The organism is Ruegeria sp. D1(2025) (assembly GCF_056536425.1).
The window spans coordinates 1-57671 of the sequence record NZ_JBQFPO010000011.1; the positions used below are offsets into that span (position 1 = coordinate 1).

48 protein-coding genes and 1 riboswitch (1 of these 49 running past the window's edge) are annotated in these 57671 nt (G+C 57.1%); of the genes, 31 read left to right on the top strand and 17 right to left on the bottom strand.

Translation table 11 applies throughout. The annotated features are described in order from the left end of the window. The first annotated feature begins 699 nt into the window (after window positions 1-699). From ACR1XU_RS19410 to ACR1XU_RS19425, 4 genes are all read left to right on the top strand, one after another. Window positions 700-1209: a lysophospholipid acyltransferase family protein gene (locus ACR1XU_RS19410; protein ID WP_480915653.1), complete on the top strand. Its 510-nt coding sequence runs from the start codon at window positions 700-702 to the stop codon at window positions 1207-1209. 95 nt (window positions 1210-1304) lie between these two features. After that, window positions 1305-2822, top strand: a complete 1518-nt coding sequence (locus ACR1XU_RS19415) for an AMP-binding protein (protein WP_480915651.1) — start codon at window positions 1305-1307, stop codon at window positions 2820-2822. Then, a complete protein-coding gene (locus ACR1XU_RS19420; RefSeq protein ID WP_170682848.1) occupies window positions 2822-3109 on the top strand; it encodes an acyl carrier protein in 288 nt (95 codons plus the stop codon). Before ACR1XU_RS19415 ends, ACR1XU_RS19420 begins: the two co-directional genes overlap by 1 nt. Beyond that, window positions 3102-3959: a class I SAM-dependent methyltransferase gene (locus ACR1XU_RS19425; RefSeq protein WP_480527128.1), complete on the top strand. Its 858-nt coding sequence runs from the start codon at window positions 3102-3104 to the stop codon at window positions 3957-3959. Before ACR1XU_RS19420 ends, ACR1XU_RS19425 begins: the two co-directional genes overlap by 8 nt. Window positions 3960-4088: 129 nt before the next feature. Here the strand turns inward: ACR1XU_RS19425 and ACR1XU_RS19430 are convergent, their stop codons facing one another. Then, window positions 4089-4616: a hypothetical protein gene (locus ACR1XU_RS19430; protein ID WP_480527129.1), complete on the bottom strand. Its 528-nt coding sequence runs from the start codon at window positions 4614-4616 to the stop codon at window positions 4089-4091. A gap of 979 nt (window positions 4617-5595) precedes the next feature. Then, a complete protein-coding gene (locus ACR1XU_RS19435; RefSeq protein WP_480909361.1) occupies window positions 5596-6141 on the bottom strand; it encodes a hypothetical protein in 546 nt (181 codons plus the stop codon). Between the two features lie 503 nt (window positions 6142-6644). On the opposite strand from ACR1XU_RS19435, the gene ACR1XU_RS19440 reads away from it, so the two are divergent. Further along, the gene (locus ACR1XU_RS19440; protein ID WP_480811966.1) at window positions 6645-8489 is read left to right on the top strand and encodes a TPR end-of-group domain-containing protein; all 1845 of its coding nucleotides are present in this window, start codon (window positions 6645-6647) and stop codon (window positions 8487-8489) included. 399 nt (window positions 8490-8888) lie between these two features. After that, the gene (locus ACR1XU_RS19445) at window positions 8889-11900 is read left to right on the top strand and encodes a hypothetical protein (protein ID WP_480909358.1); all 3012 of its coding nucleotides are present in this window, start codon (window positions 8889-8891) and stop codon (window positions 11898-11900) included. On the opposite strand, the gene ACR1XU_RS19450 is transcribed toward ACR1XU_RS19445, so the two are convergent. Then, complete coding sequence (locus ACR1XU_RS19450; protein ID WP_480909356.1) at window positions 11897-13270, bottom strand: phosphatase PAP2 family protein; 1374 nt, start codon at window positions 13268-13270, stop codon at window positions 11897-11899. The genes ACR1XU_RS19445 and ACR1XU_RS19450 overlap by 4 nt on opposite strands. Before the next feature lie 53 nt (window positions 13271-13323). Then, on the bottom strand, window positions 13324-15117 hold the full coding sequence (locus ACR1XU_RS19455) for an adenylate/guanylate cyclase domain-containing protein (RefSeq protein ID WP_480909354.1): 1794 nt from the start codon (window positions 15115-15117) through the stop codon (window positions 13324-13326). A gap of 868 nt (window positions 15118-15985) precedes the next feature. On the opposite strand from ACR1XU_RS19455, the gene ACR1XU_RS19460 reads away from it, so the two are divergent. Both ACR1XU_RS19460 and ACR1XU_RS19465 read left to right on the top strand, forming a co-directional pair. Next, window positions 15986-16264: a hypothetical protein gene (locus ACR1XU_RS19460; RefSeq protein WP_281971844.1), complete on the top strand. Its 279-nt coding sequence runs from the start codon at window positions 15986-15988 to the stop codon at window positions 16262-16264. A 158-nt stretch (window positions 16265-16422) separates the two neighbouring features. Continuing rightward, window positions 16423-17103, top strand: a complete 681-nt coding sequence (locus ACR1XU_RS19465) for a DUF6629 family protein (protein ID WP_480553010.1) — start codon at window positions 16423-16425, stop codon at window positions 17101-17103. 971 nt (window positions 17104-18074) lie between these two features. On the opposite strand, the gene ACR1XU_RS19470 is transcribed toward ACR1XU_RS19465, so the two are convergent. The 5 genes from ACR1XU_RS19470 to ACR1XU_RS19490 form a co-directional block, all read right to left on the bottom strand. Beyond that, entirely contained in the window at window positions 18075-18218 is a 144-nt protein-coding gene (locus ACR1XU_RS19470) for a DUF2474 family protein (RefSeq protein ID WP_480915652.1), read from the bottom strand. After that, window positions 18173-19174: a cytochrome d ubiquinol oxidase subunit II gene (gene cydB, locus ACR1XU_RS19475; RefSeq protein WP_480908172.1), complete on the bottom strand. Its 1002-nt coding sequence runs from the start codon at window positions 19172-19174 to the stop codon at window positions 18173-18175. Before cydB ends, ACR1XU_RS19470 begins: the two co-directional genes overlap by 46 nt. Continuing rightward, a complete protein-coding gene (locus ACR1XU_RS19480) occupies window positions 19174-20556 on the bottom strand; it encodes a cytochrome ubiquinol oxidase subunit I (protein WP_480908170.1) in 1383 nt (460 codons plus the stop codon). Before ACR1XU_RS19480 ends, cydB begins: the two co-directional genes overlap by 1 nt. A gap of 399 nt (window positions 20557-20955) precedes the next feature. Then, window positions 20956-21246, bottom strand: a complete 291-nt coding sequence (locus ACR1XU_RS19485) for a hypothetical protein (RefSeq protein WP_480908169.1) — start codon at window positions 21244-21246, stop codon at window positions 20956-20958. A 143-nt stretch (window positions 21247-21389) separates the two neighbouring features. Next, complete coding sequence (locus tag ACR1XU_RS19490; RefSeq protein ID WP_480908167.1) at window positions 21390-22397, bottom strand: helix-turn-helix domain-containing protein; 1008 nt, start codon at window positions 22395-22397, stop codon at window positions 21390-21392. A gap of 397 nt (window positions 22398-22794) precedes the next feature. Between ACR1XU_RS19490 and ACR1XU_RS19495 the strand changes: the two genes are divergently transcribed. Both ACR1XU_RS19495 and ACR1XU_RS19500 read left to right on the top strand, forming a co-directional pair. Then, on the top strand, window positions 22795-23175 hold the full coding sequence (locus ACR1XU_RS19495) for a hypothetical protein (RefSeq protein WP_170613811.1): 381 nt from the start codon (window positions 22795-22797) through the stop codon (window positions 23173-23175). After that, window positions 23172-24389 (top strand): HlyD family secretion protein, encoded by a 1218-nt coding sequence (locus ACR1XU_RS19500; protein ID WP_480813469.1) that lies wholly within the window; start codon window positions 23172-23174, stop codon window positions 24387-24389. The genes ACR1XU_RS19495 and ACR1XU_RS19500 overlap by 4 nt, the downstream gene beginning before the upstream one ends. 513 nt (window positions 24390-24902) lie before the next feature. On the opposite strand, the gene ACR1XU_RS19505 is transcribed toward ACR1XU_RS19500, so the two are convergent. The 6 genes from ACR1XU_RS19505 to ACR1XU_RS19530 all read right to left on the bottom strand — a co-directional run bounded on the left by ACR1XU_RS19505 (window position 24903) and on the right by ACR1XU_RS19530 (window position 32392). Beyond that, window positions 24903-26816 (bottom strand): DUF3604 domain-containing protein, encoded by a 1914-nt coding sequence (locus ACR1XU_RS19505; RefSeq protein ID WP_480908165.1) that lies wholly within the window; start codon window positions 26814-26816, stop codon window positions 24903-24905. A gap of 672 nt (window positions 26817-27488) precedes the next feature. After that, window positions 27489-28019, bottom strand: a complete 531-nt coding sequence (locus ACR1XU_RS19510) for a hypothetical protein (RefSeq protein ID WP_480908164.1) — start codon at window positions 28017-28019, stop codon at window positions 27489-27491. 648 nt (window positions 28020-28667) lie between these two features. Further along, complete coding sequence (locus ACR1XU_RS19515) at window positions 28668-29288, bottom strand: thermonuclease family protein (protein ID WP_170825356.1); 621 nt, start codon at window positions 29286-29288, stop codon at window positions 28668-28670. 483 nt (window positions 29289-29771) lie between these two features. Beyond that, window positions 29772-30998, bottom strand: coding sequence for an HlyD family secretion protein (locus tag ACR1XU_RS19520; protein ID WP_170825355.1), 1227 nt, complete (start codon window positions 30996-30998; stop codon window positions 29772-29774). Next, a complete protein-coding gene (locus ACR1XU_RS19525) occupies window positions 30991-31329 on the bottom strand; it encodes a hypothetical protein (protein WP_170808275.1) in 339 nt (112 codons plus the stop codon). The genes ACR1XU_RS19520 and ACR1XU_RS19525 overlap by 8 nt, the downstream gene beginning before the upstream one ends. A 163-nt stretch (window positions 31330-31492) precedes the next feature. Next, window positions 31493-32392, bottom strand: coding sequence for a LysR substrate-binding domain-containing protein (locus ACR1XU_RS19530; protein WP_480908162.1), 900 nt, complete (start codon window positions 32390-32392; stop codon window positions 31493-31495). Between the two features lie 244 nt (window positions 32393-32636). Here ACR1XU_RS19530 and ACR1XU_RS19535 point away from each other — a divergent pair, with 244 nt between their 5' ends. Further along, a complete protein-coding gene (locus ACR1XU_RS19535) occupies window positions 32637-33143 on the top strand; it encodes a YybH family protein (protein ID WP_480908161.1) in 507 nt (168 codons plus the stop codon). A gap of 171 nt (window positions 33144-33314) precedes the next feature. Here the strand turns inward: ACR1XU_RS19535 and ACR1XU_RS19540 are convergent, their stop codons facing one another. Beyond that, window positions 33315-33650, bottom strand: coding sequence for a hypothetical protein (locus ACR1XU_RS19540; RefSeq protein ID WP_480908159.1), 336 nt, complete (start codon window positions 33648-33650; stop codon window positions 33315-33317). Window positions 33651-34136: 486 nt separating this feature from the next. Further along, window positions 34137-34344, top strand: a riboswitch (cobalamin riboswitch). Window positions 34345-34438: 94 nt separating this feature from the next. On the opposite strand from ACR1XU_RS19540, the gene ACR1XU_RS19545 reads away from it, so the two are divergent. Genes ACR1XU_RS19545 through cobJ form a run of 7 tightly spaced genes read left to right on the top strand, consistent with a single transcriptional unit; the run spans window position 34439 to window position 42407 of the window. After that, window positions 34439-34819, top strand: a complete 381-nt coding sequence (locus ACR1XU_RS19545; RefSeq protein WP_170682400.1) for a DUF1636 domain-containing protein — start codon at window positions 34439-34441, stop codon at window positions 34817-34819. After that, window positions 34816-35871, top strand: coding sequence for a cobalamin biosynthesis protein CobW (cobW, locus tag ACR1XU_RS19550; RefSeq protein ID WP_480908157.1), 1056 nt, complete (start codon window positions 34816-34818; stop codon window positions 35869-35871). Before ACR1XU_RS19545 ends, cobW begins: the two co-directional genes overlap by 4 nt. A 3-nt stretch (window positions 35872-35874) precedes the next feature. After that, on the top strand, window positions 35875-39168 hold the full coding sequence (cobN, locus tag ACR1XU_RS19555; RefSeq protein ID WP_480908155.1) for a cobaltochelatase subunit CobN: 3294 nt from the start codon (window positions 35875-35877) through the stop codon (window positions 39166-39168). Continuing rightward, window positions 39165-40292 (top strand): precorrin-3B synthase, encoded by a 1128-nt coding sequence (gene cobG, locus ACR1XU_RS19560; RefSeq protein WP_480908153.1) that lies wholly within the window; start codon window positions 39165-39167, stop codon window positions 40290-40292. Before cobN ends, cobG begins: the two co-directional genes overlap by 4 nt. After that, complete coding sequence (locus ACR1XU_RS19565; protein ID WP_170609609.1) at window positions 40292-40921, top strand: precorrin-8X methylmutase; 630 nt, start codon at window positions 40292-40294, stop codon at window positions 40919-40921. Before cobG ends, ACR1XU_RS19565 begins: the two co-directional genes overlap by 1 nt. Further along, window positions 40918-41646, top strand: a complete 729-nt coding sequence (locus tag ACR1XU_RS19570) for a precorrin-2 C(20)-methyltransferase (RefSeq protein WP_170682395.1) — start codon at window positions 40918-40920, stop codon at window positions 41644-41646. The genes ACR1XU_RS19565 and ACR1XU_RS19570 overlap by 4 nt, the downstream gene beginning before the upstream one ends. Beyond that, window positions 41643-42407 carry a precorrin-3B C(17)-methyltransferase gene (gene cobJ / locus ACR1XU_RS19575; RefSeq protein WP_480908151.1) on the top strand — a complete coding sequence of 255 codons (765 nt, stop codon included), beginning with the start codon at window positions 41643-41645 and terminating at the stop codon, window positions 42405-42407. The genes ACR1XU_RS19570 and cobJ overlap by 4 nt, the downstream gene beginning before the upstream one ends. On the opposite strand, the gene ACR1XU_RS19580 is transcribed toward cobJ, so the two are convergent. After that, on the bottom strand, window positions 42398-43129 hold the full coding sequence (locus tag ACR1XU_RS19580) for a cobalt-precorrin-6A reductase (protein WP_480908149.1): 732 nt from the start codon (window positions 43127-43129) through the stop codon (window positions 42398-42400). The two genes, cobJ and ACR1XU_RS19580, sit on opposite strands and share 10 nt — an antisense overlap. Between ACR1XU_RS19580 and cbiE the strand changes: the two genes are divergently transcribed. The 13 genes from cbiE to mdoH form a co-directional block, all read left to right on the top strand. Next, window positions 43128-44327 (top strand): precorrin-6y C5,15-methyltransferase (decarboxylating) subunit CbiE, encoded by a 1200-nt coding sequence (gene cbiE / locus ACR1XU_RS19585; RefSeq protein ID WP_480908147.1) that lies wholly within the window; start codon window positions 43128-43130, stop codon window positions 44325-44327. The two genes, ACR1XU_RS19580 and cbiE, sit on opposite strands and share 2 nt — an antisense overlap. Next, entirely contained in the window at window positions 44324-44692 is a 369-nt protein-coding gene (locus ACR1XU_RS19590) for a cobalamin biosynthesis protein (RefSeq protein WP_321254914.1), read from the top strand. The genes cbiE and ACR1XU_RS19590 overlap by 4 nt, the downstream gene beginning before the upstream one ends. Beyond that, on the top strand, window positions 44689-45483 hold the full coding sequence (gene cobM, locus ACR1XU_RS19595) for a precorrin-4 C(11)-methyltransferase (RefSeq protein WP_170682391.1): 795 nt from the start codon (window positions 44689-44691) through the stop codon (window positions 45481-45483). Before ACR1XU_RS19590 ends, cobM begins: the two co-directional genes overlap by 4 nt. Then, complete coding sequence (locus tag ACR1XU_RS19600) at window positions 45476-46792, top strand: cobyrinic acid a,c-diamide synthase CobB (RefSeq protein WP_480908145.1); 1317 nt, start codon at window positions 45476-45478, stop codon at window positions 46790-46792. The genes cobM and ACR1XU_RS19600 overlap by 8 nt, the downstream gene beginning before the upstream one ends. Continuing rightward, window positions 46789-47517, top strand: coding sequence for a uroporphyrinogen-III C-methyltransferase (gene cobA, locus ACR1XU_RS19605; RefSeq protein WP_170808263.1), 729 nt, complete (start codon window positions 46789-46791; stop codon window positions 47515-47517). Before ACR1XU_RS19600 ends, cobA begins: the two co-directional genes overlap by 4 nt. Beyond that, the gene (cobF, locus tag ACR1XU_RS19610; protein WP_170609598.1) at window positions 47510-48253 is read left to right on the top strand and encodes a precorrin-6A synthase (deacetylating); all 744 of its coding nucleotides are present in this window, start codon (window positions 47510-47512) and stop codon (window positions 48251-48253) included. Before cobA ends, cobF begins: the two co-directional genes overlap by 8 nt. Before the next feature lie 185 nt (window positions 48254-48438). Next, on the top strand, window positions 48439-48903 hold the full coding sequence (locus ACR1XU_RS19615; protein ID WP_480908142.1) for a DUF302 domain-containing protein: 465 nt from the start codon (window positions 48439-48441) through the stop codon (window positions 48901-48903). A 79-nt stretch (window positions 48904-48982) separates the two neighbouring features. Further along, window positions 48983-50602 carry a thiamine pyrophosphate-binding protein gene (locus tag ACR1XU_RS19620; protein WP_480908140.1) on the top strand — a complete coding sequence of 540 codons (1620 nt, stop codon included), beginning with the start codon at window positions 48983-48985 and terminating at the stop codon, window positions 50600-50602. Then, window positions 50589-51773, top strand: coding sequence for a CaiB/BaiF CoA transferase family protein (locus ACR1XU_RS19625; RefSeq protein WP_480908139.1), 1185 nt, complete (start codon window positions 50589-50591; stop codon window positions 51771-51773). The genes ACR1XU_RS19620 and ACR1XU_RS19625 overlap by 14 nt, the downstream gene beginning before the upstream one ends. 180 nt (window positions 51774-51953) lie before the next feature. Then, a complete protein-coding gene (locus ACR1XU_RS19630) occupies window positions 51954-53324 on the top strand; it encodes a tetratricopeptide repeat protein (RefSeq protein WP_170682386.1) in 1371 nt (456 codons plus the stop codon). 31 nt (window positions 53325-53355) lie between these two features. Next, window positions 53356-54573 carry an OpgC family protein gene (locus ACR1XU_RS19635; RefSeq protein WP_480908137.1) on the top strand — a complete coding sequence of 406 codons (1218 nt, stop codon included), beginning with the start codon at window positions 53356-53358 and terminating at the stop codon, window positions 54571-54573. Then, on the top strand, window positions 54570-56069 hold the full coding sequence (locus tag ACR1XU_RS19640; RefSeq protein WP_480908135.1) for an OpgD/OpgG family glucan biosynthesis protein: 1500 nt from the start codon (window positions 54570-54572) through the stop codon (window positions 56067-56069). The genes ACR1XU_RS19635 and ACR1XU_RS19640 overlap by 4 nt, the downstream gene beginning before the upstream one ends. Beyond that, window positions 56066-57671, top strand: the 5' portion of a protein-coding gene (mdoH, locus tag ACR1XU_RS19645) for a glucans biosynthesis glucosyltransferase MdoH (protein ID WP_480908133.1). Its footprint extends 266 nt past the window's final position; 1606 of the gene's 1872 nt are visible here — the first part of the coding sequence; the start codon lies at window positions 56066-56068; the stop codon falls past the right edge of the window. Before ACR1XU_RS19640 ends, mdoH begins: the two co-directional genes overlap by 4 nt.

Consider the following 57671-nt stretch of genomic DNA (forward strand, 5'->3'; position numbering starts at 1 on the left):
AAGCTCGACTTGCAACCTAGTCCCGAAAGCAGTCATTACACTAATTGCGCTGATCTGGTGTTTTCAAAGGCTTTGCCGATTGCTCTGACAACCGGCTTGAGGCAGCTGTCGTTCGCAAATTTCGGGCTGACCGACCGCTCCTAACCTGAATTGCATCAATATTCAGCAGATACCGAAGGTCTAGCGCAGTGGACGATACGGAGCCGACGGCCACTCCGTTCACGAAGCAGTCGCTTACACCGAAAGCCGCAAATTACTAAATCGAGCCCAAACCGGAAGCGCCTCTGCTCTGGCAACAGCACGTGCAGTAACATGAATGACCGAAGTATTCAGTTCAGACGCAGAGAGATAAATTGCCAAATGGCCAAAAAACCTTCCTTGTGCTGAGTATCGACGCGCTGGCCCTGCCTGCTGAAGAGACTTGTTCATCGCAGCACAAGAATCTTCCAGCTCATTATTGCTTTCATTAACCCGGTTGCCGAAGATAGCCACAACGGTTGCCGGTGAAAAGTGATGCGAAAAAAAAGAAAAATTGCAGACGTCCCGTGGCTCAACCGCAGCGTCGAAGCCATGGTAGCGGCATGGATTTGGCTGGCATATTCGACATCAAGGTGGGAGAGGATCGGATTTGAAGACCTCGAAGACTCATTGCGGAGCGGCGAGCCAGCAATCATAGTGCTCTGGCACCAACGACTGATGATGTCGCCTTACTTGTATGACCCTTCGCTTGGACCAATTTGTTCGCTTACATCCTCTTCAAGAGCTGGTCAGCTTGCTGGAAACGTCGTCAAACGATTTGGGTTGGGCACGATCAGCATGTCTTCGCACCAACGCCATGTCGCGCTGACGCGGGCGGTGTTGCGAGGCATTCGCGAGGGCGTATCTCTTGGAGTGGCAGCAGACGGCCCTAGAGGACCAGCCAGGATTGCTTCGCTTGCCCCCGTAACCTGGGCACGCGCTTCTGCGAAACGCGTTTTTTTGGTTAGTTACTCGGCGCGACGGGTCCACGTCCTGCCGACTTGGGACAAGATGTGGTTTCCCGCGTTATGGACTCGCGGCGTCTTGTTTTGCCAGGAATGGCATGAAGCTGTTTCGAGCGTTCCAGACGACATCGAAACCGAGAGGCTTCGACTTAGTTTGCAAAAAGCGCTGAATGCGGTGACAGATGAGTCCGACCGCGCTGTAGGTCGTGTGCCCGAAGGGCGATAGAAGCAGTCCGGCAGGATTCACCATTTTCAGTTGATAGCTGACTCCGACTCGATCATCTTTTAGAAAATGGCATAAAGAGATTTTTCCATATGAAAATGTATTGGCCCGAACATTTTGTGTTTGTTGGAAAATCGTCTCCAGATGGTGTGGCGGTTCCGAGAGCACGCATCGCCCGTCGCGCCGCGCTGATCGCGGAGCTTTTGAAGTCGAACGGTGTATCGCCGGGTGATCGCGTCGCCATGTGGTTGCACCGAGGCGAAGACCAGATCGCGGCAATGTTCGGATGCTGGTCCGCCGGCGCGGCTTTTTGTGTGCTGCCTTCCTTTGCGGGTCGGACTGCGACTGAACGGTCGCGGCACCGTGTGGATGATGTCTGGTCCGTTCTGCAGCCAAGACTGTTGCTCAAGGAGGCGGGCACAGACTTGCCCGAGGCCTTGGATGCTACAGTTGACACGCTGGAGTTGCCGCAAGACGACGCCCAATCGGATTTATCCTTAGATCCAAATAGTTTTCTGGCAAATCGAAGCCCGGACGACATTGCTTTCGTTCAATTCACCTCGGGCAGCACAGGCGGGGCCAAGGGGGCCGTAGTTCGCTTTGGGCAACTTAAGGCCAACCTGGACGCAATAGCGCAGAGATCAAAGCTGTCAGAGACAGATCGGATGGTGTCCTGGGCACCTCTTTATCACGATATGGGCCTCATGGCAGTTCTGCTTCCATTGAGCCGCAAAGCGAACCTAGTACTCATGGAAACTGAACATTTTGTACGTCGCCCGGCCGCGTGGCTGGAAACGATTTCAAACTATGGTGGTACTATTACAACGGCTCCGCCCACAGCGCTGAAACTATTGACGCGCCGGACAGTCAAAAATGTGGACCTGACTGCTCTTCGATATGCATGGATCGGCGGCGAGATGGTGTTTCCGGCAGTGGTTGACGCTTTCGAGGAGGCATACTCCGCTGCAGGATTAAGCAAAGGGGTGGTGCAGCCGACCTATGGGATGGCGGAAACTGTCGTAGGCATTTCCTGTGGTGCTTCTGGTGAAACGTGGTCTGTCAGTAACGGGTACATCTCCTGCGGGCCCGTGCTGCCGGACATGGAGTGCCGGATCGTAACCGAAGACGGAACCAAGATTGGCGCCGGTGATGAGGGGCATATCCAGGTCCGTGGACCATCAGTTTTGAAAGGCTACCTCGGGCTTGAAGCATTCGCATCGGACGCGTGGTTTGATACGGGCGACTTGGGTTTCATGGATGGCGGTCGATTGTATGTTACCGGTCGTACGAAGGACGTGTTGAAGCGGGGCGCGGAAGCATTCCCTGCAACTGTGGTTGAAGCGGTCGCGGAAAATGCGCTGAACCTCGGCGTCGGACGCGCCGTGGCCTTTGCGTGCATACGTTCCGGCGCAGACCGGGAAGAGATTGTTCTCCTAGTAGAGTGTCGCAACTGGGATGATGATCAAGCCCGTAGGGTGGGCGCTGCAGTGGCTGGGGAACTGGGTTTACAGGTCGATGTAATCAGAAATGCGATAGGAGGGCGTTTACCGCGCACCTCCAGTGGAAAACTCATGCGCCAGAAGGCGGCGCAACTATTTAGGGAAGGACGGGTTTGATGGACCAGAAAAACCGGAATGACTGGACAGTTGATCGGCTGATCTCAATTCTGCGCGATCTCGCCAGCGAGAAGGTCCTGCCGAACCATCTTGTAAACGGCCACATTTCGGGTTCGGATACCGTATCTACTCTGGGGATTGATTCCATTGGCGCCGTCGAACTCATCGACCATCTTGAGGCCGAATCTCAGGTCCTGTTACCTGATGATTTCCTCGACTTTGAAGACAGAATCGAAGACATTGCTGATCGCCTGAACTCGCTGAAGCCGGGGGCAGCCAATGACTGAATCAAACTCCGGGGCGTCGCAGGAAGCTATTGAGTTTCACTACGATATGCCCGCCGATTTTTTTTCGCTTTGGCTCGGCAGATCTATGACTTACACGGCAGCGCGCTTCACGCGACCGGGCATGACACTGGACGAAGCGCAGGACGAAAAAATCAACTATCACCTCAGTGCCGCGAATGTTGCGTCGGGGCACCGCATGCTGGACATCGGTTGTGGCTGGGGCACTCTGCTGAGCGCTGGGGTCAAACGACTGGGAGCCGCCTCGGCACACGGCCTTACACTGAGCCCCCTTCAGCATCGTTACATCGGGTCTTTAGGCCTGCCCAACGTAACCGCGGCTCTGCAAAGCTACGAACATCATGAACCTGAAGAGCCCTACGAGTCCATTGTCAGCGTCGGCGCTTTTGAGCACTTCGTGAAACCCAGTATGTCACGGGAAGAAAGGCTGCGAATTTACTCGGAACTGTTCCGGCGTTGTGCCGAGTGGATGACGCGAGATGGCCGGTTTTCCCTACAGACCATGACGTGGGGTGACGCTGGTCCGGCAGAGCGTGATATGAATAGGATACATGAGATTTTCCCCGAAAGTGACCTGCCAGAAATCGCGGACGTGATCGAAGCGTCCCATCCGCATCTGGAACTGGTTTCAATGGAAAACCGCCCGGAAGACTACCAATACACTCTGGCCGAATGGGCAAAGGGGCTGATAGCCAACAGTGACGCTGCGATCAGGATCGTTGGTGAAGAGCGGTTCAAGTTTTATCTGAACAGTTGCAAGGGTGGGTCCCTGCTATATCGACGCAGACGTTTCTATCTTTGCCGTTTCGTGTTCAGGCGCAGGGGCAGATAAATTATCCGGCCGCGAGCCGGGTTTCGATGCGTTTGACAGCATTGAACGTCGGCTTTCCTCAGTCTTTGAGACCGCTTTGCCAAAACAAAGCCGCCCACAACGTGAGCGGCCTTGAGAAATTGAGACAAATCAGTTGGTGAGAGAAGCATTGCATTCACGCGCCGCTTCAATCGCTTTCTTCGTACCGGCAAGGCTCACTTCGAAGGCAAAATTGCTCTCCGGCATTACGATCATGGCTTCGCGCTCCATCACATCTGCCACGAAGTCGGGGTTGTTGGCCAACAAATAGCCACCCTTATACCCATCTGCCAGATTGGGTGGCGCAGCTGTTGTATCGCCGTAGTACAACTTGTTGTCCATGAGCAGTTCAACCTTGTCATCTTCGAACTCAATGTCCGCCTTGGTGAAGACCCCTATGTAGCCGAACTCCTTGTCTGGGGTCAGACCCATTTGCACAACGTTTGTATTCTCATCGACCCGTTCAATCAGGCAGGTATTCCGGCTCTTGTCTACAAAGATGTTCCAGCCGGATTCTTCGCCGTAGTTTACAAACTCTGCATTGTCTTTCGGCAGAATGTTCTTGTCCTTGGCGTGCCCTAACGTTGCCCCGAATGCGAGAACAGCCGAAACAAAAACAATCTTAGTTGTAGTTTTCATAGATACGCTCCCAAAAAAAATATCGCAAAATGAGGATGCGAAGATAGGCGGTAAACGCCGTTCTTGCAAACAAGCCTCAAAACCGAAGGGAAAGGGCTTCGTTTTTTCCTGAATTGCGGAACGATTTCGGTAGCCAAGCGTTTGATCATCTAACGCCGACCGGACCGGAATTCACCGACCCGATCGGCCACTAGCGACGGAAAACTCGTTACCCCCTCAATCCCCAAAAAACCCGCATTGTTCGGAGGGAAACCAATTGAACAACGCGGGAAGCAGTTTGGGGTAACCATTTTACGGTGCGGATCGCGGGTTGGATCAAAGTTCCCCGCGCCACCCTAACCTGAGATGATAGGCAACGCGGGGATTTAGTCTGCCCATGTGCCTTGCCAAACTATCTCGAATGTGCGTTGAGCCGCAGGTAGCAAAAAAGGTGCCTTGCCTACTAATTTTAGACTCTGCTGACTAACCTCGTGACCAACCAATCGCACGGCACGGCCACGTTTTCTAACGCGGGCCAGTAGGGTAGAGTATGGAAGCAAGCACCAAGAGAGTGAGAAACAAATTTAGCGCGCGCAAAAATACTTGATTTGGTGCATTTTGGATTCAAGTATTGGGGTGCGTAGCAAATCTTAATTACCTCTGTTGCTGCCGCATCCACCAGACGTGTCTGGTCGCCTCCCGGTGATGTAAGTGAGTGACGTCGCTGGGAGGCCATCTATTTCTTCTCAACGCACTGGTCCAATCATAACAATCTCCGAACTCGTATCAAATTGTGAAATAAGCCAAGGAAAGTCCGAATGAAAGGGCATCGGCGTTTTTGACATCGTGTTCAAGTTAGCAAGGGGACTGGGTGCTACGAAATTACAAATGCATAGCGGTCGCTGACGTGGCTTGGGATGCGGGAAGCGATGGAACGAGCTTTTTATCGGTGGTGAAAGAGGAAACAATAGTTCACCTAGTGAGGTTTCGCTGCGGACGCCTATTCTTCGACAATTCCCACGGCGAGACCTTCCGTGAAGCTCAGAGCTACTTTGTCTCCCGGGCTAAGCTGCTCGACAAACTCGCGACCAACGTCTGTTTCAACCTCGATCATTTGTTCTGTACCACTGCTGTCCGTCACAGTGGCGATTGAGCTCGCGTTGTCGAAGGACACAAAAGTCAGAATCAAGGTGACCATTGTTCCGGCAGCCATGCCCGGTGTTGATCCCTCTGCAGCCTGGCCTTCCAATTCAACCAAACTGTCAACCTCGCCAGGGAAAGCAATGCTTGCAGCCATCCCCAGTGTGTACATCGCTTTGACTGTGTCACCCTCTTCAATTTGATCGAAGTTTTTGACTTCCGGTCCTGCAAGAATGGTCTCTTCTTCACCTGTCTCTGAGTTTTGCAGCACGATGAGCCGAGTGTCCGGATCAACTGACTTAACTGTCGCGTCGGCTTCGATGGTAACGCTGCGCTCAGCTGTTTGAGCAAAACTGAGTGCGGGCAAAATAATGAAAAATGCAGACGTTAGAATTTTCGTTAGCATGTCTTCTCCTTATGAGATTCATGGTGGAAGTCTGTACACTAGCATGCAGTTCTTCAGGATGGCGAAACGTTGCCACACCACTTCGAATTTAAAAAGATGTTTGTCAGCCAGCTACACCAAAGACCGATGTTCTCGAACTTCAGATTTCCGCCAGACAGAGCATAGGAGATCTAGAGCGATTACGCGGACAATGCTTCAATGTAAGCTTTGTCCCGCATAGTGGTAGTTCATACCAAGTACAGAGAATTACCCCTCTGAGCCCAAGGCCGACAATCGAAACGGCAGGAATTACTCGCGTGCGGTTGTAGTGTACCCCATCTCTATGTCTGTGGAGAGGTTTCAAACCAGCGACGACGAGCAAGGTTAGCCTATATTGGACAAGCCACGGTCGATGGAACTGCCGTGTTTGAAACGCAATGTAGGATTAAACTGAACCAAATTTTGAGTGCCGTTCATCATCATATCGGTGATATGCTCGAGACAATCGGAGTTGACAAGTGCCAATGGAAAGACGCCTAGCCGCCATTCTTGCCGCAGACGTAGTCGGCTACAGCCGTTTGATGGGCGCAAACGAGGTTGCCACTTTGGCAGAGATGCAAGAAATTCTCGCCAACGTTTTCGATGAAGCAATCAACCAAGCTGGCGGACGCATCGTTAAGCTTATGGGGGATGGAGTTCTTGCGGAGTTTGCAAGCGTTGTTAGCGCTTTAGAATCCGCGCTTGTCATTCAAGAGGCAATTGCCAAACGAAACGTCGGCGTTCCCAAAGATCGACAGATCCACTTTCGTATCGGCATTAACATGGGCGACGTGCTCTTTGAGGGCGGCGATATATTCGGCGAAGGTGTCAATATCGCGGCCCGCATTGAGGCGCTGGCTCAACCAGGTGGCATCGCTGTTTCGGGAGTGGTTCGCGATCAGGTGGGCAACAAGCTTGGCATCACTTTCGATGACGCAGGCGAACAACTGCTAAAAAACATCGATGGCGCCGTTCCAGTTTTTCACGTTCGATCTCAAACCGGCGATATGCAGCCTGCATTAGCAAACGCCTCCAGTCATCCCAGAATCGCGGTTCTTCCTTTTGAGAACATGAGTGGTGACCCTGAGCAGGAGTATTTTGCTGATGGTATCGCTGAAGACTTAATCACTGATCTTTCAAAGCTTTCAGGCCTCTTTGTGGTTGGTCGAAACTCAGCTTTTGCTTACAAAGGCCGACCAACTAAACTACAGGATGTCGCCCGAGACCTAGGCGTACGCAACATTCTTGAAGGCAGTGTTCGAAAATCGGGCAACCGCCTACGCATCACAGCGCAATTGATCGACGGTGTAACTGGCGGGCATCTCTGGGCAGAACGCTATGACCGGGATCTGTCTAACATCTTCGCACTTCAGGACGAAATAACCAATAAAATCATTGATCAGTTGCAGGTTAGGCTTTTTGACTCTGATATCGCCGAAAAGGCGCACACGGAAAGTGTAGACGCCTACACTCTTTACCTTAAGGGGCGACGCTACTTTCACATGCGTGCCAGAAACTATCTTGAAAAGGCGCGTACGCTTTTCCTTGAAGCAGTGCAGCAAGATCCTGACTACGCCCGCGCTTACGTGGGGTTGGCTGAATGCGAAGCAAGGCTTAACGATTGGCATGGCACAGATTTTCCGTCAGAAGACATTGTCAGCATGGCTCAACGTGCCATCAATCTCGATCCTAACTTAGCAGAAGCGCATGCCTCCCTTGGACTGGCATTGCAGATTGTCGGGAAGAATGAAGCCGCGGTTGTGGCTTATCGCAGGGCGCTGTCGCTTGATCCGCTTTGTTATGATGCGCATCATAACTTTGCTCGTTATCACCGAGGGCAACTGGATCATAAGCAAAGCGCCTATCATTTTACACGCGCTCTTGAAATCAAGCCGGACGATTATCGGTCGCCACTCCTACTTGTTGCCGACCTCGTCGAACTCGGACGTCTGGATGAACGTGACCTTTACCTTGAGATGGGCCTTAAGCGGGCTTCGGAGGCGGTAGAAAGCAATCCTGATAACCCTGATCCGCTCGAATTGTCGGCGTCCGTTTTGGCCAGCTTGGGAAGGTATGATGAGGCACGCGCGTGGTTGAGTCGAGCTCTTGCCATGGAAACCCACAGCTATTCGACCGACGGTTATAACGTGGCCTGCGTTTATGCATTAATCGGTGAAACTGAAAAAGCCTTGGAGTGTCTTGAGAAGGTATATCCGAGCCTTGGCCCCGTTCAACGGGATTGGATGCGAAATGATCCAGACTTCCAGTCTCTTCGCAATCATCCCCGGTTTCAGTTCTTGTTAAACGCCGCACCAAAAACGGACGCTTAGTGGGTGGAACATAAAGCCGCTTTGTCCGCATTTACGGGCTTATGTATCAAACGCACCAATAACATAACTCAACAAAACGCCCGCGCGAATCCATAATGCGGGTATGCAGAACACAATCCACGGACTGATAAAGAAGCGAGTTGAGATAGCAGGCCAGCACAAGACCGCTGTGAAGGTTGCGGCTACATCTCACTTTGCCGACGTTCGCTGCAACGGCAAATCATGTCGATGACTTGCAAAATTCTGACCTGCTCTTTTTGTTCATACGGCTGCAAGCTAGCTCCGTTTCAACTTTACACGTCTTTCGACCGTTGATGATACTATCGTATGGCGAGCGTATCAGTTTGATCCGGCGGGAAAGCATCCCGACAATCTTAGGGCCGTGCACGTCAAAAGCCGTTGCAGCCACGTTCTCCTGCTACAGTATTCAGAGCGTTCATATTGTGTTACTGTTTTAAAATTTCAAACGCCGCTACTTTTTCTAATGTCGACAGGATACCCAAATTGACAGTTACAACATTCGACTGGCCGCCCAAGGCGTATCAAACGGATTTATGGCCCCCAAACTGGCTGCGCGAAGAAGAGGAGTATCCAGGGTCAGGGCGACCATCGCGACTGATTGCGCACAACAACGTGCCTTACAACGCGGTTGTCAGCGATGACGAAGACTTGGAAGTTGCACTAAAAACGGTCGTGCAAGGATATGTAGAAGCAATTCGCGTTCTGCTGGATCCTGAAGACGCTGATGAAGGCTGGGAGTGGAGGCTACGTGACCGTCCGGAGGAAACGATCGATGTTGTTCCCTTGATGCCGGACAGCTGGCATGAAGCGCTTGGTCCGGCGCCCCCCGCTCCCGAGCCTGGTCTTATTCGCTGGCTCGACGTCTGGCCTGACATTGGCTCAACAGCCGATGCCGATCCGCCGACGCTTGCATCGTGGAATCTGTCGCGGCAAGCGGATGGCGGACTGCCAGCCCTCGTGATCATGACGGCCGCCGAAACCTATTCGGAGGAAGACAAGGTGGCGTCTTACTCTTTCGGAGTGCGCGTTCCGATGTCGGTGAAACGCCAGCCCGATGGCAATATCCGCGTCATTGTCCGGTCTGTCACCGTTGAGCGCCCTGAGGAAGGCTATACCAGCGCCAGCGAACTTTTGGTGAACGGCAGCGCAGACGAAAAAGCATTCATCAAAACACTTTTATCTCGTGACGACGTCAGCTCGTTTCAGTCGATTCTGGGTGACCTCACGGCGCGCAGTGCCCAAGATGCGTTTGTTGACCAAAACACAATGAACGCGGAACAACTTCACTTGCCCAAATCTCCAGATGGGACCAGCGCGACCGAGGTATTTCGATTTAGCTTGTCCTCGAAAGCCATGTCAGCCCCTCTGGACCCGCCACGATACAATGTGCGGCCAGGCTACCCCATGCCTCAAAGCTATCAAATCGTTTCCGATTTTGCGATTTCGTTTCCTTTGAGACCTGAAGACATGCCGCTATCGACCGAGGTGCACCCGCTCGTGACGCATGCTGCGACCCCGGGACAAGCGGAGGTTTTCGTGAAAACACCGCCGGGTTGGATTGCGGCAGCTGTTCAACGCTACAATTATACGCTGCGACGTCCTGCGCGCGAAGACAAGGTCCTTGAGGCGTACCGCATCGCCCGCGACATCGGGTCTGCACAGGACATGGAGCTGACCGATGACGGCTTCGAAGTCCGTCGCTGCCCGGGCTACGTGAAAGCAGATAAGGACGCCGGCGCGGGCATTAAAACTGTTGATCTCCCGGGCGGCGAGAAACCCGCGCCCCGCCGCGATGACTTTTCGGCAATCATGGCCTACTGCCACAGCTTCGATTTCTTTCACTTTATGGAAGCCGTCGGGTTGCCGCCGGAGCTTTATGCGGTGCGGGCAAAAAAGAAGGTCGAGATTTTCTACCGATACGGAATTTTCCCGGGCCCGGGAAGGGACGGTCGAACGATCAATGCGCAGGTTGCATTCGATTGTGCGGAGGCCACGCAAGGTGTTCAGCCAAAAATACAAATCCGGCTGGCCCTGGCCAATCTCAACCGCTGGTCACGGCCAGAGAACCCTGATTTCGATGCGTCGTCACATCCGGACGAGCGATTTCTGCCGCCTGAGCCTCTTGGGATTGCATCCAGTGGGCGTTGGATGCTGCATGAAATGGGGCACTATCTGATTGCCGCGCGTCTCGGCAAACTGGAGTTCGATTTCGCGCACAGCGCGGGAGATGCGCTGGCGGCGGTTTGGTGTGACCCCTTTTCGCGGCTGAGTGATCCGAAAGACGGTCTTGATCCACAGTTTCGGGGCATCACATACCCGTTTGTTTTCACGACCCGCAGACATGACCGGTCCCCGCTGCTGGGGTGGGCGTGGTACGGCACCCTCAACAGATCCGTGATCGCCGCCCCGCCGACAGGCTGTGAAACCCTAAAAGGGTATCTGACGGAACAGATCCTTTCCTCCAGTATTTTCCGCCTTTATCGCGCGCTGGGCGGCGACACGGAGCACGGAGGGGAACCGGATCGCTACGTCCGGTATCGCGCCTCCTTCATGACGCTTTTCCTTCTGGTGCGTGCGACAGCCTCCTTTACGCAATCTCCATCCAAAGCTGAAATGCTCGAACTTGCCATGGAAGACGTGAGCCTGTTGATGAGCACCGCGCTGAATGTTCCGGCACCGGCGCCGGGGACACTCCACACCACACCTGCGCCGGCACTCGGAGATTCCTGGTCGGGCGGGGTCTCGCACAAAGTCGTACGCTGGGCATTCGAAGCGCAAGGCATGTTCGTTGAAGATGTCGAGCAAACCACAAACGGCTCAGGTCGGCCCGCGCCCGTTGATGTCTACCTGCAGGACGGCAGACCAACGCAAGACACCCTGCTTGGCGGTACCCTGCATTACGGTCCGGGCAGCTATGCACCTGTGTCTCTCGACTGGACCGGAGACCGTGCATGGATGGTCAACCCAATAAACGGCTTTAATCTGGGCAACCGGGGTCACGAGCCTTCGGGTGGAGTGCGCTTGAGGATGTGGCTCGGCATCGTGACCGGCAACATGACAGCACCACATTGGGACCTTGCGAACAACATTAATTGGATCGCTTTTGCGAAGCTACCTGCCGTTCCAGGCGTGGAACCTGGACTGTCACAATCAGTTCATATTCCCGACGACTTCGCCGTAGCGATGGAACAAGAAAGTGAAGAGACAACATTCGTCATCCTGCTTGAGAGCAGTTGCAACGACGATTTGGCCAACTCGGATCCGCAGGCCTTGCTGGCCTCTGAAATCCCGGACCAAGCAGACCCACCAACGAGACCACGCGCGCTGACCGATCTGGTGGCGGGTGACAATAACCTTGGTCTGATGCTGTTACAGCCTCCTATTGATTAAGGGGGCGGGGGTGCAGGCGTAAACCATGAGTCCGGCCATTCGCTCGTTGCATGTGAGATAATCGTATCCAGTGTCGGGCAATCAATCCGGTCTGCATCACCGACCGGTTTCATCAGGCCTTCCCAGATCGCCGCTGCCAAGTGGCGGCTGGCGTAGCTGTCAGAGGGATAATGCACCCCGATCCGCTCGCGGTTGACAGCGATGCGTTGCGCGATAGTGAAGATTGGCGAATTGATCTGCTTGCGTCCTGTCAGATCATCCCGCACAGGTTTGCGCAATACCTGACCATCTCCTTTGGTTGTGTTTTTAGGCTGCACGCCGTAGCGCGCTGCGATGCCGGGAATTTCGCACAGAAGCAATGATATGAAATGCGCAAGGAAGGAATGGCCACTGGGAAACGCCGGATGTGCGGGCGGGCCGAAAGGAACGGTCAGGCCAGGACGCAGGATCGACGGACGCACCCGTTTGTAATGCGCTTTGTAGGACATGTAGGCCACATTCCCCATCGCGAGGCCGATATCGATCAGTTGCAACGTATGGGGATGATCAAAAGAATTGATGCCAAGAAAATGAACCAGATAGTCGGGCAAGCCATCCGCCTGAATATCTGACTCCACAAGGTAGCTTTGCCGGTCATCCTCCATGTAGTGCTTCAACGTTTCCAATTCGCCTTTTATGATCGAAAAGGCTGCGTTTTTTTGTGCCTGTGAACTCCCCGCAGGTATCCATGTCAAATCATCGTCTTCCAACCAATTTTTGTGCCCGGCTCCGGTTGGCTCCGGATTGAACCCAACCAGCGGGTTCCACTTGGCCGCCTGCCCTGCAAACTCGAGAGCGGCAAGCGTGCCGGGTTCGGACCGGTCTGCCGCCCGCAACCATTCCGTCAGGTGCTCGTCGAATGGCAAGGTCCAGAAGCGCAGAGCGGGGTCCCAGTCTTGGGTCGTCCATTCCAGCAGGGGCTTACCCGGCTGATAAGGACTGATGATGTAGTCCAGCGGAAAAGAAGGGTTGCCAGCATTGTCGGGGGTAAAGTTGAGCGCCCATGGCAATAGCGCAAGTTCGATAGGGGTTGCGTAGTAGCTGCGGATGAAACCGATGCCCCCATCTGCGCCGACCGGGATTTCACCCACATTGGAATCGCTTCCCATACCCATGCCGGTTCCCATACCCATACCCATGCCGGTTCCCATACCCATGCCCATGCCGGTTCCCATACCCATGCCCATGCCGGTTCCCATACCCATGCCTCGGCCCATGCCCATACCCATGCCTCGACCCATACCCATGCCTCGACCCATGCCCATGCCTCGGCCCATGCCCATGCCCATACCTCGGCCCATGCCGTTTCCTGTATTCATGTCCGATTTCATCTGAAGTCTCCCTGGAATTTGTTACGGAAAAAAATTGCCCGTGAAAAAATCAGTCAGCGCGGCAAGCCCGCGATCAAGAGCCCACTTTTCAAAGCCCGCTTGTGTTCGCTATGAGAGAAAGGGTACCATGAAACAAAACGATCGACCGAGAATTTTTCGTCGAGACTCAATAACTCTTTACCAACTTCCCGAGCTTTATCTTCTTCCCCATTCATCGCGAGACTTGCGGCCAAAATCCTCAACGTTGCAATGAAGCGCGGATTTACGTGCCGAGCCTTTTCCAACCAAGAAATGGATTCGGCATAATTCTCAGACACAAACTCCGCAATTCCGGCACCGGTCCACCATGTAAAATTCAAAGTGTCAAAAGGACTGAGCTTAAAGGCATTTTGAAACCTGTGTATCGCGTCCTCACCGCGGCCAAGGTAGGACAGAGTAACCCCACTCCAGGCCCAGCCCAAAGCGTTGTTTTGATCCAGCGATAAAGCCAAATCGAACATGGACAATGCTTGATGGGGTTTTCCTTTGAGCAGACTTGTCAAATGACCCGCCACGACCTGGCAAAACGAGTCTTCGGGATCAAGTGCAATTGAATACTGAGCATGTTCAATGGCCAGTTTTTTGTCCCGCTCAGGATCGTCCGAGTGCCCTTCGCCAAATAGGTAATTCAGTCGCCATGCAGAATAGGCGTAGGCCTGCGCATATGTAGGATCGAGTTCCATCGCCCGTCGCAGCGCGGTTCCGGAGTTCCGGTAACCGTCCTCAGTGAACCGGTACAGTTCCGAGGCCGCTTTGAGAACGCAGTCATATGCGTCAAGGCTTTCCGTCGAGCGATTTCGAACGCGCTTGATACCATGCGCTTTCAGGCGCGGTTCAAAAGATCCAACGACTGCTGCTACGATGGTATCTTGGAAGTCGAACAGGTCATCTGCGCTTCCGTCGAACGTCTCGGACCAAATCGATCGGTTTAAGGCGACGTCGACCAATTCCGCCGTTATCCTCAGCTTATCGCGTTGCCGGCGCACACTGCCATCCATCACGTAGTTAACACCTAGCAGCGAGGCAATTTCCTGTAAGTCCATCGAACGCTTTGCAAATCGCAAAGTCGAGGCGCGCGCGATGACGTGAAAGGCATGGCTGCGCGACAGGCCATTGATGATGTCTTCGGTGATGCCAGACCCAAAATACTCTTCCATTTCATGGCCCGATGACGCGCGAAAAGGCAGAACTGCAACGGTGGGGCGGGAGGTCCACTCGATAAAGGGTTGGTGCAACCGCGTCTCTTCTTCGGACGCTGCATCAGAAGGAACCACCTGAAACAAGTGCACAATGCGTTTGATATTCTTAAGCCGGGGAGTCCCGATGTCTTTGAAGCTGACATTTGCTTTGTTGGCGGCCAATTCCCGTACGATGCCAGTAGTTATGATTTGACCGGGGGCCGCTGCATCATGAATACGCGATGCAATGTTTACGCCGTCGCCCAGTATGTTCCCATCTTGCACTAAGACATCTTCGACATTTACTGCAATCCGCAATTGCAAATGACTTTCATTGCCCGCATCCATATCAGCCGTGGGTTGCGGGGTATTCTGTGCATCCACCGCCCACTTTAGGGCCGCGACAACACTTGAAAACTCGACAAGGATTGCATCTCCGGCGGTTTCAACTAACCTTCCGCCATGTCGTTTTAGTAAGGGCAGCAAAACATTTTCTTTTAGCGTTTTCCATTTATTGCCGGCGCGAATGTCGTTTTCTGCAACAAGACGCGAAAACCCTGCAACGTCCGCGAATGCGATAACTGCAAGCCGACGCATTTCGGCCGTGCGAGGTCCGTCAGTCTGAACCATCCAATAACACCCTCGAAAAACACATAATTGGCCAATGTAGATCGGCTCATTCAGAAGCTTAACGCCATACTCCGTGTCGGTCTATCTATTGGCCTTTTCAATAGCCTACTTCGGCGGATTCGCTTTGGTTGGCATTGCATTTTAAGTACGGGAGGTTGCACTATCGCTGATGCCTGCTTTAGTACGAACACCTAGATTGGGATGGCAAACGTTGACGGCAGACACTCTGGAATTCAGCGTGTTAGGCTTCAGAAGGGCGAAAAATCCGACCTTCGCATCTGCCTGAGTGTAGAATACCTTTGAGTCAAGCCCAAAAAGCTGCAATGCAGAAATAGTTTCGAGGTAATCGCAATCTAAATGTCCGCTTCCACGTCAAACTGTGGAAGTCTACGCGCACATGTATATGGTAACTACTCTCCGCCCCTTCGGCACCAATGCCGCACGCATCTCCAATGTCGCCTTTGGGCTCGAAGCAGTCGTTCGCTGCACCAGGCATGATCGTCCGCTTTGCGGACAAACCGGCCTGATGCTGATGCAGCGATCTTCGCGGCCGCGCGTCCATCACATCACAGAACACGTCGTGGCAATGCTGCGCGATTTCCCGAAAGCGGACATTCAAGCCTGCCAAATCGGCGCAATTCAAAACCGGTCATCCGCTACGCGATTGTCGAGCGTCCGAGTTGCGGACGAAGTAGTCATCAGAAGCTGTGGCTAGTATTCACGAGACCCTGGAATGCTCCCGCATGCGAGTATCAAGTTCGATATCTCAATGATGATTGGCATCTAACTAACGCCTTTACGTGATTGAGCCAAATCAATGCATCAAAGCACCAATCCGGTAGCATGAGATGGCTTGGGAGGGTGATACATGATTGCGATCGAAGATATTGAAGACATGTCTGCGCTGACGCGGGTCGAGATTGAAGCGCTAGCTGAACATGAGCATATCACAAAATACGATGCTGCTCTTATGGGCGAATACTTGATGCATACGCATCACGGGCCCCAGAAGGTGCATGAGATGATTTGCGACGATATTCGCGCCGCGTTGCACAGAGATGACTTGCAGCATGCAACAGAGCTCTTTGCGGTTCTGCGCGGTTTTCTGGCCGAAAATCCCGAAGCCGCCCGAGGCGTCCGCAGATAGGCCAGACAATGGTCAAATGCGCGTGTGCCGGCACTGTTAGCTGCCGTTCTCGGCACTCTGTTTTAGCGACCGCTAAGCGGACTATTCGGCCATTGATTTGTCGAGCCAATTTGCTGCTACGAGACGTGCAAGACAAAGCGTGCTAAAGTTGTAAGAGTATGTGTTTTTCTGCAAATGCCAGTTTTGCTGTAGGCGGCGTCTTGATCGCAAGTAGCGCGATCACAATGCCGCTTGCTTGGCGGGTCGGTGTACGTTTCTTACCGCTAGCGACTTATCCACTTTTCTTTGGAATGCAGCAGGTTGCGGAAGGTTTTGTGTGGCTAGGAATTGAAAAGCACCAAGGTTATGAAAGTGTCTCAGCGGCGATGGTTTTTCTGTTCTTTGCGTACTGGTTTTGGCCAACTTGGGTGCCATTTTCAGCTGCTGCTTGCGAGCCGTACCGTTTTCGGCAACGCCTCTTCATCGCCTTTACAGTTTTGGGCATTGCTGGAGGGTCGCTCTTGTACCTGCCTATCATCTTGAATCCAAGCATTCTGCAGATTGACCTCATTCACAATTCGATCCGTTATTTGAATCCGGAGATGTTCACTAATGAAACGAGCAAAATGGTGGCGCGGGTGATTTATGCCGTGATCATCTGTGTCCCGCTGCTGTTGTCTTCTCACCCTAAAATCAGAGTTTTTGGACTTCTTATCCTGATCTCAGTCTTGGCCGGCTTTTTCTTCGCGTCCCACGCTTTCACATCGATTTGGTGTTTTTTCGCGGCCGGTCTTTCCGCTTACATGATTGTTGTACTGCGGTCACTGGAAAAGAAAACTGGAACCGCTCCAGCCCTCTAATTCTCTTCTTACCGCATCGGCTGCAGGCTCCGATTGATGTCTTATGGAGCGACTGTTCTGGGCTCTGAGCAGTCGGTCAGCCATGATAGTCCCAGCGACAGCTTCGGAATTCCGAATGGCGGCCTAGGGGGCTAAGCTAATGCAACGGCAAAATCGTCTCAAATCTCATAATGACCGCTTTTGGGTCTGGGTTGGATAGCGAACCGCCGCAGCGCCGCAAGTCCGCTTTGAGCCCAAAGCGGAAGTTCACTCGCCTAAGGTGAAACGAGTGGTTTTGGACGATTTTGCATTAGCCTGATCCCAAGTAGCAGAGACAAACATCCAAACGCCAATCCCATTGCGAGGGCATTGGCAACGAAGACACCGCCAAACAGGGATATCGCTGTTTTTCCCGCCTGCTCGATAGACGTATCTACTACGATCGATACCCAGTCTTGCAGGTATAATGCGAAAAGGACCGAGAGCCCTACGGGCGAAATGATAAGCGCTGTACCGAGAGAGGCCAATCCTCGCCCAAGGACGGCTCGCAGTGTTGACCCTTTTAGTACTATTGCAGCTATGGAAGTAAAAACGACAAGTACAGAGAACAAGACTAGCAACATGTCCATAATTGCGGGTAGGTCTTTCGAGACCGCCCCAGTGACGGCCGAGGTGAAGGGCAATAGAACGAAGGTAACAAGCCCTGCAGCAAGGAGCCCTGTGAATAGCTTTGGCAACATGCCAGACGAACGGCTACCACCGCGGTTTTCAGGTTGTATGGGCAGAGCCGGGTCAATCTGATTCCACTGCACAGACATTGGTTTTGCACGAGAAAGCATAATAGCCCCCTTGGATTGTTAAATTTCAGACGACCCAGCCAGCCGCTTGTTCATGGGAATCTGGCAGGCCGGAACGGAGTTTCTTTCGGCGCTTGGAGTAGTATTTGCGTGATCTGGACATGCCGATGCGCGAACATTGGTGTCCTTGCCATTTCAAGTGATGAACAACCTGATTACGTAAGCGACAGTCGCTAGGCAAAAGACGCTGCCCAACCAGATCGCGCTGAACCAGAAAACTTGCTTTTGCAGTTTCAATGGAAGCTCTCCTCTGGATCGATCTTCCCGCGGAAAACCCAATACGTGTAGGCGGTGTAGGCCAGGATCACAGGCAGCAGAACGACGGCTCCGACCAGAGCAAAGGCCAAACTGATGTCCGGCGCGGCGGCTTCAGCAATCGTGAGGCTTGGGGGTAGCATATAGGGGTGGAAGCTGATCCCAATGCCGATGAAGCAGACGACGAACAAGGCAACGGCGCAGAAGAAGGGCTGATAGTCGCGCTGTTCTTTCAGGCCGCGATGAAGCATCCAAGCAATGAGAGCAACAACAGCCGGCACACACACAGAGAAAACGACACCGGGCCACGAAAACCATCTGATCAGATAGATCGAGTATTGGAATGGGGTCAAAAGACTAACAAGGCCGATCAACGCGAGCGTCATAAGCATCAGCGGGCGGGCATAAGAACGCATCCGGCGCTGTATCTCACCCGTTGTTTTCATATTGAGCCAGGTCGCGCCCAGCAAGGCATACCCGATCACCAGGGCCACTCCGGTCAGCACTGAGAATGGTGTCAGCCAATCCCACCATCCACCTGCGTACTGCCGGTCCTCGACCGGGATGCCCTGAACCAGCGCGCCAAGCGCGATGCCTTGGCAGAAGGCAGCCACGGTTGAACCACCGTGAAACGCAACATCCCACAGCCAGCGTCCGTGTACCGTTCGCCACCGGTATTCGAAGGCCACGCCCCTGAAGACGAGCGAAAGCAGCATGATGATGCTCGGCATGTAGATTGCGGGCATCACCACGGAATAGGCCAGCGGGAACACGGCGAACAAACCTCCGCCGCCGAAGACCAGCCAGGTTTCGTTTCCGTCCCATACCGGCGTCACCGAGTTCATCATGACATCCCGATCTTTGTCGGTTTTCGCGAAGGGGAACAGGATTCCAACTCCAAGATCGAAACCGTCCAGGATCACATAGGTCAGAACGGCAAAGGCAATGATGCCTGCCCAGATTGTCGAGAGTTCAAGCATTACACCGCCTCCGTCAAAGTAGAGATTTCAATGGGTTTGTGACTTTTCTGGATATCTTCGACAGGTGGTTTCCCCATTAGGCGCAGCATGTAGAACGTGCCTGCTCCGAAAACGGCGAAATACACGACGATGAAGGCTATCAGAGACGCGGCAACTGTAGGTGCATCCACTTGTGACAGTGAGTCCGACGTCCGCATCAGCCCGTATACCGTGTACGGCTGGCGCCCCACTTCGGTAGTGATCCAACCGGCCAGTACCGCCACGAACCCGCTGGGCGCCAATAGAACGGAAGTCCGGTGCAGCCAGCGATCGTCGTTGAGGCGGCCGCGAACCCGTTGAACAAGCGACCACAGGCCAACGCCCAACATGGCAAAGCCGATAGCGAGCATCACGCGGAAGCTGTAGAAGACGATCGCGACCGGTGGTTCCTCGTCGTCGGGGATAGTGTCCAGCCCTTCAAGCGGGGCATTGGGGTCATGTTTCAGAATCAGCGACGAGAGTTTCGGAATAGCGATGGCATAGTCCACGCGCTTCTCATCCTCGTTTGGAATACCAAAAAGGATCAGTGGGGCACCTTCGGGATGGCTGTCGAAGTGACCCTCCATCGCCATCACTTTCTGCGGCTGATGCTCCAGTGTGTTCAGACCATGAAGGTCGCCGGCGACGATCTGCAGAGGGGTGACCAGAACGGCCATCCACATTGCCATCGAGAACATTCGAGTGACCTCGGCCGTGCGATTGCCGCTTAGCAGGTGCCAGGCCGCAACCCCGGCTACCACAAAAGCAGTGGTGAGATAGGCGGCAAGAACCATGTGTGTCAGGCGGTAGGGAAAAGACGGATTGAAGACAATCGACGACCAGTCAACGGGAATGAACTGCCCCAGTTCGTTGATGTCGAACCCGGCCGGGGTCTGCATCCAGGAGTTGACCGAAAGGATCCACGTAGCCGAAATCAGAGTGCCGAGGGCGACCATCGCCGTGGCCATCATGTGCAAGCTGGGACCGACGCGTTCACGACCAAAGAGCATAATGCCGAGGAAGCCCGCCTCGAGGAAAAAGGCTGTCATGACCTCGTAAGCCATCAAGGGCCCGATTACAGGGCCTGCGATATCCGAGAATGCGCTCCAGTTCGTGCCGAACTGGTACGACATCACGATGCCGGACACGACACCCATCGCAAAGCCAACGGCGAAGATCTTTTTCCAGTAGTTGAAAAGGTTGAGGTAGGCGCGCTCTTTGCGCCAAAGCCAGAGACCGTTTAGGACGGCCAGGTAACTTGCGAGGCCAATGGAAAAGGCCGGGAAGATGATGTGGAACGACACAGTGAAGGCAAACTGGATACGTGCCAGGGTCTCCGCGTCGAAGTTTGTCAACAGGTTCATTGCCGTGTCCTTTGGTATTGGGTTGCAAAGTGCGGCAGTGAACAGAAGTACCTAGACTGCCGGCTCGTCGATGTCATTCAGGTGAGCCAGACTTGGGTTGGTGCCGGTTTCAGTTCGTTTGGGTTCTGGACGGTTGTTTTTGGGTTTTGGACAAAACCGGGGGCGAGATTGGCGACTGAAGTTCGGAACCGCTGCTTCCGCAAACTTGCGACATTTGAGGGTCCAAAACAAAGTTGCCACCCGGCTCGTTTCTCGAGCCGAATGGCAACCTATCAGAAACTGTGCGAGTTCTGTGCGGGATGGTCAGTCAAACTGCGTCTGGATGCTAGCAGCGCATGCTGACCAGTCAGGTCTGTTCGGCTGTGTTTCTCCTATTTCTGTTTCGTTGGCGGTCGAGCTTCAGTCTTTCCAGTCTCTGCGGTCTTCTTTGAAATCGTCACGGCGCTCTTGTGCTTCGTCCCGCGCATCTTCGAAATTGTCCTTCTGGATCGCGCCGCCAACGGCGCCAACCGCAGCACCGGCTGCCGCGCCACCTACGATGCTTTCACCGGCAATACCGGCCACGGTGGCGCCGAAAACTGCGCCTTTGATGGCTTTGTCGGTGACGTAATCAGCTTGAGCTGAGGCTGCCATGGTGATCAGAAGCGCGCCTGAGATCGGAGCGATAAAGAGTTTTTTCGAGGTCTTCATAGGGTTCATCCTTGTTCTGGGTTAGCAACTACTGCGGCTGCTGTGTGCCAGTGAACTAGGTGACCCTATGGCACGCTTTCTTTTGGAAGCGGGACAAGGTTTTGTGGATATTGGACATCTTTCGACCCCCGGCGCCAGTCCCTCTAGCGGCCAGCTTTTCGGAATCTGGCAGGCGTTTCACCTGTCCAGCGCTTAAACGCAACCGAAAAGGCGGCCTGATCTGCAAATCCAAGCATGAAGGCAACCCGGGCAACACCCTCTCCACTACGCAGCATCCGCTTGGACAAGTCGCACAACACTCCTTCCAAGAGTGCTTTGAAGCTTGTTCCCTCGGTGGTCAGGTGCCGGGTCATAGTGCGCCGCGTCAGTCCAAGCTCGGCAGCAATATCGTCGCCGTTGGGGATTGGCCCGGGAAGGCGCTCGCTGAGCATGTCCACAATGCGGTCAGACAAGCTTCGAACCGCATCGGGTTGAGCCTTTAATTGCTCTTCTCCGTGCCTTCGTAAATGTCCCAATAAGGTGGGGTCTGCCGTTGGTATCCGAAAACTCATGCCGTTTGGGGGCAAAGCCAAGGCGTATCCGGACTTGAAGCCTAAGACTTCACATCCGGCCAATTCGGCCAGCAGCCGGCAGTGCTCGGCATCGTCCGTTTCTAACTCGATAGAGATCGGGGCAAGCCCGCCAGAGGTGATTTGTTGAACGCGCTTATACAGGCCAAAAATCAGCATTTCGCGGTGGCGAGGGTATTGATGCGCCGGGATAACACTGCTCTCCAGAGTGATCTTTGGCTCATTAGGTGCGCCCACGACGTCCAGGCGCAGATCAGGGTCTTGCATTGCATAAAAGCGCTGCGTCAAAGCCAGCGCGTCTTCCACCGTTTCGGCTGCCCGCACGATGTAAGCCAGAAGGGTACCAGGACCCTGTGCCGACAGCCCCACGCGAGCTGCAAAGGTTTTGTCTTCCAGAACCCGGCACGCAGTTTCAATTGTACCCGCCTCATGAAGCAGCTCGACGGTGGCGTCTGGGCTGCTGCCGATATCAACGGGCACCCCAGCCATCTCCAAGACCTCAGGAAACGGAATGCGCGCTCCGGGTTCTTGCGAATAACGCAGCCCAACGTTTTGCAGTCTGTAAGCGCTAATGCGTGGCATTCTTACGCCCTCCCCTGACTTGCACGCAACTCCCTGCAGTTACTGGAATTGTCCAGAAGCCAATAACAAATGTCCAGAACCCTCAGGATCGCAGGCGCGATGACGGTTAGGTCCCGGTCATCGGAAAGGAAACGACCATGATCTACTTCGCAAGGTACTACCGCGTACTGAAGGCAATCCAAAATTCCGCCAAGCAAGAGTGGTCCGGGGGAAATATCCACGGTCTACACAGTGCGCCATTTGGCGAGAAAACACCGAACGGACGTCGTTGGGATCCACCCTACCCCCCGCAGGAACAGCCCTCAGAAACCACACAACAACCAACCGAGAATTGACGTTCTCAAGACACTTGAAACCTACACGCGCAGCTTGGCTGCGCAACAAAAGGACCTGAAACATGAAACCACCCGCGTTCCTGATGGCGCCCTTAGTTGGCGTCATTTCAACTCCGGCCTTTGCCGCTGGTGGCGATCCCAGATGGTGGGTCGCGCCCAATCAAACCGACACCTATGCATGGGTCGGCTTGGTCGTTCTCGCCCTTGCGATCCTGCTGGTCGTTCACCTCTATGCGCGCTTTGAACGTTACACCGAACACAAATCAATCGGCACTCCGCTGCGTACAACTATTCCGACGATGCTTACAGTAGCTTTGGCGTATGAGCTGATGCCGGCCCTCAGCCACTTCAGCAATCTACTGCCGGGCGCCCTAATCCTGACCGCAATCGCCCGCGACTTTATGTTGTGGTGGCGCCCGTCGAATGAGGAGTTGGTGAAATGATCGAACTGCTCGTCACATCCTTTCCGTTTGTACTGCGCGTGATCTATCTGAAGTGGCGCGGGCTACCGGTCACTCTGTACAACGTTCACCGAGCGCTTTTCATGTGGTTCGTTCTGGCACTGATCGTGTTCTTCGCAGTTTTCTACTACTACCCCAAATCTTACACTGGTCTTGTGCCATTCAGAACTGTTCCGGTCGTTGCCGAGAACGGTGGAACAGTAACAGATATCTACGTAAAGGGCGGTGATCGTGTAGAACCGGGCGATCCGCTGTTTGCAGTCGAGAATGCGTCGGAACAAGCAGCAGTAGATTTTGCAACCCGTAAAGTTGAGGAGATAGAAAGCGCGAAACTGGCAGCTGAATTGCAGGTCCAAACTGCTCAGGCCTTGGTGGATGCCGCAGTTACCGCCAGAGAACAGGCTGAGCTGGTGCTGATGGATCACGAGGCACTTCAAGCAAAGGGCTCTGCAGCATTTCAAGTGAGCCAGTTGGAACGCGCCCAAGCTACCTTGAGCACTCGGGAAGCAGAGGTTGAGGCTGCGGAAACGCAACTTGGTGTGGCTCAGGTGCAGGCGACTGCCGTTTTTCCGGCCCAGCTTGCATCAGCACGCGCGTCGCTGAAGCAGGCCCAGGTCGAGCTGTCCAAGACTTTGACACACAGCACTGTCGACGGCGTTGTTGAACAAGTCACCCTGAATGTCGGTTCGCGCGCAGCGCAAGCAGCGATGAGCCCTGCAATGCTGATTGTACCGGATCGGAAAGATACAGAGAAAGGACGCATCGTTGCTGGTTTCTCGCAGGTTTCTCGCACCGAACTGTACGAGGGAATGGCCGCAGAGGTGGCGTGCGAAAGCAACTTCAACATCTCGATGCGCAATACCGTTCTTCCTGCAAGGATCGTACGTATTCAGGAGCAGATTTCTTCCGGTCAGCTAGCGCCTAGCGGTCGCCTGATTGAGCCCAGTGAAAAGGCGAAACGGGGTCAGATCGTTGTGCATCTCGATCTGGTGCACCCAGAGCACCGCGAACTTTTGGTTCCAGGTAGTGGTTGCATTGTACAATCCTACACCACCAATTTTGAAGGCGAAATGGAAGGAACACTTGTCGCCCACGGGATTCAGGCCATGGGTATCATCAAGGCGGTCGGTCTACGGGTTAAAGCTTGGTTCGGTCTGACTTCGGGTATCGGCTTGATCGGTGGTGGTCACGCCTGACTTTCCAACTCCATCCATTTTCAACAAATGCGGCTCCCAACAAATGTTGGGAGCCGTTTCGGCAATTTGCAGACAGATCGCACGTAAAATAAATGCGAGTTATGTGACGGCTTTCTGCCACACGGCTAACGATTTGATTGTCCGCTCAGGTGATCTCATGCAGGAAAATGACAACCACATACAGTAGGCCGGAATGTCCGTTTCGTCCGCATAGCAGGCCCTAGCGCAACGTGCAGCGAATGACTGCTCCGAGCCATTTTGACCAATGCTGCGCGGTGTCCCAATGATAGTAATGCGCAGAAAGCAGACTTTGCAAAGTACAGCGTGTGGCCACTGCCGGCGTTACCAGCGAGAAGACACGGTGGCACCGGAACGGGTATTTGATTTGTCCTGCAACTGAGCCAGAAGGCGTCCTCACGCTTTCGAGACTTTCGAGCCATTGGAGCTGGTTGCCAACGTGTTCCGTGGGAATCGAAATTGATCAAGACCAGCTTTGTCGCAATACTAGTTTTACTATTCGGCGCTGAACCAAATCGGCGATGTGTAAGCACGGTCTTGTACTTCTGCGGGAACCGCCTCGGGCAGCGGTATATCGTAGAAAGCTGCGTCTATGGTCGTCCATCGCGGCTTTGGAATTTCGATCACTCTCACATAGTAAAAAGCGTTGTTGTTCGGGTCAAAATCTGGGTCTTGCCAATAACCGGCGAGCTCCACGGAACCGATTGAGTTGCTGTATGTCGCGCTTTCAATGTCTACCGTCGAGCCTACTGGTTCGCGTGCGCGGCCATCCTCTCCAATCTCTCGGCCATCGGAGACTGCCACGTCGAAGATCCGCTCATGGGTTTCGCCACTCTCGTCGATCCAGCCTTTGATAATTTGGACTCGGTCGAGGTTCGCGCCATCTGGGTCGCGCAGCACCCGGATCAGGAAGCTGGGAGAAACCCCATTAGGCGCGTTCCTAAGGTCTCCGCCCATCGGCACACCGTTCTTATACCCGTTGGAAACAAAATCCGAGGCGTACAGATCATCGGCATCAAAATCCCAGCCGCCAAAGACCCGGACTCGCATTCGCGGCCCGGTCGTAGCGTAGGCCTCTTTACGCTTGATTGCTCCGTGGACTTCCTCGCGGGTATTTTCGCGCGCCCAAACAGCGGTGAGGCCAGCAGCCGATTCTTGCGCCGTAATGATACGCAATGCCGGGTCTTCGGCCGGGATTACATCAAAGTTGTGACGGTTCGCTGAAGGCTCTGTGTGTTGGTACTTTCCAAAGTAGTTGTCCTCGCGCGTGGTTGGGAGCGCGGTGTGCGTGTCCGTCGTGCCGTAGAAGCCGAACTTGAATGGGTTAACGCCTGTCTTACGCTGAACTTCGAGCCCGACCTTCAACGCAGAGCGCCCATACTCGTAGCGCAACATTTCAGGGGTCTTTGCGACGGTGCCTGAGATGTTCGCAACGTCCCAGGTTTCGAAATCCGCAAACTCATCATCAGGTGACAGCAATGGGTGCGTTTCCTCATCCCCCTTAATCTGGGTTACCTCATGCATCGGCTCCCAACGAATGCGTTTGGCCGCGTATTTCGCATCCATAGGTGTTCCGTCGAATTTCGTAGGCGCGAACATTATTCCGTTGGATATATTTCCGTTATGCGGAACAGATACTGCGCTTCCGCCCGTCTCTTCTTCGTACGCAGCCAGATAGTCCCACAGCGGCTCAGGGTCTTCGCTTTCAAAATAGGTAAATGGGCGGGTTCGACCGGTCTTATCGGCGCCGTCTCCGAAGATCACCACTCGGTGGAGATTGTTACCTCTCGGAGTTGATGTCCACTCGTACCCAGCCAATGATGTGAAGACGCCGGGTTCGTAGTATTCGTCGACCGTTTCCACGATTTGTTGCCAAAGGTCACCGTCCAAATCCAATCCAGCGGTCGGGTCTCGCCCTTCGATTGATGCGATTTCGATGATATCAGCGAACGCCTCCATCCGACCTTCTTGCCCGGAATTGAACCTTTCGTAAGTCAAACGACCCCACTCGTCAGCCAAAAGCCGAGGGTCAGCTGCTCGAACGGCGGTCGCAAGTCCCAACATTTCCGCGTGTTCAGTAATTGCGAGGAAATCGAGAGGCCTAATGAGTTGAACAGGTTGCCCAGTGTTTGAAGTTATCCTCTCACCGCGGGCCACGCGAAAGGCGTCGTGGATGTTCAAAGAAGTCCCAACAAGCCCTGCGTCGAATGAGATTTCAGTGTGGAAGTGAAGATCACCAAATAGAACTTTATCAGGATAAGATCGGTCAACAAACGGAGAGTAGGTCTGTGCGGGGACCACCGTATCAGGAGGCACTTCGCCTTCAAAGCCAACTGCTTGCGTTCCAAATGAAAGCGCTAAGGCGGTTGCAGCATACAACGTAATCGTGGGTTCAAAATGAGTTCTCATGACTGCCCCCCAGACAAAAAATAATGTATATATGTACGAGAAAACATGCATAAAATCAAATATTCAAGTGAGTGGGGTCCACCGTCTCCCATCCGCGCGCGTGCACCTGTCTAAGACTCGATTTTGTAGGTCTGCTTTGGGCTGACTGTGGTCCTTTGGAGTAAAAATGCGGATGTCTGCAAAGTCCGCAACTCGGACATTGGCACCCGAAAATTCGCTGCGCAGTGAATGAACGACCGCTTTTCTTTCTGCGATGCGGCTCATGGATATGGCGACTAGTTTGCCGCGTCTGCGAGGTTCGGAGATGGAGCACTTCCGCATTGGGTTCGAAGCAGACATTCGCTGCAACTTGCTTGAACGTCTCCTTCGCGGAAAATTTTACTGAAGCGGGATATGTGTCTTCTTGCTTCAGTTCGTACAAGTGTTGCTAATAACGCTTTTCTCCTAGGTGCGCGATACCCGAAGCCAGTAGTCGTCTTGCCTCGTAGAGTTCACGCTGACCAGACATTAGGTTTGGAGGCAGAGCACCTATCTTTTTAGAATGCCGGATTGATATCTCTAACCTATCAGCCGCTTCGATTGCGGCTTTTAGTGCAGCCTTGATGGCGGTGCTATCAGAAATGGGCAGGCGAGTTCCAGCCATTCCTCCGTTGTCTGTCCATGACCCTCTCTTCATTTTTGTTCCTCGCTCAGGCGGCCCCATTTTGGTAGCAGTGACTCATCAATTGCGGCGGTCGTTCTATCCGTACGTCGCATTTCCTCGACCTCCGCACGGAGTGCGGACAGTTCTTCAAGCCCTTTGAGCTGGGCCTGACGACCCAGGACATCCTGAAGAAGCCTTGCCTGTTGCAAGCTGATTTCGCCCCGCGATGCTGCAGTTGTGGTCCGCTCTGAAGCGGCGAGGATATCTTCAATTGAGCTCAATTTGTTCCTGTCAGCCAATTGAACGAAGTCAGAGCGTGTAGGAGGCCGAACCCGATCAACGAGCCATTGGGCTACGGTTGGATTGCCGTTATCAAGCTCGTCGGAAATTACGTCAGTGGCGCGCCCGAGCATCTCTTCAAGCCGTTCGCCCGCAAGCCGTGCTGCGCGTGCTTTAATGCCATTTGCGCCCCGCGGTCGGCCGGTTGACTTTGGCGGTTTGTGCCCGGGCAGGAACTTGCCATCCGGGCCGCGTTTAGCTTGTTGCTCGTCATGGGGCATAGAACCGTCAATCTCGTCATTTATACGTCAATAATACTGACATAATAGCTTAACTGTGCGTTCTTGTCACTGTCTTGGGATTGACCCGTGGGTTACGGAGTTCGAGAGCGAGGTGTTCCGCTCCTTCAAGTGAAAAACCAAATCGGCTGTTGCATTCCCACAAAGAAATCAAGACGTGAGGATGCCTCCAAGGCCATCTGGCATCACATGCTCAACGCTCAATTCCTTAGTTACAGGACATGCAAACCACCTTGGATGCTCCCACTCAATTCTCAATTTCCATTCCTCAATGTTGAACGCACGTTGGCCAAGTTGTCTGGATGAAGGTGATAGCACCGCGCGACATCAAGGTTTTGGACTGCCAAATTGGTTTCATTAGCCCAATTGACAGCAGTTGAAGTCAGGAGAATTCAGTAATATGTGGGGTTTTATGTGGGGGCGAGATGTCCCAGCTGGCGGAAAACGCAGCGTTTTCAATGAGGGTATGGTGGCCCTAGGCTCCACCAAACCTTCTTGAAGACACTCCGGTTTTCCCCCGTCTCACCCCCCCAGACCCGCACAGAAGTAGGACGCTGATGGCGCTCAATTTGCGGCGCGTACCGGTGGCCGTGCAAATTCGGGGCGCATGGGCGATGCATTCTATTACAGCTAGTTGTTCAGTTTCCGGGCAGCCTGCTTTGCTTCATATCGCTCCCATAGCCCCATATGTCCATTTTGCCGCGCGTTTGCGAGCCAGAGCTTTTTTCGAGCATCAGGCATTTCCAAAGATCGATATTTCCCGCCCGAGTACTTTCCCCAGTCTATCGCAAGCCCAAGTTTGACCATTTCTGCCGATAAATCACGACCATCCTCCAAAAAGCATCTGGCGACAGTTCGCCCGTGGGTGTCCTGCTCGGTTACTTCCGCCCTGATTTTTTGTCCTTTGCAGAGGGACACCAGCGCCCACTTCGCTTTCTTTCCATATGGGTGGCTCATCTCTGGTGCATCTACACCAAACAAACGGATCTGGGTTTTTTTGATCACCAGAGTGTCGCCATCAACTACATACGCGGAACCAGTCAATATCGACACCTCTGGACGCGGGACCGTATGGCTTGGGTCGAAACGCGGCAGCTGCGAAGAGCTTTGCTGCGGGCCGGTGGTTATCTTGGGCTTTTCGCCCACTCGAGGCTGCCAGGGGCGCGCAATCGTGTTGTCAGGTTTGTTGCTGCGAAGCGCCAAAAAAACCGCACCTGCCAGAACAAGACCCAATACTATCAAGATTTCCACGAAACAGGTCTCCCATAGTTTGTCAGAAAATGCCTTCACTAGAACTGGATCAACTCAAGCACACGCCAGGGTTGAATTTCTAGAGCATGTCATATTCACCCAATAAGATGTGACCTCATTGCCTCTCCCAAAAGGTCACTGGGTGTGCTTTGTGACGGTTCATTTCCTTTTCTTCATAAGGCCAAATAACTTGCTGGATTTCAGTTAGTTCCTGACTTCCACGGCTTCTAGGGCGCTAAAACAAGATGGCAGGAAATCCAAAAAGAATGGCGACTTCGCATAAGCAGTCGCTTCGATGCGGTTCGATGTGCGTTCCGGCGTGAAGAATTCAGCGGATTTATTAGTAGCAAAGGGTCGCGTTATGAGTGTGGAGCCAAAGTTAAGATGACAGATAGATCGCGACCCAAAAAGACTGAGAGAAACGTGTTATTGGTGCTGGCATTGCCGCCCATGGCAAAGCCCTTCCTCTCAACGAGATCAGCCTTAATTGAAAACCAACGCCTTAACGGGCAGCAAAATTGTCTGTGCGCGCAAGACGATCGCGTTTGCGATTCCCATCCCGTCCACAATCCGTGCAAGAAAAGCCGAAAAACCCGTTATTTCACCGGCATCAATTTCCTTCGCCCGGCTTGTGTAGGCAACGCCGACGCATGAACTTCCCGGGGGGATATCTTCCAGATGTTTCGGGAAGATTGGCGCAAGAAAGGCCGTCACAGTGCCGGGTCGCGCCCGATCCTGCTGATCCAGCAGCGCGTCACCCGGTCGGAATTGTCCCGCAGCAATCGCGTCTTGCACCTCGTCCACGACCATCGGGATTATGGTCAAGGGTTTGGATGCGCAGGTGATTTCCACCAGCATGCCGGGCTTGAACACGCTGGCTGAAATCTGACCGAAAGCCGCTATGAAACGCCCTTGTCCTGAGACGTCTGGCACCAGAATACCAGCGGGACGCAGAATTGGGTTAACGATGTCACCCGGCTTCAGGAGGAATTGGGTCACAACCCCGTCCACCTCAGCGAATACGGTTGATTTCGAGATCTCGTTTTCGGCCTCCCGAAGCACGGCGCGCGCGCTTTCAAGCTGCGCAGGAAGAAGTGAGGTTTGGCGAAGCTTGGCACCATCGAGTGCCGCGAGTGCGGCTGCGCGACGGCTCTCCGCCCCGGACACTGCCGTCTGCAACCGCTCCAGCTCCTGCTCGCTCACAACAGTATCGTTTCGCTCGGCAAGCTCTAGGCGTCGATCCAGATCGCTTGTGGCCTGCGTAAGATCTGATTCTGCCGCCTCAACACCAGCAGCGGCTGCCGCGATTTCTGTTGCGGTCAGGCCCAATGCGGCCTCGATCTCTTCTATGCGGCGTTGAGCGGTATCTGCTGCTGCTTCCTGTCGGGTCGTGTCCAACCGGAAAATGGCGTCACCGGCACTAACCGCATCATTGTTGGCGACATAGACCTCTGAGACGCGGCCACCGCGATCTGACAGTATGGTAACCGTGCGAAATGCGGCGGACACGTTCCGCGTTGAGGGGTGAAAATAGAAGATCACTGTGATCAGCGTAACGGCCAGTATTGCGCAAGCGGTCAAACCCCACCGCAATTCATACCAGACGTTGAACAGGGTTATTTCATGGCCCCATCTCTTGCCCTGCTTGTAGCGACGGTACAGGTAATCCGGGACAATCGTGATCAATGCAGAGAATACCAACTCAAGCATCGTGGTTCTCCGAAAGGTCCACTTCGGTCCTGAGCGGGAATATCTCGTGCAGAGGCACAGCGGCAATCAGAATGGCGGCGATCCAGAAGGCATTGTTCAGTGTGAAAAGCGAGATCAACCCAAGCACACCAACCAGTTGCATTTGAACCTTGTGCGCGCCTGCCGCCATGCGGTCGGGGATAGCCTGCACGGTAAAATACAATGCGCCGAAGCCCAGCAGGACAACGACAAGAAGAAACCCAACAACGATCAAAAAGCCGTCTGTTTCCCCCGGAGGTGTCACCCAAAACGGGAGCCGCGCCATCGCCTCATCAGAGATAGAGCTGTTCACGTGAACCTCCTGTTTCCAAATGATCCCCGGCAAGGATAAGCGATTGAAATCAAAAAAACCAATCCTGCACGAGGCAACTCTGATCAGCCCCCGGCCCGATAGCGTGAACATAATGACGGGCCAGTGCCCGATATGACGTTGGACGGAATCCAGTTCGAGGTTCTCAAGCCTCCTGAGAAAGTGGTGCGCACGTCACTTCAAGCCATTTCAAGAAAGCACCTACCTGATCGGAAATGCGCCCCTTTCGGTAGACCGCAAAGTAGCAGGCCACCCATTTCGGCGGCACGTCGATAGCTTCCAGTCTGCCTTTATCCAGGTACTTTTTGACGGTCACTAGAGGGCTTAGATGCAATCCGTAGCCTTGCAAGGCGGCGTCCAGCTCGAACTTCGATCCCCCCGGATCAACAAGCTGAAGGTCGTCGACGCGCAGGCCGAAGTCCCGGACGACACCTTCAAAGACTTGGGAACCAATGCTCTTGTCCTTTATCCACGGCACATCGGTCAGGTTTTTCGCACCCAACCTGACAAGCTCTGGTGTGCCGCATAATACGAACGGCGACTTTAGAAGCAGTTTCTGGGCCGCGCCGCTCCAAACATGGTTTGGCGGGCCTCCGCGTATCGCAATGTCAAAAGCTTCGAGATCGACGTCCCACGAATTTCCTTCCGCAGCGAAGGACACCTGGATGCCGGGGTGTTCCGCCCAGAAGCCGCCAAGACGTGGCATGATGACCGCGTCGACAAATCGGACAGTCGTAGACACACTCACACCGCGAGCGGCCTCCTGAGCCGTCACATCATCAATGCCTTTTGCGATCTGCTCGAATGCGTCGTTGAGCGTGCTGGCCAGCGTCCGACCGGCCTCGATCAAAGCAAGTCCACGTCCCTCTCGGCGCACAAGTGGAATCCCCAGATCAGCCTCAAGCTTTCGCACCTGTTGGGCAATTGCGGCAGTGGTTACGTTCAGTGAACGCGCCGCAGCAGAATAGCCGCCTAAACGGCCGGTCGCCTCAAACGCCCTGAGGGTCGAAAGCGGCGGCAACTTATGCCAGTCAATAAGGTTCATTCAGTAGAAATACTTAATGATTGCTATTTTTTCCTGCCTCGCAAGGTACACCAAACGTAACTATTGTCGAGAAATACACCCGATACGAGTTGAACAATCAGTGGTGTAGCTATCTGAAATTGCGATTGCCCTAAAAGCCTGTCGAATTGCGTTGCAATGCGATCGTCCTGCAATGCGTTTTGCGTTGACAGGCGGGTTTGAACAACCGGCAAGGTCCAATCGCCGCAAATGCTTGGAGGCCGATATGACTATCAGGATAAACATGCTTTTTACTGGAATAGGGTTGGCCATCGCGGCACCGGCGCTGCCCGACACCAAAGCCGAGACTCCGCAAGCCGCACACGTAGCGTATCTTGCAGCGATCAACTCGAACAAACTGGATCAATTCCTTGAGACGGTCACTGATGACGTGGTCTTCATCGCTCCTGGCGCGCCTGTCATGGAAGGCAAAGCCAAGGTCGGGCCCTGGGTGCGCGGGTATTTCGACGCCGTTCACACCAGTTGGAAAAAGCAATCGCTGGAATTTGTTGTGGCGGCGGACTGGGCGTTTGAGCGTTATGAGTTTACCGCCACCGATGTTCCGCGTGACCCGGGCCCTGCCACTGTTTCCACCGGCCATGGCATCAATATCTACCATCTCGAAGATGACGGAACATGGCGCGTGGCGCGGGATATCTGGTCCAACGCGAATACCTTCAGCGCCGGCAGATCAATAGCGCCCGCGTGTTCGGGGCGTGCCGAACCTTGCTGATCAAAAGCTTTGATTGGTTGGCACGCCGCCCAAATGGCTTGGACACATACCGGATCGGCCGCTTATTACCGGGTTCCGTCCTCGGCCAACTACATTGGCCTCCGGACGGAACCAGGCAAGTACTTTTCTCGGCAACCGAAAGGCCCAACCCGCAGATCGGGCATTAGCGAATTACTGGGCCACAACTTCCTTGCAGCTGCCTTTGCCCCATCCGGATTTGCTGCCCGAAGCCGAATAGTCAAACGTGCCAGTCTTGAGATTCACGTTGTAATTCAGGGTAAAGCCGTCACCGATATACAGGTAAGTCAGGGTGTCGAGGCCGGGATACACCTCAGCCTTATTGTCGATATCACCAATGGTAATATGCCCTTTGTTCTGGCCTTCGTATTTGACCAGCTTGGCCGCCATTTCCGGATATTTTGCATCCGGCGCTTCACACTCGAACGCCCGGTCTTCCGCAACTGCAGCGACGGGTAAGAACACAAGAAAAGCTGCTAACTTTTTCATTTTTTGTTTCCTGGCATATTCTGTTCGCCGACGCCCGCTAAGGACAGTTTGAGGCATAATTTTGCAAAAATTCTGGCTACTCTGTGCACGGCAAGACGGCCATCAGATTTGATCTCGAAGCGGTCGTTTTTGCCGGGTCTTGCGCGAATACTGAAATGGAGTATCTCGAGCCGGTCGGAACGGCGGTTACTTAATCAACGAAACCCCAATCCCTCGGTTTAGCGATGCTCGGAGATGACGGTCGATTGGTCGCCGCAACGTCCACACACGGCCTGCCCCAGTCGCTCTGAAGCCGAATCTGCCCCGCCCGTCCGGGTCCCGCCGACCCCTTCCAAAGCCAGCGAAGATCAGACGGACCCCCTCAATCACGCAGGTTTTCCGGCGCAGCAAGCGCCCGGCGATGCCGCTGAGTGACCACCTCAGGTCGCTTTTTCCTTCCGGCGGCAAAGCCGCGCATCCTGAAGCTTGACAAGTCCCCCGCCTGTGCCGCATGTCCGACCCGTTGGTGTCCATCCCTGGATGGATGAAAAGGGAATGCGTCAGCGGTTTTTCCGTCAAACGCAGCCGCCCCCGCGACCGTGACCGGAGAGGGTGCCCATAGCCACTGGCCGAAAGGCCGGGAAGGCGGGACATCTGCCAGAGCAAGCCTCTGACATCCGCAAGCCGGGAGACCTGCCAGCACCCGAAGAAGAAACCGGGCGGGGTGTTCCGGTGTCGGGTCCATGTGCAGACGCGTGGCCCGCATGAAACCCCGTCCCCCGCGAAGAGGATTTGGGGGGATGAGAGACATGACCGAGACCGCACCAGTCGAGTTGCTGGTCTGTACCACGTGCCGCCGTGGACTGCCCGTCGAGGATGATGAAAAACGCCCCGGCACATTGCTGCACAAAGCGCTGCAACAGGCCGACCTGCCCGAAGGCATCACGCTGAAACCCGTCGAATGCCTGTCGAACTGCGATCAGGGCTGCTCGATCGTGCTGCGCGGTGGACCGGGTCGCTGGACCTTTGTCTATGAGAACCTGAACGAAGCCGAACACGTTGACGTCATTGTCGACGGTGCGACCAAATATCTGGCGACCGAGGACGGCTTGGTCAAATGGCGCGAGCGCCCCGAACATTTCCGCAAAAACTGCGCCTCCCGCATTCCCCCGATTGGAGCCCTGAAATGAGCACTCTTGAGAAATTACCCGTCACTGTGATCACCGGCTTTCTGGGCTCGGGGAAGACAACGCTGGTCAAGCACCTGATGCAGAACCCGCAGGGCAAACGTCTGGCGGTCGTGGTCAATGAATTCGGCGACGTGGGCGTCGATGGCGATATTCTGAAATCCTGCGCCATTCCCGATTGTCCGGCAGAGAACATCATGGAACTGGCAAACGGCTGCATCTGCTGCACCGTGGCCGATGATTTCATTCCGACCATCGAGGCGTTGATGGCGCTGGACCCGCGCCCCGATCACATTCTGATCGAAACCTCCGGCCTCGCCCTGCCCAAGCCGCTGCTGAAAGCCTTTGACTGGCCCGATATCCGCTCGAAAATCACTGTGGACGGCGTGATCGCTCTGGCCGATGCCGAGGCGGTCGCGGCAGGTCGCTTCGCTCCGAATGTCGAAGCCGTGGACGCCCAGCGTCTGGCCGATGACTCGATCGACCACGAAACGCCTCTGTCCGAGGTGTTCGAGGATCAGATATCCTGCGCCGATATCATCCTGCTGACCAAGCCCGATCTGGCCGGGCCAGCGGGTGTTGCCAAAGCCAAAGAGGTCATCGCAGCTGAGGCCCCGCGCCGGCTGCCCGTCGTAGAGGTTGCCGAAGGCGTCGTAGACGTCCGCGTCGTGCTCGGTCTGGAAGCTGCAGCCGAGGATGACATGGACGCGCGTCCGTCGCATCACGACGGTCACCACGACCACGAACATGACGATTTCGAAAGCATCATCGTCGAACTGCCGGAGCAAAGTGACCCACTCGATCTGGTTGCCAAGATCGAACGTCTGGCCAGGGAACTGAACATCCTGCGCGTCAAGGGGTATGCGGCAGTTGCCGGCAAACCGATGCGTCTGCTGGTTCAGGCTGTCGGTGCCCGGGTGCGTCATCAGTACGACCGCCCCTGGGAACCCGGCGAGGAGCGCCGCTCGCGTCTTGTGGTCATTGCCGAGCACGACGACATCAAAGAGGCCGAAATCCGGGATATCCTCGTGGGTGTGACCGAGGCCGCCGAGTAAGCCATGCACGTCGTCTTCCGCGAAAGCCACGGGCTTGAAGAAACCGAGACCCCGACCGATCTGGGCCAGAGCCCGGCGGATCTGGTGATGTTGTCCTTTTCGGACAGCGATCTCGGTGCTTTCGCGGCAGGCTGGCATCGCGGCGGTGGGCCGGAAGGGCGAATGCCGACGATGCGGTTGGCCAATCTGACGGCGCTGAAGCACCCTCTGTCCGTTGACACATATGTGGAACAGACGCTTGACGGTGCAAAAGGTATCCTGATCCGCCTGATTGGTGGGGTGCCTTACTGGTCCTACGGGCTGCAGCAGGTTCTTGCGCTGGCGCAGGCCAAAGGCATCGCGCTGGCGGTTCTGCCCGCCGACGGGCGCGAGGATACCCGGCTGGACGACTATTCCACCCTGCCCGTCTCGACCCTGCGGCGGCTGGCACATCTGTGCGACACCGGCGGCGAGGTCGCGGCGCAGGCCGCTTTGGCGCAGATGGCCTTGGCGGCGGGGCTTTACGCCGGACCGGTGTTGGGGGCCAAAACCCTTCCCGAATGCGGTGTTTGGTGCCCTGTCCGCGGCGTAACCCCGGTCGAAGCCGCATTTACGAACGATGCGAAACGCATCATCGTCACTTTCTATCGCGCCTACCTGACCTCCGCCGACACCGCCCCGGTCGCCGCCCTGATCCACAGCCTGCGTGCGCGTGGGTTCGAGGCAATGGGCATGTTCGCCCCTTCTCTCAAAGCACCCGCCGCCGCCGATTGGATGCGCCGAAACATCGTTGCACTGGAACCTTCGGCGATCATCAATGCCACGTCCTTCTCCGGCAAAGGCGCGTCGGGAACCTCTCCGCTTGACGCGGCGGGTGTGCCGGTTTTCCAGGTCGCTCTGGCAACTTCACGCCGCAAAGCGTGGGCCGAGGCCGAACGCGGTCTTTCCCCCGCCGACCTTGCCATGCACGTCGTGCTGCCCGAAGTGGATGGGCGGATCTCGGCGGGCATCGCTTCATTCAAGGAACCGGGCAAACGCGATCCGCACCTGGAGTATTCCCGCTTTGCCCACCGCGCTGAACCTGAACGGATCGAAGCGATCATTGATCGTGTAACCGGCTGGCTGAATCTGAACGACCGGCCCAAAGCGGAACAGGTGCCGGTTCTGGTCCTGTCCACCTATCCCGGCAAGGACTGGCAGATGGCCCATGCGGTGGGCCTTGATGCGCTGGCGTCAGCCGAAGCGATGCTGTCAGATTTGCAATGCGCCGGGTACGACACAGCCCCTGCCGAACCGATCGCCGACACATTGCTGGGCGCCCGGATTGCCTGGTCGGTCGAAGATTACCTGGCCGCGCTTGCACACTTGCCAGATCAACTGAATACGGACCTGCAAACAGTCTGGGGCAAGCCCGAGGATGATCCGACCTTTGTTGATGGCGCGTTTCATTTTACCGCGCTGCACCGGGGCAAGGCGCTGGTCGCGCTGCAACCCGAACGTGGCACGCCTGAACTGCGCGATGACGACTATCACGACCTTTCGCGCACACCGCGTCACAGCTATGTCGCGTTTTACCTTTGGCTGCGCAAAAGCCTGCACGCCGACGCACTGATCCATATTGGCGCCCATGGCACTCTGGAATGGCTGCCGGGAAAATCCGTTGCCCTGTCCGCCGAGTGCTGGCCTGAGGCGCTGATCCGTGATTTGCCGGTGATCTACCCCTTCATTGTCAACGACCCAGGCGAAGCCGCACAGGCCAAGCGCCGGATCGGGGCCGTCACGCTGGGTCACATCCCGCCCCCGATGAAGGAGAGCGGCACGCCGGACAGAATGGTTCGGCTTGAATCGCTGCTGGACGAATTCTCGAACGCAGACGGGCTTGACCCAAAACGACGCGACCGCTTGCAGGAAGATATCCGGCAGGAAGCGCAGGCCATCGGTCTGGAAAGCGATCTTGGTCTTGACCAGGCCACCTGTATCGCCGAGGCAATCACCCGCATCGACCGCTTTGTCTGCGACATCAAGGAAAGCCAGTTTGGCGACGGATTGCACATCTTTGGCCGCGTGCCTGAAGTGACCGGCAATTTCGACCCCGCGCCATCTGCACACGCCGAACGCGCCGCCTTGCTGGACGCGCTGGCCGGAAAGCGAATTGAGGCTGGACCGTCCGGCTCGCCCTATCGCGGGCGGTCGGATGTGCTGCCCACTGGGCGGAACCTCTTCACCACTGATCCCCGGTCGGTCCCGACCCGCGCGGCTTATTCACAAGGCGTGAAACTGGCCGAGGAACTGGTTCGGCGGCACCTGCAGGAGGAAGGCGATTATCCGAAAGGCCTGATCGTCGATCTATGGGGGTCTGCCACCATGCGCACGGCCGGCGAGGAATTCGCGATGGCGCTGCACCTGCTGGGCGTAAAACCGGTCTGGGACAAGGGATCAGAGCGGGTATCAGGCATCGAAGTGCTTCCAATCACCGACCTCAGCCGTCCACGTCTGGACGTGACCCTGCGTGTTTCGGGCCTGTTCCGGGATGTATTCCCGACGCTCTCCGCTCTATTTGGCCAAGCCGTTCGGGCGCTGTCCCAGCGGGACGAAGCGCCGGACTGGAACCCTTTCGCGGGGCAGACCCCGAACCCTCGGGTTTTTGGCCCGGCTCCGGGCAGTTATGGTCTGAACATGACACACTTGTCGGAAACCTACACCGACGAGGCCCGCACGCAGGCGGGTGAGGCCTGGCTACAGGCCAGTTCATTCGCACTGGAAGGCGAACACGTCGCACAGGATATCGACGGCATTACCCGGCAGGTCGCCAATGCGGACAGCTTCGTGCACCTTCAGGACCTGACCGAAACCGACCTGCTGCTGGCCAACGACTATGCCACGCATGAGGCCGGTTTCGCGGCGGCCAAGAAGATTACCGGCGGCGAGGTGCAACTCTATCACCTCGACAACACCAATCCGGATAAACCCCGCGCCCGCACCCTGCCGGAAGAAATCAGCCGCGTCGTCCATGCCCGGGCCGCCAATCCCGCCTGGATCGCGGGGATGCAGCGCCACGGTTTCCGCGGGGCGGCCGAGATCGCGGCGACGCTGGATCACATGGCTTCTTTTGCCCACCTGTCCGGTACGGTCGCGCCACATCTTTTTGACCTCTACCATGACGCGACGCTGGGCGATGTCGAGGTGGACGCGTTCCTGCAACAGGCCAACCCGCAAGCGCATCAGGCCATGCAGGACCGGTTCCGCGCGCTGCTGGAGGCCGGGCTTTGGAACACGCGCCGGAACTCGATCCGGGCCGATCTGGAGGGTCTGAGATGAGCGCACCGATCGTACAAGGCTGGTGCCCCGGCGCGCATCGACCGATGATGTCCGGCGACGGGCTGGTCGTTCGTGTGCGCCCTCGGCTGGCGCGGCTGGATGCCAAACAGGCATTGGGCCTGTGCGAGCTGGCAGGGCAATTCGGCAACGGCACCATCGATCTGACCAACCGGGCCAACCTGCAATTGCGCGGCGTGAGCGAAGCTGATCACCAGCCTCTGCTTCAAAAACTCTCTGCACTGGACTTGCTGGATGCAGAGCCCGGCATTGAGGTGCGGCGCAACATACTCGTCTCGCCGCTGTATCAAACCGGCGATCTGACCAGCCGTCTAACTACGGAGTTGACTGACCGGCTGGGTGAATTGCCCGACTTGCCCGCCAAGTTCGGCTTTGCCATCGACACCGGCCCGAACCGTCTGCTTGCAGCGGATTCAGCGGATATCCGGCTGGAAACCGGTCCTGACGGCCTGATCCTGCGCGCGGACGGGTCTGACACCGGGCGACGTGTCACCGAGGCCAAAGCGATCGACCAATTGATCGCGTTGGCACAATGGTTCTCCAGGAACTTCACCCCGGAAAATCGCCGCATGGCGCGGGTCGTGGCAGCACTAGGCCTGCCGCAGGAGTGGCAGGGCAGCAACCCTGCCCCAACTGGCGAACCGCTTCAGCCTGGCACTCACGATCTGGGTACATTCTATGGCGCGGCGTTCGGGCAACTGCCCGCCCAGCCACTTGCCGAACTGATCGCGGTGACTGGCGCGACTGCTTTGCGTGTCACACCTTGGCGGCTGATCCTGCTGGAAGGCGGGGCGTCGATACCTGCTGCAGACTTTGTCACCGATGACGCCGACCCACTCATGACCACAGATGCCTGCCCCGGTGCGCCATTCTGCCCTCAGGCGCAGGCAGAAACCCGCGACATTGCCCGTGCCCTGGCCCCGCGCGTGGCCGGCACACTGCACGTGTCCGGTTGCTCCAAGGGATGTGCCCGAATGGGCCCGGCCGACGTCACCTTGGTTGGCCGGAACGGCCGTTTTGATCTTGTAAATCAGGGCCGCGCGGGGGATGAGCCCAGCCAGCGCGGGCTGAGCCCCGAAACACTCATGACTATGGACCTGACCTGATGCCCTATGAATACGAAACCGATGGTGCGGCGATCTACAAGGAAAGCTTTGCCACTATCCGCTCTGAGGCAGATCTGGCCCGGTTCGACGCGGACGAGGAACAGGTCGCCGTTCGCATGATCCATGCCGCCGGAATGGTGGGCCTGGAAGAGTTCGTGCATTTCTCGCCGGGATTCGTGACCGCGGCCCGCACGGCGCTGGAAAGCGGCGCCCCAATCCTTTGTGACGCGCGCATGGTCAGCGAAGGCGTGACCCGTTTTCGCCTGCCCGCCGACAACCAGGTGATCTGCACCCTGCATGACGAACGCGTGCGCCCACTGGCCGCCGAGATGAGCAACACCCGGTCCGCCGCCGCGCTGGAATTGTGGCGCCCTCATCTGGAAGGCGCTCTGGTCGCCATCGGCAACGCGCCTACCGCCCTTTTTCATCTGCTCAACATGCTGGAAGACCCCGGCTGCCCCCGTCCCGCCGCCATCATCGGCTGCCCCGTGGGGTTCGTCGGCGCGATGGAATCCAAGGACGCCTTGTGGGAAGCGCAGCCCGTGCCGTCCTGCATTGTCAAAGGCAGGCTGGGCGGCAGCGCCATTACCGTGGCCGCGATCAACGCCATCGCAAGCCGGGCGGAATGAAGATGGGCACAATATACGGTGTGGGCCTTGGCCCCGGCGATCCCGACCTGATGAGCGTTCGGGCGGATCGCCTGCTGCGCAACGCAAAACACGTCGCCTTTTTCCGCAAGCCGGGCCGCAGCGGTCAGGCCCGCAAGATCGTAAACGGGATGATCCCGGAAGGGGCAGTTGAATTCCCGATGGAATACCCCGTCACCACGGAAATTCCCGTCACGGACCCGCGCTACAACGAATTGCTGTCTGAGTTCTACGAAGACTGCACCGCGCATCTAAAGGCGCTGTCTGAAAACGGCGAAGACGTGGTGGTTCTGTGCGAAGGTGACCCGTTCTTTTACGGCTCGTTCATGCATCTATACAGCCGGTTGCGCGACAACGCTCCGGTCGAAGTGGTGCCCGCCATCACCGGCATGTCGGGCGCGTGGACCGCAACCGGCGATCCGATCACCTGGGGCGATGACGTGCTGACAGTACTGGTCGGCACCCTGCCCGAGGACGATCTGGCCCGGCGCATGGCCCAGACGGATGCGCTGGTGGTGATGAAAATCGGCCGCAATATCGACAAGGTCAAACGCGCATTGCAGACAGCCGGGCTTTATGACCGTGCCTGGATCGTTGAATACGCGCAAATGCCGAACCAAACAGTGACGAAGCTGTCCGAGGCGTGCGGCAAGATCACGCCCTATTTCTCGATCATCGTTGTCCATGGCCAGGGTCGTCGTCCATGAGCGGCTGGGTCAAAATCGCGGGGCTAGGCCCCGGCAATGAGGATCTGGTCACTCCCGAGGTTTCGGCTGCATTGGCCGAAGCGACCGACGTTGTCGGATACATTCCCTACGTCGCCCGGGTGGCAGAGCGCACCGGCCTGACGCTGCACGCAAGCGACAACCGGGTCGAGATCGACAGGTCACAGCACGCGTTGCAGATGGCGTCAGAGGGCAAGCGCGTGGTGGTTGTGTCCTCGGGCGATCCAGGTGTCTTTGCCATGGCCGCCGCTGTGTTCGAGGCAATGGAAAACGGCCCCTCGGAATGGCATGAAATTCCGATTGACGTGCTGCCCGGGATTACGGCGATGCTGGCCGCTTCGGCCCGCGCAGGTGCGCCGCTGGGTCACGATTTCTGTGCCATCAACCTCAGCGACAATCTCAAGCCGTGGCCTTTGATCGAAAAACGTCTTCGACTGGCCGCGCAAGGGGACTTCGCGATGGCGTTTTACAACCCTCGCTCCAAGTCCCGTCCAGAAGGCTTTGTAAAGACACTGGAAATCCTGCGCGAGGAATGTGAGCCAGAGCGTTTGATCCTGTTCGCCCGAGCGGTTACGCGGCCCGACGAGGCCATTCGCATCTCGACCCTTGCCGAGGCGACACCTGACATGGCCGACATGCAGACCGTGGTGCTAGTCGGATCTTCACTGACCCGTGTGATTGACAGGGACCGCGGGCCAATTGTCTACACTCCAAGGTTTACTCAGGCCAGGGATCAGGAATGACCCAGCCAGTCCAGAACGTCTGCAACATTCGACAATTCGGTTCGCTGCGGCAGGACCGGACGGTCGATCATCAGCACCGGCAGGCCCAGCGCCCGCGCGGCGTCCAGTTTGGCCCGTGCGCCGGTTCCGCCCGCGTTCTTGGACACCACCAGTTCTGTGCCGTGCTGCGCCATCAGCGCCCGGTCATCTTCAACAGTAAACGGTCCGCGGGAAACGACGACGTCGCAATCCGGCAGCGGCAGGGTGTCAGGCTTATCCACCAGCCGCAACAGGTAATGATGCTGGGGCTGGGCGGCAAAATCCCCGAGATGCATCCGGCCTACCGCAAGAAAAACGCGCTGAGACGCCCCGGACAGGGCATCCACCGCAGCGGCGATGTCCGCCACGTGTGTCCAGCAATCTCCGTTCTGCGGGGTCCAGGCTGGCCTGGTCAGCGCGGCCAGCGGAATACCTGTTTCATCACATCCCTGAACCGCATTCCGGCTCATCTGCGCGGCAAAGGGATGGGTGGCATCAACCATATGGCTGACACCGTGATCACGAATGTAACGCGCCAGCCCTTCCGCCCCGCCAAACCCGCCCACCCGGACCGGCAATGGCTGCGGTCGCGGATTGTCCACCCGGCCTGCGTAGGAGTAGGTTGCAGCTATGCCCCGGTCGGCAACCGCCTTGGCCAACGCGTTGGCCTCGGTCGTGCCGCCAAGGATCAGGAGGTGGGACATGCATGAAGCTCCGTGGCTGACCGTTCTTGGACTGGGCGAAGATGGACTGGATGGCCTGTCGCCGGCAAGCCGTCAAGTGCTGGACCGCGCCGAAGTCGTCATGGGGCCACCGCGCCATCTGGCGCTGGTTCCCGAAAACGGGGCCGAGCGGATCGCGTGGCCCGTGCCATTTGCCGATGGTTTGCCCATTCTGACCGGGCTGCGCGGTCGCGCCACCGTGGTACTGGCCTCGGGTGATCCGTTCTGGTTCGGTGCCGGGTCGGTGATCGCGCGCAATTTCGATCCCGGTGAGTGGTTGGCCCTGCCGGGTCAGTCGACCTTTTCTCTGGCCGCCGCGCGGCTGGGCTGGCCCTTGGAAAGCACTTTGACCTTCGGGTTGCATGCCGCCCCTCTGACCCGGCTGCGCCCACATCTGTCCCCGGGATTGCGGGCAATCCTGCTGCTGCGCAATGGCGCGGCGGTGGCCGAATTGGCCAATTACCTGACCGAGACCGGCTTTGCCGACACGCAACTGCACGTGATGGAGGCGCTTGGCGGCCCGCGTGAACGGGCCCGCAGTGTCTCGCTGACCGAGGCGCTTCTGGGAACCTTCGAGCACCCGGTTTGCGTCGGACTTGACGTCGCGGGTGCGGGCCGCGCCCTGCCCAAAGCCTCGGGCAAGCCGGATGAGATATTCGAAACCGACGGGCAGATCACCAAGCGCCCCATCCGCGCGCTGACCCTGTCTGCGCTGGCCCCACAACGCGGCGAACATCTGTGGGATATCGGAGGCGGCACAGGCTCGATCAGTATCGAGTGGCTGATGTGCGACCCGAGCCTGACGGCGACCACGATCGAGCCTCGCGCCGACCGGGCCGAGCGTATCCGCCGGAATGCCGATACACTGGGGCAGGACCGGCTGAATGTGGTTCACGGTACGGCCCCCGGGGCGCTGGATGGCTTGACCCCGCCTGACGTTGTTTTCATTGGCGGCGGGCTGAGCGTTGACCTGCTGGAATGGCTGCGGAGCAATTTGCCCCAGGGTACGCGATTGGTGGCCAATGCGGTCACACTGGAAAGCGAGACATTGCTGGCCCAATGGCACGAGGAACGCGGCGGCGACCTGTTGCGCATTGACCTGTCTCATGCGGCACCGCTTGGCCCGCGTCGCGGCTGGAAGGCCGCTTATCCGGTCGTGCAATGGAGCGTGACACTATGATCGTCGCGGGCCTGGGCTTTTCGTCCTCCGCCACGGCGGACAGTTTGCAGGCGGCGTTCAAGGCGGCCGCATCCGGGCATCGTGTGGATGCGCTGGCCACTGTTGCCGACAAGCAAGGCCACCCTGCCCTGACTGATTTTGCCCAAAAGCTGGCCGTGCCCGTGCATTTCATCGCGCCCGCCGATCTGGCCGGGCAGCGGACCCTCACCTGCTCGAACCGCAGCCGGGCCACGTATGGCACCGGCAGCGTGGCCGAAGCATCCGCCCTTGCCGCCGCCGGTTCCGGGGCGCGGCTTCTCTCACCCAGACTGATTTCGGACGACCGGCTTGCGACCTGCGCCGTCGCCATCGGAGGACAAACATGACCGTTCATTTCATTGGCGCCGGACCGGGCGCCGCCGACCTGCTGACGCTGCGCGGGCGCGATATCATCGCGTCCTGCCCGGTATGCCTGTACGCCGGATCACTGGTGCCCGAAGAAATTCTGGGTCATTGCCCCGAAGGCGCGAAGATCGTGAACACCGCACCGATGGATCTGGATCAGATCATGGCGGAGATCGAGACCGCGCATCAGGCTGGTCACGACGTGGCGCGGCTGCATTCCGGCGACCTGTCGGTCTGGTCGGCAATGGGCGAACAAATCCGGCGCCTGAAACAGATGGGCATCCCGGTCAGCGTCACCCCCGGCGTTCCGTCCTTTGCCGCAGCCGCCGCGGCGCTTGGCACGGAACTGACACTGCCCGGACTGGCGCAATCTGTAGTTTTGACCCGCACGCCGGGCCGTGCATCGTCCATGCCCGAAGGCGAGACGCTGGAAAACTTTGCCCGCACCGGCGCAACACTTGCCATCCACCTATCGATTGGCAATCTGGACAAGGTGATCGCCGACCTTACACCGGCCTATGGCGCGAATTGTCCGGTCGCCGTCGTTTATCGCGCGAGCTGGCCGGATGAGAGGATCATCCGCGCGACGTTGAACACATTGAAAGAGTCGCTGGACGAGAGCATTTCGCGTACCGCGCTGATCCTTGTCGGTCCTGCATTGGCGGGTGAAGGGTTTGACGAAAGTTGCCTGTATTCAAAGACCTATGATCGTCGCTACCGCCCGCAAAGTGCGGAAAGCCCCTGGTCGAGCTGGAGCCACGGCGATGACTAACCCCCCGGGATTGCTGATTTCCGCCCCTTCTTCGGGAACCGGCAAGACAACAGTCATGCTGGGCCTTTTGCGTGCGCTGGCCGAAGATGGTTTGTCAGTTCAGCCGTTCAAAAGCGGGCCGGATTATATCGACCCGGCGTTTCATCGGGCGGCAGCCGGGCGGGCCTCGTTCAATCTGGACAGTTGGGCGATGGGCGACCCCTTGCTGAACGCGATCTCAGCCCAGGCCGAAGGCGCGGATATCGTTGTGGCCGAAGGCTCGATGGGCCTGTTCGATGGCGTCGCAAAACCCGGAGAACTCGGGCACGGGTCCAGCGCTGAGACAGCGCAGCGCATGGGCTGGCCCGTTGTACTGGTGCTGGATGTAGGCGGTCAGGCGCAATCTGCGGCGGCGACGGCACTTGGGTTCCGAATGTACAATCCGGACCTGCCCTTTGCCGGAGTAATCCTGAACCGCTGTGCCAGCCCACGGCATGAACGCCTGACCCGTCTGGGGATGGAACGCGCGGGTCTGCCGGTGCTGGGCGTCCTGCCGCGGCGCGGCGATCTGACCCTGCCTGAACGCCATCTTGGCCTGATTCAGGCGGTCGAACACCCGGATCTGGAAAATGCCATTGCCGGGTATGCAGCATTCCTGCGCGAACATGTGGACCTTGAGGCGATCAAGGCTGCAGCTTCCTCAGGCCCGAAAGGGCCATCGTCAGCCGCGCTGCCGCGCCCTCCGGCGCAACGGATCGCATTGGCACAGGATGCGGCGTTTTCGTTTACCTACCCGCATCTGCTGGAAGGGTGGCGCGCAGCAGGGGCTGAAGTTCTGCCGTTTTCGCCATTGGCGAACGAAGCTCTGGCCGCGGATGCTGATCTTGTGTGGCTGCCCGGCGGGTATCCGGAATTGCACGCCGGAACGCTGGCGGCGGCCGATACGTTCCTGTCCGGGCTGCGCAAACATGCCGATACAAAGCCCGTTCACGGGGAATGTGGGGGCTACATGGCCTTGGGCGAGGGGTTGATCGACAAGGACGGCACCCGGCACCGGATGGCCGGATTGCTGGGTCTGGTGACATCTTACGAAAAACGCAAATTCAATCTGGGCTATCGTCGGGCGGAATTGCTGTCGCCGATGCCGGGACTTGCCGCCGGTACGGCATTGCGTGGGCATGAGTTTCATTATTCGTCGATTGTCGAACAGCCAGACCCCCCTTTGGCGCGCGTGTTTGACGCAGAAGGCACCGAAGGACCGCAGACCGGATCGGTACGCGGACACGTGACAGGCACCTTCTTTCATCTGATAGCCGAGGCCTCGGCATGAGCGGTTTTGTTTCCTTCATCGGCTCTGGCCCCGGCGATCCCGAGTTGCTGACGCTCAAGGCGGTGAATCGGTTGCAAAAGGCGGACGCGGTGCTGTTTGACGATCTCAGCAGTGGCCCAATCCTGTCCCATGCGCGCGATGATGCCGATCTGGTTGGGGTAGGCAAACGGGCCGGCCGCCCGTCGCCGAAACAGGATCATGTCAGCCGATTGCTGGTGGACTATGCCCGTACTGGCCAGCATGTCGTGCGCCTGAAATCCGGTGATGGCGGCTTGTTCGGTCGTCTGGAAGAAGAGCTTGTCGCGTTGCGGGATGCTGGTATCGACTATGAAATCATTCCCGGCATTCCGTCAGCCGTTGCGGCCGCGGCGGCAGCGGGCATCCCGTTGACCCGTCGTCTGACCGCCCGCCGCGTGCAATTTGTGACCGGACACGATGTCAGCGGCCAGTTACCGGAAGATCTGAATCTGCCCGCACTCGCGGACCCTTCCGCGACAACAGTGGTTTTCATGGGCAAACGCACCTTCCCCTTGCTAGTCGAGGCACTTCGCTCCCATGGCTTGCCGCTGGATACTCCGGCATTGATGGCCGAGTCCGTCTCGACCCCCGACCAGAAGCTTCGCCGTGCCACCATCGGCGCTTTGGCGGAACAGTTGCAATCCGAAATCGGCACAGCCCCGGCCCTGATCCTGTATGGCCCGCTGGCGGAGTTTGACAATGTATGAGCTGTCCCTGATCGGCATTGGCACGGGCAACCCGGATCACGTGACTTTTCAGGGGGCAAAGGCAATCCGTGAGGCCGATCTGATCCTGATCCCGCGCAAGGGCGAGAACAAGGCCGATCTGGCAGGACTGCGTGAAGAGATCATCGCGCAGGTGACAGATACCCCGCCCCGGATCGCTTATTTCGACATTCCCGAACGCCGGGCCGAGGACGGCTATCTGCGCGGTGTTGATGAGTGGCACGACGCCATCGCCCTGCGTTGGCAGGAGGCGATGGAGGCTGATCCAGAGACCCGGAATGTGGCGCTATTGATCTGGGGTGATCCGTCGCTTTACGACAGTTCTTTGCGAATTGCCGCGCGACTGACCCCCCAGCCACAGAAAAGGGTAATCCCCGGCATCACCGCGTTGCAAGCTCTGACCGCAGCGCACGGAATTCCGGTCAACGATATTGGCGCGCCTTATGTTGTCACGACTGGCCGAAGGCTTCGCGAACAGGGCTGGCCCGAAGCCGCGACCAAGGTGGCGGTCATGCTGGATGGTGAATGCTCGTTCCAGTCTCTGGAGATGAAGGATTATGACATCTGGTGGGGCGCGTTCGTCGGCATGAAGGAGGAGCTGCTGATCCATGGCCAACTTTCCGAGGTGGCGCAGGAGATTCTGGAGACCCGCGCCCGCGCACGAGCCGAGCATGGCTGGATCATGGATATCTATCTGCTGAAAAGGCGCGCGGTCTGACGCAAAGTGGCATAGCAGGTGAGTTTGTTGATCAGGCGGGACGCTTCGATGCGAAAAGCCTCATGGCTCAATCGAACGTCTGATGAAGGGTGCACTCCTCTGACGGACCACCCCACAAGAATGTGAATGCGTCGGTGCTGAATTTCTGGCATCACAGGGTCAGTCACACCAAATGAGGCAATGTGATGAGATTGCTCTGGGTCCTGTTCTGTCTGCTGGCCTATCCCGTTTGGGCTGATGATCCCGACATCCCTGAAGGCTGGGCGGTTTATGTGACCGACAAGTCATATGAGGACCTGGTGGACGCCACCAAAACAGCGATAAAGGCAAACGGGCTGATCGTGGTGACGCAAGCCGGGCCAACAAAGGCCGCCGCTGCGCGCGGGATCACCATTCCCGGCAACCTGGTGATCGGCGCATTCAACAACGATTATGCGGTGCGTGTTTTGGAAACATCGACCAACGCGATGATCGAGGCGCCGATCAGGTTTTACGTGACCGAAAACGAAGACGGAACTGCCACCCTGTCCTATAAAACGCCCGGTTTTGTGTTTGCTCCTTATGCCTCAGAAGGTGGCGCAAAGCTGGGCGAAATTGCACGGGAACTGGACAAAAAGTTTCAGGCCGTGGCCGAAGCGGCAGTCAAATAGTCACACTGCCGTGATCTGCCTTGCGTCCGACGGCGTCCTCCGCAATCTGCTGTGCAACTTGTGTATCGGAGCATGACGGATGCAGGACCTTTCACCCCGCGCGGCGGATATTCTGGCCCAACGCCTGTACGAGGCCGGTTGTCGCCATGCTTTCGGTATGCCCGGAGGAGAAGTTCTGACGTTGGTCGACGCGCTTGAGAAGGCGGGTATCACCTTTCATCTGGCCAAACACGAAAACTCGGCTGGTTTTATGGCCGAGGCGGTACATCATCGCGACGGTGCGCCTGCGATTCTGGTGGCGACATTGGGCCCCGGTGCGATGAACGGGATCAACGTGGTGGCGAACGCACTGCAGGACCGGGTTCCCATGATCGTGCTGACCGGCTGCGTCGACGCGGACGAAGCGCTGACCTATACGCATCAGGTTATGGACCACTCCCGGGTCTACCGCTCGATCACGAAGGGCACGTTTGTAATGACCGCCGAGGGCGCGGATATCGTCGCGGACAAGGCCGTGTCACTTGCCAATCAGCCACGTCCTGGCCCCGTGCATATCGACGTGCCGATCTCGGTTGCCGATACGCCTGTCAGCAGCACGAAACGGCGCCGGCTGACCAAGCCCGCCGCCGTTGCCCCCGAAGGGAACTGCGTTGAAAAGGCCCGGCGCTGGGTCGCCGACGCCGAGCGTCCGCTGGCCATCATCGGGCTCGATGTCCTCTATGACGACTCGCGCTGTGTAGTGCGGGCCTTTCTTGAGCACTTCCGAATTCCCTTTGTTACCACCTACAAGGCCAAGGGCGTGGTGCCCGAGGATCATCCCCTGTGTCTGGGCGCTGCAGGGCTGTCCCCGCTGGCGGACAAGCATCTGGTGCCATTGGTGGAGCAGGCCGATCTGGTCCTGTGCCTGGGTTATGACCCAATCGAAATGCGCCCCGGCTGGCGCGAGATCTGGGACCCCGAGGAAAAGCGCGTGATCGACATCTCGGCGGTCGTTAACGATCACTACATGCATCAGGCCGGGCTCAATCTGGTTGCCGACACAGCGGCCACGCTTGAGGCCATCGCCAAGGGCAATCTCGCGTGCGCGACGTGGCCTGGTGGTGAGCCCGAACAAGTGAAAGCCGCACTGGCGCAAGCGTTCCCGGTGAGTGACGACTGGGGACCCGCCGCAGTGATCGCGGAATCCCGCGCCGCGCTTCCACCTGAAACCCTAGCGACGGCCGACAGCGGCGCACATCGCATCCTGCTCAGCCAGATGTGGGAATGTTCCGAGCCGCGCGGGCTGATACAATCCTCGGCCCTGTGCACCATGGGCTGCGCCGTGCCGATGGCCATAGGCCTGAAACTGGCAGAACCGGACCATCCCGTGATCAGCTTTTCCGGCGACGCCGGTTTCCTGATGGTGGCCGGTGAGCTTTCGACGGCTGCTGAAATGGGTGGCAATCCGATCTTTCTGGTCTTTGTCGATGCCAGCCTTGCGCTGATCGAGCTAAAGCAGCGCCAGCGTCAGATGGGCAACCGGGGCGTTGACTTCGACCGCCACGATTTTGCCGCCATGGGACGCGCCTTTGGCGGCAATGGCCACACTGTTCGCAATCGCGCCGAATTGCGCGCGGCACTGGATGCCGCCGTAAAAGCCGACACATTCACGGTCATCGCCGCTGAGATTGAGCGCGGAGGTTACGATGGCCGCATCTGAAGGGCCGCTGAAAGGCGTCAAGGTTCTGGATCTCAGCCGTATTCTGGCCGGGCCGACCTGTACGCAATTGCTGGGCGATTTGGGCGCCAGTGTCATCAAGATCGAAAACCCGGCAACGGGTGGCGACGACACACGGCAGTGGGGCCCGCCATATGTCGAGGATGCGGACGGAAACCGCTCGGACCTGAGTGCTTATTTCATGGCAGCCAACCGCAACAAGAAATCCGTGGCGATCGACATCACGACCGCCAAGGGTCAGGCCGAAATAAAACGGCTGGCATCTCATGCCGATATCCTGATCGAAAATTTCAAACCCGGCGGGCTGGCCAAATACGGGCTGGACTACATGTCTCTGTCACAGGAGCTTCCGGGGCTCGTGTACTGCTCGATCTCGGGCTATGGGCAAACCGGACCAAATGCGAGCAAACCCGGCTATGATCTGATGGCGCAGGGCTATGGCGGGATCATGTCGCTGACCGGCGACCCCGAAGGCGCGCCGATGAAAGTGGGTGTCGGCATTGCCGACGTGATGTGCGGCATGTACGCCACCGTCGGCATACTGGCGGCTTTACGGCACCGCGACCAGACCGGCGAAGGACAGCAGATCGATCTGGCGCTGGTCGACGCGCAGATCGCATGGCTGATCAACGAAGGTGTGAACTACCTGACATCCGGCAACGTTCCGCAACGGCGAGGCAACGGGCATCCCAATATCGTGCCCTACGACGTCTATGAAACGTCAGACGGCCACGTCATTCTGGCAGTCGGCAATGACACACAGTTTCAAAGGTTCTGCCGTTTCATCAACCGCGAAGACCTTGCCGACGATCCCCGTTTTGCAACAAACCCGGCCCGCCTTGAAAACCGCGATGCTCTGAACGCAATGCTGCGACCTGCCCTGCAAGGCATGGACACCGCAACGGTGATCGCGGGTCTGGAAAACCTGAAAGTTCCCGTTGGTCCGGTACAAACATTGGATCAGGTTTTTGCCACCGATCAGGCGGCGGCCCGCAACATGCAGATCGCCATGCAAGCGCAACCTGGGCCGGTGCAACTGATCGGAAATCCGCTCAATTTATCGCGCACGCCGGTCATCTATCGTGCGGCTCCGCCAGTATTTGGCGCCGATACCCAGGCCGTTCTGGGCGCCGAAAATCCCTTCGACGATTGAAACACAGTGCCCGTTTCGGCGGCATGTTGCTGAAACATGCCCTTGAATCGGCGGTTTTTTTCGCGTTTTACACACACAGCCTTTCACCAATTCGAGAGCAGGGTCGATACTGTTACGTCCCGTCGGCACACTCTGATAAATCGAACAGTGTCAAATATCGCAATCAGATTGGACCCAAGTATGAAACAAGACGTTTTTGGACAAATGAACACTTTGACCCAGCCGGCAAGCGTCGAAGCGTGGAATGGTGTTCTGCTTGGGTTCATGGCGCATTCAGCGGTCACGCCCCAGCACTTGGGCAAAGTGCTGGAGCTCGAGCCGGACTTTGCGCTGGGTCATGCCATCAAAGGTTTGTTCATGGCGTTGCTGGGCCGGCGGGAAATGATGCCTGTCGCAGTCGAAGCGCTGACGGCTGCAAATGCCGCAATGGCGCGGCAGCCGATCTCGGCCCGCGAACGTCTTTATGTCGATGCACTGGCGCTTTATCTGGCCGGTCAGTTGGAGCAGGCGGTTCAGAAGTTCGAAGCGGTGCTGCGCGACCATCCGCAGGATACGCTGGCCATGAAACTCAGCCACGCAACCCGATTTGTGCTGGGCGATGCCCCGGGCATGCGCCGGTCGATCGAACGCATCCTGCCGGCTTATGCGCCAGATCATCCGGGGCGCGGATACCTGCTGGGCTGCCACTCGTTCGCGCTTGAGGAAACCGGTGCATATGAAAAGGCCGAAATCGCGGGCCGTCAGGCACTGTGGATGGTCTCGGACGACGCATGGGGTCTGCATGCGGTCGCGCATGTGCATGAGATGACCGGTAACGCGCAGCTGGGTCTGGACTGGCTGGCCGGTCGCGAAAACGCCTGGTCGCACTGCAACAACTTCCGCTATCACGTGTGGTGGCACAAGGCGCTGATGCATCTTGATCTGGGCCAGATCGATCAGGTGATGGAGCTGTATGATCACCATATCCGGCAGGACAAGACCGACGATTACCGCGACATCTCGAACGGAACATCGTTGCTGATGCGGTTGGAACTTGAGGGTGTAAATGTCGGAAATCGTTGGGAAGAACTGGCAGATTTGTCCGCCGCGCGAACCGAAGATGGCTGTTTGATTTTCGCGGACCTGCATTATCTTCTGGCGCTGACCGGCGACAACCGCGCAGACGCCACGGCAAAGATGCTGAACCGCATCCAGCAAGACGCAAAACGCGCCAAGGATGACACTACCCGCCGCATGGCCGATCCCGGCGTAGCCGCGGCACTTGGTCTTGAGGCATTTGCCGAAGGACAGCATGGCACCGCCTTTGACCATCTGTGTGCCGCGCGCGGATCAATGCAACTGGCAGGTGGCAGCCATGCGCAACGTGATGTTTTTGAACGTATTACAATCGATTCCGGCCTGCGCGCCGGACGTCTGGATGAGGTTGAGCACATTCTTGACGACCGTCGTGCCAAGCGGGCCGGAGGCGAGGACAACTATGCCCTCGCTCGTCGGGCACTGATCGCAGCGGCACGCGACAGCGGTGACATGCAAAGCGTGCCCGCCGAATAACAACAAAAAGACCAGGAAGGACAGAGAACGTATGGCGACTGTTTCGCCCGCTACTGATTTTGCATCGGTTGCAGCTTCGGCTGCGACCCCTGCCAGCACGCGCGATCCGCGGCTGGATTTCTATCGCGGCATCGCGATGTTCATCATTCTGATCGCGCATATCCCGAACGATCCGTGGGCCAAATGGATTCCGGCACGCTTCGGCTTCTCGGATGCGACAGAGATTTTTGTGTTCTGTTCCGGCATGGCCTCGGCGATTGCCTTTGGCGGGGCCTTTCTGCGCAAAGGCTGGTGGCTGGGCACCGCCCGGGTCGCCTTCCGCATCTGGCAGGTCTATTGGGCACATATCGGCCTGTTTTTCTTTGTCGCCATGACCATGGCCGCACTGGACCAGACTGGCACGTTCGATAAAACCTATGTCTCGTCTCTGAACTTGCAGCATTTCTTCAACGATCCTGCGCCGCAGATGGTCGGGATTTTCACCCTTACCTATGTACCGAACTATTTCGACATCCTGCCGATGTATCTGGTGGTTCTTGCGATGATGCCCTTGTTCATGGGCCTGTCCCGGATCGGTTTCTGGGCGGTTGCGGCAACCTCGATCGCGATCTGGCTTGTCGCCCAGTTCGGAGTGCTGGCCCTGCCCGCCGAGCCGTGGTCGGATCGCCAGTGGTTCTTCAACCCATTTGGCTGGCAACTGCTGTTCTTTACCGGTTTTGCATTCATGCGCGGCTGGATTCCCGCGCCGCCTGTGTCGAAAACACTGATCTGGATCGCGGCGCTGTTCCTGATCCTTTCCGCGCCCTTTGGCTCGTGGAAGGTTTTCCTTTGGGTGAATTCCGCAGCACCGGAACTGGGCGCGCTGATCCGAAAGGCCTGGCCCCTGACCGAGGAATTGCGGAGCAAAACCGAATTCGGACTGTTCCGTTATCTCCATTTCCTGTCACTGGCCTATCTGGGCTGGGTCGCCGCCGGGGAACACGGGCATCGCCTGATCGCCTCGGGACACGGCGTGGCGGCACGGATCTGGCAATGGCTGCTGACCGTCATCACCAAGGTGGGTCAGCAATCGCTGGCAGTGTTCGTATTTTCGATGGCAGCGGCACGACTTATCGGCGTTGGGCTGGACCAGACCGGGCGGGATTCCGCCGCTGTCTTTGCCGCCAACATAATTGGCTTTGCCATGATCATCGGTGTGGCCTATCTGGCCGCATGGTTCAAATCGCAACCATGGAAATCTAAGAAATGATTCTTACACGCCGCGCATTTCTGACCTTATCGACGGCACTGGCATTTGCCCCATCCGCGTTTGCGACTGGCGGTGAGGTTCCGTTTGACCGCAATGATGTGATTAAGCTTGCCCGCGATCTGGCCAGCCGCCCCTATACGGACCGCGAGATGGTGCCGCAGGAATGGCAGGACCTGACATATCAGCAGTATCGCTCGATCCGGTTCCGGCTGGACCGGGCGCTGTGGTACGAGACCGAGACACCCTTCAACGTCGATTTCTTTACCCCGGGCCTTTACTTTCCGCGCACTGTTCAGGTCTCGACCGTTGAAAACGGCATGACGACGCCGGTCGCGTTCGATCTGGCGATGTTCGACAAATCCGAAGACGTGCCACACCTGCCCGTGGACGACACTCTGGGCTTCTCCGGTCTGCGCTTGCGCACTGAGATGCATCGCCCCGGTAAAACCGATGAGTTCTGCGTCTGGCAGGGTGCCAGCTATTTCCGCGCCATTGGCCTGCATGAGGTTTATGGTTTATCGGCGCGGGGACTGGCGCTGAAGACCGGCGACCCGGATGGCGAGGAATTCCCCGAATTCATCCGTTTCTGGCTGGAGCGTCCCGCGCCGGGCCAACGCAACATGATCGTCCATGCGCTGATGGACAGCCCCAGCGTGACAGGCGCGTACCGCTTTGATGTCACCGCAGGCGCGGATTGCGTGATGGAGGTAGAGGCGACCCTCTTCCCGCGCGAGGACCTGACCCATGTAGGCATCGCGCCGGGCACATCGATGTTCCTGTTCGATCAGACCAATCACAGCCGGTTCGACGATTTCCGGCCCGCCGTGCATGACAGCGACGGGCTGCTGGTGCGCAACGGCGCGGGTGAAGTGCTGTGGCGGCCGCTGGCCAACCCGACGCGGTTGCAGATTTCTTCCTTCGTCGACACCAACCCGGTCGGCTTTGGCCTGATGCAACGGAAACGTGAGTTCTCGGATTACGCTGATCTTGAAGCGAACTATCACAAACGCCCCGGCCTGTGGGTCGAACCCAAAGGCGACTGGGGCAAGGGCTCGGTCACGCTGGTCGAAATTCCTGCCGATCAGGAGATCTACGACAACATCGTTGCCTATTGGCGACCGGCTGCCCCGTATGCTGCGGGCAGCCAGATCGATATATCCTACCGCCTGATCTGGGGCGACAATCCACAGCGTACGCCGATGGCCCGCGTAATCAACACGGCAATGGGCGAAAATACGTTCGGCGAAGGGCGTCTGGCCGTCATCGACTTTGAGGCCAGCGACTTGTTCGACGACCTCGAGGCGATTTCGATCTTTGTGGATTCGCCTCATGCCGAAACCTCGGACGGTGTGTTGCAACGCAACCCCGATACCGGCGGAATGCGGTTGGCATTTTCATTTGAACCCGCCGAACGGGATCATGTCGAACTGCGCGCGCAGTTGCTTGTCGGAAAACAACCGGCCTCCGAGGTCTGGCTGTACAGATGGACCACATGAACCGCGATCTGCATATCATGCCCCCCGAGGCGCCTCTGGCCATGCCGGCGCAGGATTTCAGCGCCGGGTTCCGTGACGCACAGGTTCCGTCCCGGACGGACAATCCGTCTACCGGGTTCTGGCGCGCCTTGGCTTTTTCACCCGCGATGGCCGCAACGCTGGGCCTGTTGTGGGTGATGTCCGACTGGTTCGGGGCCGAAGGGATCAACCTGATCGAGGGCATTCTGCTGACGCTGATCTCGTTCAATTTCTTCTGGATTTCGTTCACGGTCTGCACCGTTCTTCTGGGCATGGCGTCGCTTGCGCGGCAGGAGCAGCCCAAACACCAGACCCGCCCGACCCCGCTGCGCGTCGCGTTGTTGATGCCGGTTTATAACGAAGTGCCGTGGTTCGTTCTGGGCAATGCCCGGACAATGCTGGAAGAATTGCGGGCGCGCGGCGGCCAGCATCACTATGCCATGTTCATCCTGTCCGACACGCGCGACCCCGAGATTGCCGCGCAGGAACAGGCCAGCGTCGAGGCGCTGCGAACCTCGCTCGCACCCGGGCTGGAGTTGTATTACCGCCGCCGCGAACAGAATACCGACCGCAAGGTCGGCAACATCGCCGACTGGGTTAGCCGTTGGGGCGCGGACTGGGATGCGATGCTGGTGCTGGATGCCGACAGCCTGATGACCGGCCGCGCCATCGCCCGCCTGACGGATTCGCTGGCGCGTGATCCGGGCGCGGGCCTGATCCAGAGTTATCCGCAACTTATCGGTGCGCAGTCGGTCTTTGCCCGGATGCAGCAGTTCGCCAACGGAGTTTATGGCATTGCCTTTGCCGAAGGACTGGCCCGCTGGTGCGGGCAGGAAGGCAACTACTGGGGCCACAATGCCATCATTCGAACCCGTGCCTTTGCTTCCTGCGCCGGGCTGCCCAAACTGCGATCTTTCAGCGGGCAGGACCAACTGATCATGAGCCACGACTTTGTCGAGGCCGGGTTGCTGCGCCGCGCCGGCTGGGGTGTGCGATTCCTGCCGCGTATTCGCGGATCGTATGAAGAGACACCGCCCACCCTGATTGACCACGCCATGCGCGACCGCCGCTGGTGCCAGGGTAACCTGCAGCACCTGAAACTGCTGGGCTCTGCCGGATTCCGCGCAGTGTCCCGCTTCCACATGTTTCATGGTGCGGTCGGCTATCTGATGTCGCCGCTGTGGTTTGCGCTGCTGGTCATGTGGGCGCTGATCGGTCAGGGCGAGGATGCGTCGGTTCTACATTATTTCAGCCCCGACAATCCGCTATTTCCGCAATGGCCGGAAATGACTGAAACCCGCCACGTGCTGATCATTCTGGTCATGTATGCAATGTTGCTGGCGCCCAAGGTACTGGGCGTCGTGGCCCTGCCCCTTAGCGGTGTTCGCTATTCCGATTTCGGTGGCGGGCGGCGGTTTTTCATCTCGTTTCTGTCCGAGGTGATCCTGTCGATCCTCTATGCCCCGATCCTGATGGTACAACAGATGATCGCAGTCTTCCGAACGGCGTTGGGCATCCAAAAAGGTTGGTCCCCGCAAGCCCGCGACGGCGGTAGCTATAGCCTGCGCACCCTTGTTCTGTGCC

Bases quoted from the DNA above. Each gene is read 5' to 3' on its own strand.
- ACR1XU_RS19410 (WP_480915653.1), top strand. From the start codon at position 700: ATGTCGCCTTACTTGTATGACCCTTCGCTTGGACCAATTTGTTCGCTT.
- ACR1XU_RS19415 (WP_480915651.1), top strand. From the start codon at position 1,305: ATGTATTGGCCCGAACATTTTGTGTTTGTTGGAAAATCGTCTCCAGAT.
- ACR1XU_RS19420 (WP_170682848.1), top strand. From the start codon at position 2,822: ATGGACCAGAAAAACCGGAATGACTGGACAGTTGATCGGCTGATCTCA.
- ACR1XU_RS19425 (WP_480527128.1), top strand. From the start codon at position 3,102: ATGACTGAATCAAACTCCGGGGCGTCGCAGGAAGCTATTGAGTTTCAC.
- ACR1XU_RS19430 (WP_480527129.1), bottom strand. From the start codon at position 4,616: ATGAAAACTACAACTAAGATTGTTTTTGTTTCGGCTGTTCTCGCATTC.
- ACR1XU_RS19435 (WP_480909361.1), bottom strand. From the start codon at position 6,141: ATGCTAACGAAAATTCTAACGTCTGCATTTTTCATTATTTTGCCCGCA.
- ACR1XU_RS19440 (WP_480811966.1), top strand. From the start codon at position 6,645: ATGGAAAGACGCCTAGCCGCCATTCTTGCCGCAGACGTAGTCGGCTAC.
- ACR1XU_RS19450 (WP_480909356.1), bottom strand. From the start codon at position 13,270: ATGAAATCGGACATGAATACAGGAAACGGCATGGGCCGAGGTATGGGC.
- ACR1XU_RS19455 (WP_480909354.1), bottom strand. From the start codon at position 15,117: ATGGTTCAGACTGACGGACCTCGCACGGCCGAAATGCGTCGGCTTGCA.
- ACR1XU_RS19460 (WP_281971844.1), top strand. From the start codon at position 15,986: ATGATTGCGATCGAAGATATTGAAGACATGTCTGCGCTGACGCGGGTC.
- ACR1XU_RS19465 (WP_480553010.1), top strand. From the start codon at position 16,423: ATGTGTTTTTCTGCAAATGCCAGTTTTGCTGTAGGCGGCGTCTTGATC.
- cydB (WP_480908172.1), bottom strand. From the start codon at position 19,174: ATGCTTGAACTCTCGACAATCTGGGCAGGCATCATTGCCTTTGCCGTT.
- ACR1XU_RS19480 (WP_480908170.1), bottom strand. From the start codon at position 20,556: ATGAACCTGTTGACAAACTTCGACGCGGAGACCCTGGCACGTATCCAG.
- ACR1XU_RS19485 (WP_480908169.1), bottom strand. From the start codon at position 21,246: ATGAAGACCTCGAAAAAACTCTTTATCGCTCCGATCTCAGGCGCGCTT.
- ACR1XU_RS19490 (WP_480908167.1), bottom strand. From the start codon at position 22,397: ATGCCACGCATTAGCGCTTACAGACTGCAAAACGTTGGGCTGCGTTAT.
- ACR1XU_RS19495 (WP_170613811.1), top strand. From the start codon at position 22,795: ATGAAACCACCCGCGTTCCTGATGGCGCCCTTAGTTGGCGTCATTTCA.
- ACR1XU_RS19500 (WP_480813469.1), top strand. From the start codon at position 23,172: ATGATCGAACTGCTCGTCACATCCTTTCCGTTTGTACTGCGCGTGATC.
- ACR1XU_RS19505 (WP_480908165.1), bottom strand. From the start codon at position 26,816: ATGAGAACTCATTTTGAACCCACGATTACGTTGTATGCTGCAACCGCC.
- ACR1XU_RS19510 (WP_480908164.1), bottom strand. From the start codon at position 28,019: ATGCCCCATGACGAGCAACAAGCTAAACGCGGCCCGGATGGCAAGTTC.
- ACR1XU_RS19520 (WP_170825355.1), bottom strand. From the start codon at position 30,998: ATGCTTGAGTTGGTATTCTCTGCATTGATCACGATTGTCCCGGATTAC.
- ACR1XU_RS19530 (WP_480908162.1), bottom strand. From the start codon at position 32,392: ATGAACCTTATTGACTGGCATAAGTTGCCGCCGCTTTCGACCCTCAGG.
- ACR1XU_RS19535 (WP_480908161.1), top strand. From the start codon at position 32,637: ATGACTATCAGGATAAACATGCTTTTTACTGGAATAGGGTTGGCCATC.
- ACR1XU_RS19540 (WP_480908159.1), bottom strand. From the start codon at position 33,650: ATGAAAAAGTTAGCAGCTTTTCTTGTGTTCTTACCCGTCGCTGCAGTT.
- ACR1XU_RS19545 (WP_170682400.1), top strand. From the start codon at position 34,439: ATGACCGAGACCGCACCAGTCGAGTTGCTGGTCTGTACCACGTGCCGC.
- cobW (WP_480908157.1), top strand. From the start codon at position 34,816: ATGAGCACTCTTGAGAAATTACCCGTCACTGTGATCACCGGCTTTCTG.
- cobN (WP_480908155.1), top strand. From the start codon at position 35,875: ATGCACGTCGTCTTCCGCGAAAGCCACGGGCTTGAAGAAACCGAGACC.
- cobG (WP_480908153.1), top strand. From the start codon at position 39,165: ATGAGCGCACCGATCGTACAAGGCTGGTGCCCCGGCGCGCATCGACCG.
- ACR1XU_RS19565 (WP_170609609.1), top strand. From the start codon at position 40,292: ATGCCCTATGAATACGAAACCGATGGTGCGGCGATCTACAAGGAAAGC.
- ACR1XU_RS19570 (WP_170682395.1), top strand. From the start codon at position 40,918: ATGAAGATGGGCACAATATACGGTGTGGGCCTTGGCCCCGGCGATCCC.
- cobJ (WP_480908151.1), top strand. From the start codon at position 41,643: ATGAGCGGCTGGGTCAAAATCGCGGGGCTAGGCCCCGGCAATGAGGAT.
- cbiE (WP_480908147.1), top strand. From the start codon at position 43,128: ATGCATGAAGCTCCGTGGCTGACCGTTCTTGGACTGGGCGAAGATGGA.
- ACR1XU_RS19580 (WP_480908149.1), bottom strand. From the start codon at position 43,129: ATGTCCCACCTCCTGATCCTTGGCGGCACGACCGAGGCCAACGCGTTG.
- ACR1XU_RS19590 (WP_321254914.1), top strand. From the start codon at position 44,324: ATGATCGTCGCGGGCCTGGGCTTTTCGTCCTCCGCCACGGCGGACAGT.
- cobM (WP_170682391.1), top strand. From the start codon at position 44,689: ATGACCGTTCATTTCATTGGCGCCGGACCGGGCGCCGCCGACCTGCTG.
- ACR1XU_RS19600 (WP_480908145.1), top strand. From the start codon at position 45,476: ATGACTAACCCCCCGGGATTGCTGATTTCCGCCCCTTCTTCGGGAACC.
- cobA (WP_170808263.1), top strand. From the start codon at position 46,789: ATGAGCGGTTTTGTTTCCTTCATCGGCTCTGGCCCCGGCGATCCCGAG.
- cobF (WP_170609598.1), top strand. From the start codon at position 47,510: ATGTATGAGCTGTCCCTGATCGGCATTGGCACGGGCAACCCGGATCAC.
- ACR1XU_RS19615 (WP_480908142.1), top strand. From the start codon at position 48,439: ATGAGATTGCTCTGGGTCCTGTTCTGTCTGCTGGCCTATCCCGTTTGG.
- ACR1XU_RS19620 (WP_480908140.1), top strand. From the start codon at position 48,983: ATGCAGGACCTTTCACCCCGCGCGGCGGATATTCTGGCCCAACGCCTG.
- ACR1XU_RS19625 (WP_480908139.1), top strand. From the start codon at position 50,589: ATGGCCGCATCTGAAGGGCCGCTGAAAGGCGTCAAGGTTCTGGATCTC.
- ACR1XU_RS19630 (WP_170682386.1), top strand. From the start codon at position 51,954: ATGAAACAAGACGTTTTTGGACAAATGAACACTTTGACCCAGCCGGCA.
- ACR1XU_RS19635 (WP_480908137.1), top strand. From the start codon at position 53,356: ATGGCGACTGTTTCGCCCGCTACTGATTTTGCATCGGTTGCAGCTTCG.
- ACR1XU_RS19640 (WP_480908135.1), top strand. From the start codon at position 54,570: ATGATTCTTACACGCCGCGCATTTCTGACCTTATCGACGGCACTGGCA.